At 59.7% G+C, this 57,671-nt stretch carries 54 protein-coding genes, 3 tRNA genes and 2 rRNA genes (1 of these 59 running past the window's edge); 30 read left to right on the top strand and 29 right to left on the bottom strand.

Going from position 1 to position 57,671, the window contains the following annotated elements:
• Window positions 1–416: 416 nt before the first annotated feature.
• From dnaB to AC3E6W_RS00045, 9 genes are all read right to left on the bottom strand, one after another.
• Window positions 417–1,772, bottom strand: coding sequence for a replicative DNA helicase (dnaB, locus tag AC3E6W_RS00005; protein ID WP_049344470.1), 1,356 nt, complete (start codon window positions 1,770–1,772; stop codon window positions 417–419).
• A gap of 105 nt (window positions 1,773–1,877) precedes the next feature.
• Window positions 1,878–3,071 carry a glycosyltransferase gene (locus tag AC3E6W_RS00010; protein WP_490652018.1) on the bottom strand — a complete coding sequence of 398 codons (1,194 nt, stop codon included), beginning with the start codon at window positions 3,069–3,071 and terminating at the stop codon, window positions 1,878–1,880.
• A gap of 147 nt (window positions 3,072–3,218) precedes the next feature.
• On the bottom strand, window positions 3,219–4,025 hold the full coding sequence (locus AC3E6W_RS00015) for a class I SAM-dependent methyltransferase (protein WP_070819187.1): 807 nt from the start codon (window positions 4,023–4,025) through the stop codon (window positions 3,219–3,221).
• Between the two features lie 765 nt (window positions 4,026–4,790).
• Window positions 4,791–5,096, bottom strand: a complete 306-nt coding sequence (locus AC3E6W_RS00020) for a hypothetical protein (RefSeq protein ID WP_065423527.1) — start codon at window positions 5,094–5,096, stop codon at window positions 4,791–4,793.
• Between the two features lie 228 nt (window positions 5,097–5,324).
• Window positions 5,325–5,777, bottom strand: a complete 453-nt coding sequence (gene rplI / locus AC3E6W_RS00025; protein ID WP_490652019.1) for a 50S ribosomal protein L9 — start codon at window positions 5,775–5,777, stop codon at window positions 5,325–5,327.
• Between the two features lie 20 nt (window positions 5,778–5,797).
• Window positions 5,798–6,034 carry a 30S ribosomal protein S18 gene (rpsR, locus tag AC3E6W_RS00030; RefSeq protein WP_004005948.1) on the bottom strand — a complete coding sequence of 79 codons (237 nt, stop codon included), beginning with the start codon at window positions 6,032–6,034 and terminating at the stop codon, window positions 5,798–5,800.
• A gap of 83 nt (window positions 6,035–6,117) precedes the next feature.
• Window positions 6,118–6,747, bottom strand: coding sequence for a single-stranded DNA-binding protein (locus tag AC3E6W_RS00035; protein ID WP_490652020.1), 630 nt, complete (start codon window positions 6,745–6,747; stop codon window positions 6,118–6,120).
• A gap of 93 nt (window positions 6,748–6,840) precedes the next feature.
• Window positions 6,841–7,146 carry a 30S ribosomal protein S6 gene (gene rpsF / locus AC3E6W_RS00040; RefSeq protein ID WP_298592896.1) on the bottom strand — a complete coding sequence of 102 codons (306 nt, stop codon included), beginning with the start codon at window positions 7,144–7,146 and terminating at the stop codon, window positions 6,841–6,843.
• 188 nt (window positions 7,147–7,334) lie between these two features.
• Complete coding sequence (locus AC3E6W_RS00045) at window positions 7,335–8,759, bottom strand: CCA tRNA nucleotidyltransferase (protein ID WP_485063937.1); 1,425 nt, start codon at window positions 8,757–8,759, stop codon at window positions 7,335–7,337.
• Window positions 8,760–8,874: 115 nt separating this feature from the next.
• Between AC3E6W_RS00045 and AC3E6W_RS00050 the strand changes: the two genes are divergently transcribed.
• The 5 genes from AC3E6W_RS00050 to trxA all read left to right on the top strand — a co-directional run bounded on the left by AC3E6W_RS00050 (window position 8,875) and on the right by trxA (window position 14,109).
• Complete coding sequence (locus tag AC3E6W_RS00050) at window positions 8,875–9,378, top strand: NUDIX hydrolase (RefSeq protein ID WP_049332212.1); 504 nt, start codon at window positions 8,875–8,877, stop codon at window positions 9,376–9,378.
• Between the two features lie 95 nt (window positions 9,379–9,473).
• Window positions 9,474–11,138, top strand: coding sequence for a murein biosynthesis integral membrane protein MurJ (murJ, locus tag AC3E6W_RS00055; protein ID WP_490652021.1), 1,665 nt, complete (start codon window positions 9,474–9,476; stop codon window positions 11,136–11,138).
• A 123-nt stretch (window positions 11,139–11,261) separates the two neighbouring features.
• Entirely contained in the window at window positions 11,262–12,449 is a 1,188-nt protein-coding gene (locus AC3E6W_RS00060) for a serine/threonine protein kinase (protein WP_490652022.1), read from the top strand.
• Between the two features lie 245 nt (window positions 12,450–12,694).
• The gene (trxB, locus tag AC3E6W_RS00065; RefSeq protein ID WP_490652023.1) at window positions 12,695–13,729 is read left to right on the top strand and encodes a thioredoxin-disulfide reductase; all 1,035 of its coding nucleotides are present in this window, start codon (window positions 12,695–12,697) and stop codon (window positions 13,727–13,729) included.
• 53 nt (window positions 13,730–13,782) lie between these two features.
• Window positions 13,783–14,109 (top strand): thioredoxin, encoded by a 327-nt coding sequence (trxA, locus tag AC3E6W_RS00070; protein WP_049332220.1) that lies wholly within the window; start codon window positions 13,783–13,785, stop codon window positions 14,107–14,109.
• 109 nt (window positions 14,110–14,218) lie between these two features.
• Here trxA and AC3E6W_RS00075 read toward each other — a convergent pair whose 3' ends face one another.
• The 8 genes from AC3E6W_RS00075 to rpmH all read right to left on the bottom strand — a co-directional run bounded on the left by AC3E6W_RS00075 (window position 14,219) and on the right by rpmH (window position 20,520).
• Entirely contained in the window at window positions 14,219–15,487 is a 1,269-nt protein-coding gene (locus AC3E6W_RS00075) for a ParB/RepB/Spo0J family partition protein (RefSeq protein WP_490652024.1), read from the bottom strand.
• Between the two features lie 261 nt (window positions 15,488–15,748).
• Entirely contained in the window at window positions 15,749–16,591 is an 843-nt protein-coding gene (locus tag AC3E6W_RS00080) for a ParA family protein (RefSeq protein WP_070648668.1), read from the bottom strand.
• Window positions 16,592–17,078: 487 nt separating this feature from the next.
• A complete protein-coding gene (gene rsmG, locus AC3E6W_RS00085) occupies window positions 17,079–17,720 on the bottom strand; it encodes a 16S rRNA (guanine(527)-N(7))-methyltransferase RsmG (protein WP_490652025.1) in 642 nt (213 codons plus the stop codon).
• Window position 17,721: 1 nt separating this feature from the next.
• Window positions 17,722–18,282: a Jag family protein gene (locus AC3E6W_RS00090; RefSeq protein ID WP_049332228.1), complete on the bottom strand. Its 561-nt coding sequence runs from the start codon at window positions 18,280–18,282 to the stop codon at window positions 17,722–17,724.
• 109 nt (window positions 18,283–18,391) lie between these two features.
• Window positions 18,392–19,378: a membrane protein insertase YidC gene (gene yidC, locus AC3E6W_RS00095; protein WP_294647487.1), complete on the bottom strand. Its 987-nt coding sequence runs from the start codon at window positions 19,376–19,378 to the stop codon at window positions 18,392–18,394.
• Window positions 19,379–19,428: 50 nt separating this feature from the next.
• Window positions 19,429–19,902 (bottom strand): membrane protein insertion efficiency factor YidD, encoded by a 474-nt coding sequence (gene yidD / locus AC3E6W_RS00100; RefSeq protein ID WP_294616671.1) that lies wholly within the window; start codon window positions 19,900–19,902, stop codon window positions 19,429–19,431.
• Window positions 19,899–20,267, bottom strand: coding sequence for a ribonuclease P protein component (gene rnpA, locus AC3E6W_RS00105; protein ID WP_049332233.1), 369 nt, complete (start codon window positions 20,265–20,267; stop codon window positions 19,899–19,901). The genes yidD and rnpA overlap by 4 nt, the downstream gene beginning before the upstream one ends.
• A 115-nt stretch (window positions 20,268–20,382) precedes the next feature.
• On the bottom strand, window positions 20,383–20,520 hold the full coding sequence (rpmH, locus tag AC3E6W_RS00110; RefSeq protein ID WP_049332235.1) for a 50S ribosomal protein L34: 138 nt from the start codon (window positions 20,518–20,520) through the stop codon (window positions 20,383–20,385).
• A gap of 638 nt (window positions 20,521–21,158) precedes the next feature.
• Between rpmH and dnaA the strand changes: the two genes are divergently transcribed.
• From dnaA to rrf (AC3E6W_RS00190), 16 genes are all read left to right on the top strand, one after another.
• On the top strand, window positions 21,159–22,841 hold the full coding sequence (dnaA, locus tag AC3E6W_RS00115; protein WP_490652026.1) for a chromosomal replication initiator protein DnaA: 1,683 nt from the start codon (window positions 21,159–21,161) through the stop codon (window positions 22,839–22,841).
• 807 nt (window positions 22,842–23,648) lie between these two features.
• Window positions 23,649–24,773, top strand: coding sequence for a DNA polymerase III subunit beta (gene dnaN / locus AC3E6W_RS00120; protein WP_070648678.1), 1,125 nt, complete (start codon window positions 23,649–23,651; stop codon window positions 24,771–24,773).
• Between the two features lie 129 nt (window positions 24,774–24,902).
• The gene (gene recF, locus AC3E6W_RS00125; RefSeq protein ID WP_490652027.1) at window positions 24,903–26,171 is read left to right on the top strand and encodes a DNA replication/repair protein RecF; all 1,269 of its coding nucleotides are present in this window, start codon (window positions 24,903–24,905) and stop codon (window positions 26,169–26,171) included.
• A complete protein-coding gene (locus AC3E6W_RS00130) occupies window positions 26,164–26,895 on the top strand; it encodes a DciA family protein (RefSeq protein ID WP_314871235.1) in 732 nt (243 codons plus the stop codon). Before recF ends, AC3E6W_RS00130 begins: the two co-directional genes overlap by 8 nt.
• Before the next feature lie 391 nt (window positions 26,896–27,286).
• Entirely contained in the window at window positions 27,287–29,302 is a 2,016-nt protein-coding gene (gene gyrB, locus AC3E6W_RS00135; protein WP_141761785.1) for a DNA topoisomerase (ATP-hydrolyzing) subunit B, read from the top strand.
• 72 nt (window positions 29,303–29,374) lie between these two features.
• Window positions 29,375–32,008, top strand: coding sequence for a DNA gyrase subunit A (gene gyrA / locus AC3E6W_RS00140; protein WP_490652028.1), 2,634 nt, complete (start codon window positions 29,375–29,377; stop codon window positions 32,006–32,008).
• A gap of 163 nt (window positions 32,009–32,171) precedes the next feature.
• Window positions 32,172–32,597 carry a DUF3566 domain-containing protein gene (locus tag AC3E6W_RS00145; protein WP_490652029.1) on the top strand — a complete coding sequence of 142 codons (426 nt, stop codon included), beginning with the start codon at window positions 32,172–32,174 and terminating at the stop codon, window positions 32,595–32,597.
• Between the two features lie 231 nt (window positions 32,598–32,828).
• Window positions 32,829–32,902, top strand: a tRNA-Ile gene (locus AC3E6W_RS00150).
• 142 nt (window positions 32,903–33,044) lie between these two features.
• Window positions 33,045–33,117, top strand: a tRNA-Ala gene (locus AC3E6W_RS00155).
• Window positions 33,118–33,120: 3 nt separating this feature from the next.
• Window positions 33,121–33,237 (top strand): 5S ribosomal RNA (gene rrf, locus AC3E6W_RS00160).
• 447 nt (window positions 33,238–33,684) lie between these two features.
• Complete coding sequence (locus AC3E6W_RS00165; RefSeq protein WP_049344506.1) at window positions 33,685–34,911, top strand: inorganic phosphate transporter; 1,227 nt, start codon at window positions 33,685–33,687, stop codon at window positions 34,909–34,911.
• A 3-nt stretch (window positions 34,912–34,914) separates the two neighbouring features.
• Window positions 34,915–35,220, top strand: a complete 306-nt coding sequence (locus tag AC3E6W_RS00170) for a hypothetical protein (RefSeq protein WP_049344507.1) — start codon at window positions 34,915–34,917, stop codon at window positions 35,218–35,220.
• Window positions 35,221–35,273: 53 nt separating this feature from the next.
• The gene (locus AC3E6W_RS00175; protein WP_049344508.1) at window positions 35,274–35,720 is read left to right on the top strand and encodes a DUF3349 domain-containing protein; all 447 of its coding nucleotides are present in this window, start codon (window positions 35,274–35,276) and stop codon (window positions 35,718–35,720) included.
• A gap of 186 nt (window positions 35,721–35,906) precedes the next feature.
• Window positions 35,907–37,037 carry an acetamidase gene (locus AC3E6W_RS00180; RefSeq protein ID WP_080975305.1) on the top strand — a complete coding sequence of 377 codons (1,131 nt, stop codon included), beginning with the start codon at window positions 35,907–35,909 and terminating at the stop codon, window positions 37,035–37,037.
• Between the two features lie 114 nt (window positions 37,038–37,151).
• Window positions 37,152–37,224 (top strand) — tRNA-Ala (locus tag AC3E6W_RS00185).
• A gap of 3 nt (window positions 37,225–37,227) precedes the next feature.
• Window positions 37,228–37,344: ribosomal RNA gene (gene rrf / locus AC3E6W_RS00190) — 5S ribosomal RNA — on the top strand.
• A gap of 201 nt (window positions 37,345–37,545) precedes the next feature.
• Here the strand turns inward: rrf (AC3E6W_RS00190) and AC3E6W_RS00195 are convergent.
• Entirely contained in the window at window positions 37,546–37,881 is a 336-nt protein-coding gene (locus AC3E6W_RS00195; RefSeq protein ID WP_070679252.1) for a hypothetical protein, read from the bottom strand.
• Window positions 37,882–38,052: 171 nt separating this feature from the next.
• Here AC3E6W_RS00195 and AC3E6W_RS00200 point away from each other — a divergent pair, with 171 nt between their 5' ends.
• The 3 genes from AC3E6W_RS00200 (at window position 38,053) to AC3E6W_RS00210 (ending at window position 40,430) form a co-directional block, all read left to right on the top strand.
• On the top strand, window positions 38,053–38,580 hold the full coding sequence (locus AC3E6W_RS00200) for a peptidylprolyl isomerase (protein WP_049332259.1): 528 nt from the start codon (window positions 38,053–38,055) through the stop codon (window positions 38,578–38,580).
• A gap of 149 nt (window positions 38,581–38,729) precedes the next feature.
• Window positions 38,730–39,560 (top strand): rhomboid family intramembrane serine protease, encoded by an 831-nt coding sequence (locus AC3E6W_RS00205; protein ID WP_490652030.1) that lies wholly within the window; start codon window positions 38,730–38,732, stop codon window positions 39,558–39,560.
• Window positions 39,561–39,617: 57 nt separating this feature from the next.
• Window positions 39,618–40,430: a rhomboid family intramembrane serine protease gene (locus AC3E6W_RS00210; RefSeq protein WP_490652031.1), complete on the top strand. Its 813-nt coding sequence runs from the start codon at window positions 39,618–39,620 to the stop codon at window positions 40,428–40,430.
• A 343-nt stretch (window positions 40,431–40,773) separates the two neighbouring features.
• On the opposite strand, the gene AC3E6W_RS00215 is transcribed toward AC3E6W_RS00210, so the two are convergent.
• The 5 genes from AC3E6W_RS00215 to AC3E6W_RS00235 all read right to left on the bottom strand — a co-directional run bounded on the left by AC3E6W_RS00215 (window position 40,774) and on the right by AC3E6W_RS00235 (window position 45,368).
• The gene (locus tag AC3E6W_RS00215) at window positions 40,774–41,592 is read right to left on the bottom strand and encodes a shikimate 5-dehydrogenase (protein ID WP_049347596.1); all 819 of its coding nucleotides are present in this window, start codon (window positions 41,590–41,592) and stop codon (window positions 40,774–40,776) included.
• A gap of 1 nt (window position 41,593) precedes the next feature.
• On the bottom strand, window positions 41,594–41,914 hold the full coding sequence (locus AC3E6W_RS00220) for a glutaredoxin domain-containing protein (RefSeq protein ID WP_049332267.1): 321 nt from the start codon (window positions 41,912–41,914) through the stop codon (window positions 41,594–41,596).
• A 555-nt stretch (window positions 41,915–42,469) separates the two neighbouring features.
• Window positions 42,470–42,673: a hypothetical protein gene (locus tag AC3E6W_RS00225; protein WP_070648691.1), complete on the bottom strand. Its 204-nt coding sequence runs from the start codon at window positions 42,671–42,673 to the stop codon at window positions 42,470–42,472.
• 451 nt (window positions 42,674–43,124) lie between these two features.
• Window positions 43,125–44,522: a galactokinase gene (locus AC3E6W_RS00230; RefSeq protein WP_049332270.1), complete on the bottom strand. Its 1,398-nt coding sequence runs from the start codon at window positions 44,520–44,522 to the stop codon at window positions 43,125–43,127.
• Between the two features lie 243 nt (window positions 44,523–44,765).
• Window positions 44,766–45,368, bottom strand: coding sequence for a TetR/AcrR family transcriptional regulator (locus tag AC3E6W_RS00235; RefSeq protein ID WP_070680779.1), 603 nt, complete (start codon window positions 45,366–45,368; stop codon window positions 44,766–44,768).
• 292 nt (window positions 45,369–45,660) lie between these two features.
• On the opposite strand from AC3E6W_RS00235, the gene AC3E6W_RS00240 reads away from it, so the two are divergent.
• The 4 genes from AC3E6W_RS00240 to AC3E6W_RS00255 all read left to right on the top strand — a co-directional run bounded on the left by AC3E6W_RS00240 (window position 45,661) and on the right by AC3E6W_RS00255 (window position 49,674).
• Complete coding sequence (locus tag AC3E6W_RS00240; RefSeq protein WP_490652032.1) at window positions 45,661–46,686, top strand: biotin synthase; 1,026 nt, start codon at window positions 45,661–45,663, stop codon at window positions 46,684–46,686.
• Window positions 46,687–46,935: 249 nt separating this feature from the next.
• The gene (locus tag AC3E6W_RS00245; RefSeq protein ID WP_070680785.1) at window positions 46,936–48,672 is read left to right on the top strand and encodes a cation:proton antiporter; all 1,737 of its coding nucleotides are present in this window, start codon (window positions 46,936–46,938) and stop codon (window positions 48,670–48,672) included.
• Between the two features lie 174 nt (window positions 48,673–48,846).
• Window positions 48,847–49,344 (top strand): hypothetical protein, encoded by a 498-nt coding sequence (locus AC3E6W_RS00250; protein WP_049332275.1) that lies wholly within the window; start codon window positions 48,847–48,849, stop codon window positions 49,342–49,344.
• Between the two features lie 9 nt (window positions 49,345–49,353).
• A complete protein-coding gene (locus AC3E6W_RS00255) occupies window positions 49,354–49,674 on the top strand; it encodes an ATPase (protein WP_490652033.1) in 321 nt (106 codons plus the stop codon).
• Window positions 49,675–49,777: 103 nt separating this feature from the next.
• Here AC3E6W_RS00255 and AC3E6W_RS00260 read toward each other — a convergent pair whose 3' ends face one another.
• From AC3E6W_RS00260 to AC3E6W_RS00285, 6 genes are all read right to left on the bottom strand, one after another.
• On the bottom strand, window positions 49,778–50,272 hold the full coding sequence (locus tag AC3E6W_RS00260; RefSeq protein WP_490652034.1) for a hypothetical protein: 495 nt from the start codon (window positions 50,270–50,272) through the stop codon (window positions 49,778–49,780).
• Window positions 50,273–50,422: 150 nt separating this feature from the next.
• Complete coding sequence (locus tag AC3E6W_RS00265) at window positions 50,423–51,196, bottom strand: HAD-IIB family hydrolase (protein ID WP_490652035.1); 774 nt, start codon at window positions 51,194–51,196, stop codon at window positions 50,423–50,425.
• A 171-nt stretch (window positions 51,197–51,367) separates the two neighbouring features.
• Window positions 51,368–52,222, bottom strand: a complete 855-nt coding sequence (locus AC3E6W_RS00270) for a PTS system mannose/fructose/sorbose family transporter subunit IID (protein ID WP_490652036.1) — start codon at window positions 52,220–52,222, stop codon at window positions 51,368–51,370.
• A gap of 11 nt (window positions 52,223–52,233) precedes the next feature.
• Window positions 52,234–53,100: a PTS mannose/fructose/sorbose transporter subunit IIC gene (locus AC3E6W_RS00275; protein WP_314554576.1), complete on the bottom strand. Its 867-nt coding sequence runs from the start codon at window positions 53,098–53,100 to the stop codon at window positions 52,234–52,236.
• Complete coding sequence (locus tag AC3E6W_RS00280) at window positions 53,097–54,077, bottom strand: mannose/fructose/sorbose PTS transporter subunit IIA (protein WP_490652037.1); 981 nt, start codon at window positions 54,075–54,077, stop codon at window positions 53,097–53,099. The genes AC3E6W_RS00275 and AC3E6W_RS00280 overlap by 4 nt, the downstream gene beginning before the upstream one ends.
• 681 nt (window positions 54,078–54,758) lie before the next feature.
• On the bottom strand, window positions 54,759–55,622 hold the full coding sequence (locus AC3E6W_RS00285; RefSeq protein WP_490652038.1) for a PRD domain-containing protein: 864 nt from the start codon (window positions 55,620–55,622) through the stop codon (window positions 54,759–54,761).
• Window positions 55,623–55,907: 285 nt separating this feature from the next.
• Here AC3E6W_RS00285 and AC3E6W_RS00290 point away from each other — a divergent pair, with 285 nt between their 5' ends.
• Both AC3E6W_RS00290 and AC3E6W_RS00295 read left to right on the top strand, forming a co-directional pair.
• Entirely contained in the window at window positions 55,908–56,651 is a 744-nt protein-coding gene (locus AC3E6W_RS00290; protein WP_070483111.1) for a response regulator transcription factor, read from the top strand.
• A 160-nt stretch (window positions 56,652–56,811) separates the two neighbouring features.
• Window positions 56,812–57,671, top strand: the 5' portion of a protein-coding gene (locus AC3E6W_RS00295; protein ID WP_490652039.1) for a sensor histidine kinase. It continues 802 nt past the right edge of the window; the window shows 860 of its 1,662 coding nt (coding positions 1–860); the start codon lies at window positions 56,812–56,814; the stop codon falls past the right edge of the window.

Genomic DNA, 57,671 nt, shown 5'->3' on the forward strand with positions numbered 1-57,671 from the left:
CTCTTCGTTTTTTCCTCCTCGCCGCGGCGACTCATACAACTATACAGACCCGAATACGGGCCCGCAACCCGAATATGAGTGAAGTAGAACACAAATAAGGCCACATTGTGCCCTTTGGGTGGCTTATCTCAATAAATAGCCTAGTCAGAACGATATATTGATTCCTAAGAAGGCTAAAAAAATTTTAAGCAGGGGTAAAAGACCCCTTCGGGGCCCCTCATGGGCCTCGGAACCCAGACAAAGACAGGGAAAAGCAAGAACCCCCATATACCTTCGCCGCTCCATCCCCGCGCCCGTGCTTCCTCCCCTACGTCAGTTATCCCGGAGAAACAAACGGCGGGTAGGCCAAAGCCCCTGCTCTCTGACGAAGCTCGAACTACTGAGCACTCGGCAACGGGAACAGGGGCTTTCGACGTCTAGTACTGCGGAGGAGCCTCATTGGCCATGTTATTGAAGCGTGAGTACTTACCGCTAAAAGCCAGGGGAATTGTACGGGTCGGGCCACCGCGGTGCTTCGCGATAATCATGTCGGCCTCACCCACGCGATCGCTATCGGGGTTATACATATCCTCGCGGTGCAGCAGAATCACCATATCCGCATCCTGCTCGATAGAACCCGACTCACGCAGATCCGAAACCATCGGACGCTTATCAGTACGCTGCTCCGAACCACGGTTCAACTGCGAAAGTGCAATCACCGGAACATCCAGCTCCTTAGCCAGAAGCTTCAGGCTACGGGAAAACTCCGAGACTTCCTGCTGACGGGACTCCACCTTCTTGCCCGAGCTCATCAGCTGCAGGTAATCCAGCACCACAAGCTTCAAATCGTTACGCTGCTTGAGACGACGGCACTTCGCACGGATCTCCATCAGAGTCATATTCGGCGAATCATCAATAAAGAGAGGGGCAGAATCAATACGGCCCTGCAGAGTCGCCAGGTTCGTCCAGCCCTCGGTGTCCAGATCGCCCTTCTTCAGACGACCCATTGAAATCTTGCCCTCTGCGGAGAGAATACGCATGGCCAGCTCGGTACGGCTCATCTCCAGAGAGAAGAAAACCGTTGCCATGTGGTGGTGAATAGCCGCCGAACGCGCAATATCCAAGGCCAGGGTCGACTTGCCCACACCCGGACGAGCCGCAATCACAATCATCTGGCCACCGTGCAGGCCGCCGGTCAGCTCATCAAGCTCGATGAAGTCAGTCGGCACGCCGTACACGCCATCGGGGCGGTTCGAGTTTGCGTCAATCTCGCGCATCGTCGCTTCCAAGGCCTCAGAGAAGGACACGTAATCTTCCTTCGCGTTGCCATCGGTCACCGCGTAAATCTCCGCCTGCGCCTGATCCACGAGTGCGTCTACCTCGGTCTCGTTGGCGTAACCCAGCTGCGCAATCTTAGTACCCGCCTCAATCAGGCGGCGCATAATCGCGTGCTCCTTCACGATTTCGGCATAGTACTGAGCATTCGCAGCGGTGGGCACCGAAGCAATCAGAGTGTGCAGATACGCTGCGCCACCCACACGAGTCAGCTCGCCGCGCTTCTTCAGCTCGTCGGCAACCGTAATCGCGTCCGCGGGGCTACCGTGGCCGTACAGCGACAGAATCGCCTCATAAATCGTCTCGTGCGCCGGCTTATAGAAATCAGACGCACGCAGGCTCTCAACCACATCCGCAATAGCGTCCTTCGACAGCAGCATGCCACCAAGCACCGACTGCTCAGCCACATCATCATGAGGCATAGTGCGGGAACCATAATCAATGGCAGTTTCAGACATGCTTATCCTCGCGTTTCAATCCGATATCTACGACGTTCCAGAAACAACTTCTGCAGAACTCCTATGCTAGTTTCTCACGAAGGCACACGCGAAACACATACACGCCTAACGGGGAGCTCGGAGATAATCCTCAATCTTCTCAACGGCGAGCGCCGCGCCATCCATAGTGCGCATTGCCTCACCCAGCTGCCGCGCCCTAGCACGCAAATCCTCATCGCTGAGCAGACGGTCCAGAATATCGCGCACATTGCCGCGGCGCACATTATTCTTCGTAAAGCGCAGGGCGTTACCGTAGCGCACGCACTCCTCAATATTCCAGCTCTGCTCCGCCTGCATCGCAATACCGGCAAACGGCACACCCGCCAGGCACGCCGTCTGTACTGTCCCCTCACCGCCGTGGGTTATCGAGGCATCAATATGGCCGGCGAGCAGATGCGCCGGAACAGTCCCGGCGAAATGGATATTGCTGCCCAGCATACTGGTATCCGAGAGCTGCACCCCGCCGCCGACCAGCACATCCACCGGAGCGGCTGACAGCTGCTGCAGCACCTGCGCCAAAATATCTGCAGAGCCAGATGAGCCCATTCCAACGTAAATCAGGGGTCGTTCTCTGGGCTCGCGAACAATCTGCGGCAACTCACCAGGTGCACGGTAATAAATAGGACCCACACTAACATCGGGTTCTACCAAAGAATCGCCGCGCAGCTGCGTAAACAGAGAACAGATAAGATTCACGTCGGCGCTGAGCATATCCACGGTACGGCGAGGAAGCCTCAGCCCATGCTCGCGTGCCACACGCATAAAAGAAGCCGGCTTATACGAAAACACTCGCGCCACCGCTCGCAACCACCCCGGTGCCGCAAGCTCGCCGCCTACAGGCTTCTTCGAAAAATACGTCGACGAATAAGCGTACGGGCGCGCATAGAAAATAGGGATACCCGCAATACGCGCAGACAGTAGCATCGTCAGGTTAGAACCAATCACCACCGCATCCGCATTAAAGTCACGAATAGCCGCGAGCTCAGCGGTGACCCGCCGACGCACCATATCGGTCGTGAAAGGATGCCGCACGTCCCTGCCCTGATCCAGCGCCATAATCTGCTCCGCCTCAGCATCGCTCATGATCGGCTCGCGAAGATGCACAGGAAGCCCCGCGTTTTCCAGTAGCCCCAAATACTTAGGGGAATACACATGGAACAAGACCGTATGACCTCGCTCCCGAGCCACACGCGCTATCTCAATGCAGCGAGTGGTTTCACCCATATTGAAGCTTTCGGGAGAGAAAAGAATACGGCTCATAACAAACTCCGGCAGGCGCACACGTGACTGAGCCGAATCTGCGGCTCATAACCTCACCAGTGTAAAACGGAGCCCCAGTATTCCTCGTTATACGGGGGAATACTGGGGCTCCGTTTCGCTGTATAAGCTTTGCGGTGTGATTCTATCTTACTTCTTACGCAGAATCAGACCGATAGCGCCAATATGGTCAGCGTGACGGCGGAACACACCACGCATACCCAGCACACGCTCACGAATCTGCGGCTTACGCGCCAGATTGAACGCAATCTTCGCAACGCCAGCGGCACCCTCATCAGCCAGCAGACGCTTCGGCTCCAGCAGCGCCATATCGGTCTGGTACACATCCAGCACCTCAAAGCCAGCCTCTTCCGCCAGAGCAGTCCACTCGGCGACAGTCAGCGGGCGGGCGTTCACACGGATAGTGCGCGCCAAATCCTTCTGAATCTCTTCCTTCAGCTCGGGGCGCAGATAATCGGGAACCAGCGACATCTCGTGAATAGCGTAGTAGCCGCCCGGACGCAGCAGACGAGCCGCCTCACGCATAATCTCCAGCTTGTGCTTATCGGTCTGCATGGTCAGCATCGCCTCGCCCACCACAGCGTCGTAGCTTTCCGAGGGCAGACCGGTCTCCTGAGCGCTAGCGTTCACCACACGGTAGTTCGGCTTAGTCGATGCGCCAATACGCTCGGTCACGATTTCAGCAGCCTTCGGATCAAGATCCACACCGGTGTAGCTCTTGGGGGAACGCTTCACAATCTCCAGGGCGGTAATACCCAGGCCCGGCGCAAACTCCACGACGTCAATGTCGCCGCCCAGAGCACGAGCCAGCAGCCAGTTGGTGGTCTCGCGGCCGCCGGGGCGCAGAACCTTCTTGCCCAGCTGAGCCAGAAGCCAGTGACCTGCCGCCTTGTCGGCGGGGCGGTCGGTACCGGGAACGGAAGGGGTCTTAGACACGGAAGATAACTCCTCAATACTTGTATTTAATATGCAAAATTTATCTTCCCTAATTCTAGACCCGCCACCCCAAGAAAGGAAATGTGACGTTATATAGAAGTGTGGTTGCCCTTTGTTACAGCATGCCGCAACACCGCTACAGCCACCATTGCGGCACGCCTTAGAGATTAAACAGAGACTGGAGCTGGATCTCTCGATCCAACCCCAGTCTCATCACACACACATACATACGAAAATCAGAGCCACTTCCGCAAGGAAAGTCCAACTTTCTGATGGTCCTCTCGAACCATCTATATAAAGTATTACGCGTAAACCTTTATTCCCTGTAGGTTAAAGCTGTAAGAAAGCTGGGAATAGCTGAGAGACTCAAATGCTCCGTCGGCGCCAAAAGATCAAACGTACACAGGAGCGGGTCCCACAGGGGAAATCGAAATAAACGTCGCCTCCAAAGCGCCTTCCAGGGCGAGCCTTTGGGGGGGCAGGAGGCCCGTCGGCGCTTAACGCCCTCCCCCGTATAAAACGATCGCGTTAAAAGAAGAAAGGCAAGGCGCTGTTGCCTTGCCATCCTTCTTTCGCTAGCGGGCGACCCCGCTACACGAAACACACATTCACATCGCAGTCCTCTCGAACCAACATTTATAGTAAACACCCCCAACCTTATGGGAGGATTGAATTTCGCTGGAAACAAGCTGGGAGAAAACCAACAGAACCCTGAGAGCTTTGATATTGTGCAGTTTCAGTGCGGTGTTAGAGCTTCACACCGGGCTAATAAGCCGCCATATACAGCCCCAGCAGCACCAGCGGATTAGCCACTACAGAAATAACCGCCAAGCAAATATTAGCCACGCGGTACTGACGGAACTTCACCAGACCCACCAGCGCGCACACCAGCGCAACACTGGACGCAAGGCCGCCAACCACCAGCAAAAGAAGCAGAAGAGCAGTAGCGACATTAGCGTCCGCAAAGGGGATAACCGCTAGAACGCACAGCAGCAAATTGACGCACTCCAACACCACACCCGTGGACAGAAGCTGCGCACTAGAAGACAAACGTGAAAAAGATCGAGCCATGTCTACCAGTCTACGGGGTCAATTGGCGTACCTCGCAGTCGCAACCGCTCTAACCACCAATCCTTCTGTAGCACACCACATATTCTCAGCCTCCAAAAATAATGTTTCACGTGAAACATGTACAGGAGCGAATACAACAAACGGGGTGCCCCTCACAAAGAGGGACACCCCGTCCGACACTCAACGCCGTAGCATCAAAGCACCAGCGTCAAATATCTAAAAATCTACTTACGCAGCAGCAACGACGTCCAGGACAACGTTAGCAACAGCGTCAGCGTGCAGGCGGACAGTCACCTTGTACTCACCGGTGCGCTTGATAGCGGAACCCAGGTGGATGGTGCGCTTGTCAACGGAACCAATGCCAGCAGCCTCAATAGCCTCAGCAATAGCCTCAGCCTTGACGGTACCGAACAGGCGGCCGTCAGCGCCAGCCTTGTGTGCAACGACAACCGGCTTAGCAGCCAGGGACGCAGCAATTGCCTGAGCCTCTTCCAGAGAAGCCTTAGCACGAGCCGCACGAGCGGCGCGGATGGACTCAACCTGCTTCTCGCCACCCTGGGTCCAGGTCACGGCGAAGCCGCGGGGCAGCAGGTAGTTACGTGCGTAACCGTCCTTAACGGTGACAACATCGCCAGCTGCACCGAGGCCGGAAACTTCCTGAGTCAGAATGATCTTAGCCATGTTACTGTCTCTCCTTCTCTTTAGCGGCCAGCGCCGGAGTAGGGCAGCAGTGCAACTTCGCGGGCGTTCTTAATAGCCTGAGCGATCTTGCGCTGCTCCTGAACGGTCACGCCAGTCACGCGGCGAGCGCGGATCTTGCCGCGGTCGGAGATGAACTTGCGCAGAAGTGCGACGTCCTTGTAGTCGATAACGGTGACGTCAGCAGCCTTGAGGGGGTTCTGCTTCGGTTTGGGCTTACGGATTTCAGCCTTAGCCATCGTGGTGCTCCTTAGAGTTGGGAGCCCGCGGCGGATAACCGCGGGATGGATTGATAAATTACTATTCGGAAAACGAAACCGGCTTAGAACGGAGGTTCATCGTCGGCGCCGCTACCCCAATCATAGTTACCGCCGGACTGGGAACTCCACGGATCAGCAGCGGGAGCTGCCGGGGCTGCAGGAGCAGCCGGAGCGGAGTAACCGGTCTGACCGGAGTAACCATTACCCTGGGGAGCCGCGAAATTATTCTGCTGCGGAGCGGAGTAACCGCCCTGAGCAGGGGTGTTGTACCCGGCGCCGCCGCCAAAGCCACCCTGCGCACCTCCGCCGAAGTTACCTCCGGCAGAACGCTGTGCGCGAGTCACCTGTGCGGTAGCAAAACGCAGAGTCGGGCCGATTTCCTCGACCTCAAGCTCAAACGAGGTACGACGCTCGCCTTCCTTGGTCTCGTACGAGCGGGACTTCAGACGGCCCTGTGCGATAACCTGGGTACCCTTCTTCAGGGTCTCCGCAACGTTCTCAGCGTAACCACGCCACACCGACGCACGCAGGAACAGGGTCTCCCCGTCCTCCCACTGGTTGGTCTGACGGTTGAACGAACGCGGAGTCGACGCAATCGTGAAGTTAGCAACCGCAGCACCCGCGGGGGTGTAACGGAGCTCCGGATCGCTCGTCAGATTACCGATAACGGTAATAACGGTATCGCCTGCCATAAGATGCCTCCTCGATAAGAGTTACAAGTGTGTTGATTCCAGTACAGCGCAACCCCCTGACATTTTTAGAGGGTCGGCCACTGGAGGGCGCAACTACTTGCTGGAGATCTTCTGATCCTCCGGGCGGATGATCTTGGTACGCATGACGGACTCGTTCAGGTTCAGAACACGATCGAGCTCAGCTGCGGTCTCGGGGGTAGCGGTAAAGTTCACCACTGCGTAGATACCCTCGGACTTCTTCTGGATCTCGTATGCCAGACGGCGACGGCCCCAGATATCGACGTTGTCGATAGAACCGCCCTCGCTGGTGACGATCTCGAGGAACTTGGACAGCGACGGCTCAACCGCACGGTCCTCAACCTCGGGGCTGAGGATAACCATCAGTTCGTATGCACGCATGATTAAACCCCTCCTTTGGGCTAAACGGCTATGGGATTTCCATAGCAGGAGATTCATTGTGCCTATACGTGAAGCACACCGGGTGGGGAACACGCATAGATTTCTTAACAATACACCACGCTGGGCGGATGCAACAGTACCGCACCGCGTGAGCTCAACCATGCGATGCGGTACCGAAACCTCAGAAGCTACGCCTCCCGGCGCTGCTCCCACCACTGCAGGAGGCGCGCCTTCGCTTCTTCCTCGGGAAGCGAGCCCTCGTCCAGGCGCAGGTTCAGCAGGAATTTGTATGCCTCGCCCACCACCGGACCCGGCGCAATCCCCAGAATCTGCATAATCTGGCCGCCGTCCAGATCGGGACGGATCGAATCCAGCTCTTCCTGAGCCGCCAGCTCGGCAATACGCCGCTCCAAATCGTCGTACGCCGCAGCCAGCGAGCGCGACAGGCGACGATTACGGGTCGTCACATCGGAGCGGGAAACCCTGTGCAGGCGCTCCAGCTGATCCCCCGCATCGCGCACGTAGCGGCGCACCGCCGAATCGGTCCAGCCCGACTCGCGGTAGCCGTAGAAACGCATGTGCAGCTCCACCAGGCGGGCCACAGCCTTAATCGTGTCGTTATCAAAACGCAGGGCGCGCATACGCTTCTTCACCATCTTCGCGCCCACCACCTCGTGGTGCAGGAACGAGACGGAGCCGTCCTTCTCAAACTTGCGGGTCTTCGGTTTGCCGATATCGTGCATCAACGCCGCAAAACGCAGAATAAAGTCCGGGGCAGGGCACGGGCCGTCCTCGTCCGTCTCCTTCTCCATCGCCTGCTCCAGCACCTTCAGCGAATGTTCGTACACATCCTTATGGTGATGCGCCGGATCCATCTCCATGCGCAGCGCGGGAAGCTCCGGCAACACATAATCCGCCAGGCCGGTATCCACCAGCAGGTTCAAACCCACCCGCGGGTAATCCGCATCAATCAGCTTCACCAGCTCATCGCGCACACGCTCCGCAGAAATGATCTCAATGCGGCCGGCCATCTCGCGCATCGCCTCGAAAACCTCCGGGGCCACGCGCAGATTAAAACGAGCCGCGAAACGAGCCGCACGCATCATGCGCAACGGATCCTCGGAAAAAGACTCCTGCGGCGAGCGCGGGGTACGCAGAACGCCCTCACGCAAATCCTCCACGCCGCCGAAAAGATCAACCACCTCGCCGCTCGGCAAAGCCGCGGCCATCGCGTTAATCGTGAAATCGCGACGCACCAGGTCGGCGCTCAAATCGGTACCGAACTGCACCGTCGGCTTCCGCGAATCGGACACGTACACCTCGGCACGGTAAGTCGTCACCTCGTACACCACGCCATTCTTACGGGCGCTAATCGTGCCGTACTCCTTGCCGATATCCCACGTGTGCTCACCCCACGCACGCAAAATCTGCTCGCTCTGCTCCGGGGTGGCGTCCGTCGTCAAATCAAAATCGGTGAAATGGCCGCCGTCATCCAGCAGGTTGTCGCGGACAATACCGCCCACCAGGTACAGCTCAAACCCCGCCGCACGGTACAGCTCTCCCAGCTCGGCGGCATCCGGGTACTTCGACTCAACATCAATAATCAGCGACATAATCCTTTAATCGTGCCAGATAAAACGCCTCCACGACCACCCCGCGCCGCACGGGATGCCCACATCACCCCGCCCCGAAGCGCCAAAACCCTCTTCCATCAGTTAAGGTAGAACCATGAGCATTCCCGTACCCCGCGCACCCAAAACGCGCTTCGCCGCGCCCGCGCGCCCGGTACCGGCCCCCGAAGAAGTATCCGCCGGAGGGCTCATCATCGACTTCGACCGGCCCGAAGAACTCCCCGCGGCCATCATCGCCCGAATCAACCGCACCGGTCAGCGCGAATGGTGCCTGCCCAAGGGACACATCGAACGCGGCGAAACCCGAGTTGAAGCAGCCGGACGCGAAATCGCCGAAGAAACCGGAATCACCGGCTACCCCGTAGCCTCCCTCGGCACCATCGCCTACTGGTTCACCTCCAACGGGCTGCGCATCCACAAGACCGTGCACCACTACCTCTTCGCGGCAACCGGCGGCGAGCTCAGCATCGACAACGACCCCGATCACGAAGCCATCGACGTCGCGTGGGTCCCCCTCGCTGAGCTGCCCACCCGCCTCTCGTTCGCCAACGAGCAGCACATCGCCCGCAGCGCCAGCGAATACATCACCACCCACCTCTAACGTCCCGGCAAGCCTTCGGGGCGACATCCCGAAGGTAGCCGGACAGAGGCCCGAAGACATCCGACCGACCATCACCGCCAACACAGGAGAGACACGTGGCACGAACCGACGCCCGCTCAAGCGCAATCATGGCCGCAGGTACGCTCGTCTCGCGCATCCTCGGATTCGTCAAGACCATCCTGCTCACCGTCGCTATCGGTTCGCTCTCTACCGTCGGTGACGTCTTCGAAACCGCGAACACCCTCCCCAACCTCATCTACGTGCTCGTTGCCGGCGGCGTGTTCAACGCGGTTCTCGTGCCCCAAATCATCAAGGCAGCCAAGGCCCAGGACGGCGGCGCGCGTTACATCTCCAAGCTCGTCACGCTCACCGTCACCGCCATCGGCCTGGTCACGCTCATCACCGTCGCCTGCGCCTGGCCCATCATCAGCGTCATGGGCTCGGGATGGACCCCCGAACAGCGACAGCTCGGCTTCATCTTCTCACTCTGGTGTCTACCCCAGATCTTCTTCTACGGCCTCTACACCGTCATTGGGCAGGTGCTCAACGCGAAGGACGCCTTCGGCGCGTACATGTGGTCGCCCGTGCTGAACAACGTCATCACCATCCTGTCGCTGTTCCTCTTCATCTTCCTCTTCGGAGCGCAGACCCCCAACCCCCACCCAATCCACACCGTAGAATCCTGGACCAACGCACAAACCCTCGTGCTCGCCGGTTCCTCGACCCTCGGCGTGGTTATGCAGGCGCTCGTACTCTTCATCCCCCTGCGCCGACTCGGCCTGCGACTCAAGCCCGATTTCGCGTGGCGCGGCATCGGCCTGCGCGCAGCCTCCAAGCTCGCCGCGTGGACCCTCGCCTCCGGTATCATCTCCAACCTGGCCTTCCTCTACATGACCAAGGTTGCTGCAGGCATCGTCGGTCAGCGCGAGCACTACGCCGCCATGGGCATCCAGATTCCGGGTCTGCAGGCCCTCAACTACGCCTCCATGCTGTACATGCTGCCGCACGGCGTTATCGGCATCTCCATCGCCACCGTGCTCTTCAACCGTATGAGCGCCTCAGCCATCGCCGACGATAACGACAGCGTCATCTACGCGCTCTCTCACGGCCTGCGTAACGCGGCCGTTGCCACCGTCTTCTGCATGGTCGGACTCATCGTGCTGGCCGGCCCCATCGCCGTGCTATTCAGCGGTGGCGACCCCATTGCGGCCACCATCATCGCCCGCCTCATCGTCATCACCGCGCTCGGCACCCCCACGCTCACCATCAACTACCTCTACAGCCGAGTGCTCTACGCTCGCGAAGACGCGCGCACGCCTTTCCGCATCCAGGTGTACTCCGCCATCATCATGGTCGTCATGAGCTTCGCAGCCTCCATGCTCGACGCCCAGTACACCGTGTACATGCTCGCTTGGATTTACCCCATCCACAACATTCTGCTCATGTTCATCAGCCACTACATGGTGCGCCGCCGTCTCGGCTACTACGGCCAGCGCGGCATCGTCAGCGTCTATGCGCGCACGATTCTCGCATCGCTCTTCGCCGGCGCCATTGCCGCCATCGCCCTGTGGCTGCTCGGCGGATACCAGCTTGACGGCTTCGCGTGGTCCTCCAAAATCACCGCGATTATCACCCTGGTAATCTGCGGCTCAGTCATGGGCCTTGCCTACCTGGCGGGAGTGCAGATCTTCCGCGTCAAGGAAGCTAACGCACTTTTGGCACCCATCACGTCCAAGCTCGAACGCCTGGCCCGCCGCTAGGCCCGCAGGCGCCCAGCACGCCACGAACTATCACTCAGCCACGGCCTATTGCAAAGCCGGGTAGAATCTATTAGCAGAGCCCGCCACACGGCAGGCACTTTGAAACCACCTCGGGAGAACACGTTGTCGCAACAGATTCCGGTCGGATCGGTCCTCGGCGGCCGCTACGAAATTACCGCCCACATCATCATTACGGCAGAGTCCGATATGGTGCTCGAAGGCATCGACCAGATCCTTAACCGCAAGGTCTCAATCGTCGTCGCCTCGCCCAACCGCAGCGCCCTGCTGGAGGCCAACTCCCGCGCGCTTGCCACCAACTCCCGAGGCAACATTCAGATTCTCGATCTGGGTATCACCCCCGAGGGAAGCCGCTACCTGGTCACCTCGCACACCCGCCCGGATACCCTTCTCGATACCCTTCTCGTCGAGAACCATGCGCTCTCCAACGCGGAGGATGCGCTGGGCACCGAAATCTTCGGTGACTCCGATGCGGAGCGCTCCCCCAATTCCTACGAGAAGGTCTCCTCCGGCACCGCCAGCCAGGAAACCATCAGCGCCTCCAAGAGCTGGAACTCCGGCGAGAGCAGCACCGTGACCGCCTACTCCGAGCCCACCAGCATCTACGAAGAGGAGGAGGACGAAGACGAAGGCGGTAGCCGCGGTACCTGGGCCGTCGCTCTGGCCGCCGTCCTGCTGCTGGTCATCGTCGCGGGTGGTGTGCTGACCTCTCTGGGCGCTATCGGCTCCAACCAGGCAGCTGCGCCGCACACCCCGAAGGCTTCAGCCAGCGAGACGGCCAGCCCCGAGGCCTCCCCCTCGGCCACCCCGACCGCCAAGGCCTCGAACGCACCCGCGAAGATCGCATCCGTGGCGCGTTTCGCTCCCTCGGAACCCACGTTCATGAGCGACATGGACTCCCTAATTCCGAACCTGACCGACGGTAACGCCAACACCGCCTGGATCAGCTACGGCTTCGGCACCGCCAACTACGCCGGCACCATCAAGGAATTCGGCCTGGCACTGAAGCTGCAGACCCCCACCGTCGTCTCCAAGCTGACCATCCAGCAGAACACCGGCACCGGTGGCTCCTTCACCGTCTACACCAACAGCTCCGCGTCCCTGAGCGGCGCGGTTGAGGTTGGTAAGGGCACCTTCGAGGGCAAGGATGCGGTCGTGAACCTGGATACCTCCAAGCAGAGCGCTGAGAAGGGCGCCTACGTGATCATCGTGGTCAACGAGCTGCCCCGCCTCTCCCTGCCGATTGGACCGTGGAATTACGGCCTGCGCATCAACGAAATCAAGGTGGACTAATCAACACATAACGCGACGCCGACAGGGCGCTCGCACCCCAGACACAAGGGCGGGGCTTCTGAACTCAACGGTTCGGAAGCCCCGCCCTTTTTGGTGTCTATTTATGACTCTTTATGGCAGGGTAGCTACTCAAAGATTCACAGTGCGCGGAGTATCTGGATAAGGGTCCCCCAAAATGGAATAATCGAGGATAAAGCCCTGTTATAGGGGCAGAACGAAAGACCTACAACGGAAAGACATATCCGATGACTGAGAATCTGGGAGGCCTCTTCGGAGGCGCCGCCCTGGGCAACCTGAACCTCACCTCCGCACCCGCCATCGAAGCGGCACCGACTGCCGAGGTTGAGGCCGACGCAACCGTCCACAACGTCATTATTGTGGGCTCCGGCCCCGCCGGCTACACCGCGGCAATCTACGCGGCACGCGCCGAACTGAAGCCCGTACTCTTCGCCAGCTCCCTGGCACCCGGCGGCTCCCTCATGAACACCACCGAGGTGGAGAACTTCCCCGGATTCATTCAGGGCATCCAGGGCCCCGAGCTGATGGAGAACATCGGTCAGCAGGCTGAGCGTTTCGGTGCAGACATCCGCTACCAGGACGTAGAAAAGGTCGAACTCACCGGCGACGTGAAGAAGGTCTACACCGCAGACGGCGCCGTTCACCTGGCGAAGACCGTCATCATGACCACCGGTTCTCAGGTCCGTAAGCTCAACATCGAGGGCGAAGACCGACTCTCCGGTTACGGCGTCTCCTGGTGCGCAACCTGCGATGGCTTCTTCTTCAAGGACAAGGAAATCGCAGTGGTCGGCGGCGGCGACTCCGCACTGGAGGAGGCACTGTTCCTGACGACCTTCGCGTCCAAGGTGTACCTGGTGCACCGCCGCGATTCTTTCCGTGCTTCGGAAATCATGCAGACCCGTGTTTTCAACAACCCGAAGATTGAGGTTGTCTGGGACTCGGCTGTTACCGCCGTTCACGGCGAGAGCAACCTCGAATCGATCACCCTGACCAACACCAAGGACGGTTCTGAGCGTCAGCTGACTGTTCAGGGCCTGTTTATCGCTATTGGCTCCGATCCTCGCGTGGAACTGGTACGTGACCAGCTGGAGATTACCGAGAACCACACCATCGCGGTTCAGGGTCGTTCCTCGAAGACTTCCGTTCCCGGCGTTTTCGCTGCCGGTGACGTGATTGACCCGACCTACCGCCAGGCAATTATTGCTGCCGGTTCCGGTGCTGTTGCCGCTCTGGACGCGCAGCACTACCTCGAAAACCTCTAAACTATTCGTATTACTCACTGGGGAATCCGCCCCGTGTCAGAAAGGAGCACTCCGTGAGCAGTGCACAGCAGGCAACTGATGCCACTTTTGACGAACTGGTTCTGAAGAATGACAAGCCCGTTATCGTGGACTTCTGGGCTGAATGGTGCGGCCCCTGCCGCATGGTTGGTCCCGTGATTGACGAGATCGCTGGCGAGTACGCCGGTCAGGTCGACGTGGTCAAGGTGGATGTTGAGGCAAGTGGTGATACCGCCATGAAGTACGGCATTACCTCCATCCCGGCTATCTACCTTTTCAAGGGTGGTGAGGTCGTCAAGAAGACCGTAGGCGCCAAGACTAAGTCCGCTCTGCTGGCTGAGTTCTCCGAACACCTGGGCTAACCTCAAGAGGCTACAGAAATCCCCCGGTGATGTTTCACGTGAAACATCACCGAGGGTTTTCTGTATATACAACTGATTTCAGTTGCTAAATACTATTTTATGTGAAAATTTAGCCCGAGAAATCAGAATCCAGAACACGGATGATGCGGTTCAAATCTTCCACATTGGCGAACTCAATCGTCATCTTACCCTTGCGAGCACCCAGCGAAATCTTCACCGAAGTATCGAGCTTGTCAGCAAAAGCCTCCGCAATGTAATCCAGGCGCTCGCGATGCTTCTGCGGCCGGGGAGCCTTACGCGCTTTGGGCTCCTCCGCACCGGAGGTGGCAGCCACGAGCTCCTCGGTGGCGCGCACCGACAGCCCCTCATTCACGACCTTCTGAGCGACGGTCTCAATCTGTCCCTGGTCACTCAGTGCCAGGAGGGCGCGGGCATGGCCAGCAGAGAGAATCCCGGCGGCAACGCGACGCTGCACGAGGGCGGGCAACTTCAGCAGGCGAATCGTGTTCGAAATCTGGGGGCGGGAACGACCGATGCGCTTGGCGAGCTGCTCCTGGGTGGTGTCGAATTCCTCCATCAACTGCTGGTAGGCCGCAGCCTCTTCAATGGGGTTCAGCTGACTGCGGTGCAGGTTTTCCAGTAGGGCGTCACGCAGCAGGTCTTCATCATCGGTCTCACGAATAATCGCGGGAATCGTCGAGAGGCCGGCAGCCTGGGTTGCGCGCCAACGGCGCTCGCCCATGACCAGCTCGTACTTCTCTGCCCCGCGCTCGCGGGAGGGACGCACCACGATGGGCTGCAAGACACCAATCTCACGCACCGAATGGATGAGCTCCTCCATGTCCTGCTCATCGAAATCGGTTCGCGGCTGTTTGCGGTTAGGGTGAATATCGCGCACGTTGAGCTCTGCAAACTGCGCACCGGGCACCGGCACCAGATCGGACTGCTCCTGCTCGCTTGCACCGGGAACGGGGACATCCTCGCCGAAGAAGAAATCCACCGGGCGGCGGGTCAGGGTCGTATTGCGCAGGGCCGCACCCATATCGACGCGAGACTTCTTCTTCGATGTTTCACGTGAAACATCATGCGTCGAATCGGCATGGTTAGACTCAGACTGAAGGGGTTCGGAGGGAGGTTCGGGAGCCTCGTGTTTGGGTGCTCGGTGGGGCTTCTCAGGCTTCGCCTCGTGGGCCATCTCAAACAGGCCATCGCTCATAGGTTCGTCTGCGAGAGCGGGAGCGGGTGCCTTCGAGTGCTGACTAACCTCGGGTACTACCTCTCGTTCGGTCACCTTCTTCTCGGCGCTTCCAGAATTCTTCGTACTCTGGGGAATCAGGGCCCCCAGACCACGACCCAAACCACGTCGCTTCTCAGCCATCGTCACTCCTTTGGACTCCCGGATGAGTCCGTTCATATTGCTTCTTTATCTAGTGTAGACGAATCGTGTGACATTCAGGGAGTGGTTTAAGGGGCATCCAAAAATTTCAAAATATATCAAATATAAAACTTATATAGGGTGTTTTTTAAAAATTTCAGCTTATTGCCAGCAAAAGCATCCCCTCCACACGCCTCAAAAGAGATGCGGAGGGGATGTCTAAAATATGGGCGGCAATAATAAACCGCGTATTCAAAAATTAAATCAAGCCGAACGCCCCGAAAGCTCCTTAGCGGCTTCTCGGTAAGCGCGGGCGCCGGTCGAGGAAGAATCGTACGTGATGACGGTCTGCTGGTAGCTAGGTGCCTCGGAGATACGCACAGAGCGAGGGATCTTCACCCCCAGGGTTTCCTGCGGGAAGTGCTCACGCACCTCCTCTGCCACCTGGAAGGCCAGGTTGGTGCGAGCATCATACATGGTGAGCAGAATCGTGCTAATGCGAAGCTTCGAATTCAGATGCTTCTGGATCATCTGAATATTCTTGAGCAGCTGACTCAGACCCTCGAGGGCGTAGTACTCGCACTGAATCGGAATTAGAATCTCCTCGGCGGCCACGAAGGCGTTCACGGTAAGGAGACCGAGGCTCGGCGGGCAGTCGATAAATACGTAGTCGAGGCGAGGCATCCCCTGCTTCTCGCGCCACTCCGTATAGTCCACCAGGGCGTTCTTGAGGCGGGTCTCTCGCGCCACGAGAGAGACCAGCTCAATTTCAGCACCCGCAAGGTCGATGTTGGCCGGTGCACAGAACAGACCGGGCATATCGGGACATTCCTGCACAATCTCGGCGAGAGGCTTATCTTCGATGAGCACGTTATAGACGCTGGGCACATCCACGCCATGCTCAATGCCTAGAGCGGTCGACGCATTACCCTGCGGGTCGTTATCGATGACAAGAACGTTTAGGCCGGCTTCCGCGAGCGCGGCGGCAAGGTTGACGGCGGTGCTGGTTTTCCCCACGCCCCCCTTCTGATTCGACACGGTAAAGACACGCGTATGCACAGGCTTGGGGAGTAGATCTGCGGCCGCTTTCTGGGCGTGGTGAGTCATCGGGTGCCTTCCGTAATCCGAGTCGTAATTCGCGTTGATGTTTCTGGGAGGGGTGCCTCAAATAGGTATGGTCTACACCAGTACCCACCGTAGGAGCAAACAGGAACCCCCACGTGTGCCAGGCGCCAATGTTTCACGTGAAACATTGCAGTCTTGGCTACGCGTGATGTTTCACGTGAAACACCGCGGTACACAAGCACGCTCCTGAGGGCTACACAGGGTGCGGCAGATAGCCTGTCGCCATCCAATCATTGCCGACCTCAGCCTGAAGTTCAACCCCTCCTTCAAGGGTACCCGTCGCGGCGGCAATACTCCACGTGAGGGGTCATTCTGGATACATGCGGCGAATATAGGCGTGCCAGACGCAGAAAGGTGGCGCTGCACCGAGCGAGTGTTTCCACTCCCCTGGCGCAACGCCACCTTTCGATAAGCGTCCGCAATCCTTCACGGGGTATTTACGTTTCTGCAATACCCCAACCCTGCAGTACTAGAGGCGCACGCGAACCACCGTCGTCGGCTCTTCCAGTAGATCACCGCCGGCGGTGAGAATCTCGGTCTCGCGAGCACCGTAGCGATTCAGCTTCTTCTTCGCCTTGGTGATTTCTTCAGCGGCGCTACGACCCTTCAAGGCCAGCAGCTCGCCGGTGCCGCGCAGAATCGGCAGGGTGATATCCAACAGTCCCACCAGGGCGGACACGGCGCGGGCGGTGACGACATCCGCATCCACGGCACCTACGGCCTGCTCGGCACGCGAGCGCATCACGGTCACGTTCTCCAGGCCCAGGTCCTCGATCACCTCGTTGAGCCAAATGACGCGACGCTCCAGAGGCTCAATCAGGGTTAGCTTCAGATCCGGGCGAGCAATCGCCAGGCACAGGCCGGGCAGACCGGCACCCGAGCCAACATCGGCCACAGAGACATTCGGGGCGATATATTCCTGCACCACGGCACAGTTGAGCACGTGGCGGGCCCACAGGCGCGGAACCTCGCGGGGGCCAATCAGCCCGCGCTCAATGCCGGTCGTCGCAAGGTGCTGCACGTAGCGCTCCGCCAGAGGCAGGCGCTCACCGAACACAGCCTCGGCGGCGGCGAGCTCATTCTCGTTCAGAGTTACCTTCGTTTCCTCCACCTTAGACTCCTACCTCGGGGAGAGAAATCACGACGTGGCGACGCGGACCCTCACCCTCCGACTCGCTGTACAGGCCGGCGGCGGCTACCACATCGTGCACCACCTTGCGCTCGTAGGGGCTCAGCGGCTTCATGTGCTCGTCGCGGCCGGTAGCGCGTACCTTCTCGATAGCCTCGGCGGCAATCTTCTCCAGGTACTCGCGACGCTCGGCACGGTAACCTGCGATATCCAGGATCAGGCGCGAACGGGTACCGTTGCCGGCCAGAACGGACAGGCGTACCAGCTCCTGCAGGGCATCCAACACCTCGCCGTGGCGACCCACCAGGTGGCGCAGCTCTTCGTTGTCATCGTCGTCGTTGACGACCGAAAGATAGATGCGGTTATTGCGCACCTCGATGTCAATGTCGCCGTCCAGGTCGGCGATGTCTAGGAGCTCTTCGAGGTAATCGGCTGCAATATCGCCTTCCTCCTCGATATCGTCAATCTCCTCATAGCCTTCGGCGGCCTCATCCACAAACTGCTCGTCGCCGAGCTGCTCCTCATATTCCATAGCTTCAGTCACGATTATCCTCGGGGTATATGCGGGGTTTAGGGGTACAAAGTATCTCATACACGGCGCCGGGCCCGCGCCTTACGCGGCGTGAGCCCGGCCCGAATGGGTGGAAAGCCTGCTACTTTCCGTTTTGCTTATTGCGCTGCTGCTTCTGGCGCTTCTTACTCACCGGCTGCTGGCGCTGACCGGCTGCGGCACGCTCACGCGCCTCCTGCAGGTCCTTCTCGTGCTGCTCGCGGGTCTTACCCACCGGGGGCAGGCCCTTCGCCGCACGGCGGGCGTTCAGCTCACGCTCGGCCTGGGAACCGGGGGTCGGGTTGTTGCGGATAACCCACCACTGCTGACCCAGCGACCAGAGGTTCGAGACGGTCCAGTAGTACATCACACCAAGGGGGAAGTTAATACCGGAAACAGCGAAGATGATCGGGAAGATGTACATAATCATCTGCTGCTGACGGAACATCGGGGAGTTCAGAGCAGCCTCCGACATGTTCTTCACGCTCAGCTGCTTCTGGATGTAGAACTGGGTGGCGCTCATCATCACGATCATGATGGCAGCCTGAATCACCGTCGCGGTGGCGTCGCCAGCCCCCGGGTGCATCATGGTCGCGAAGAGCTGAGCACCGAAAATCTGGGAGTCGTTGAACTGATGCACTAGCTCAGCCGGCAGCATGAGCACGCCCTGGTTATTCTGCGCTGCGGTGGGCACGCCCATCAGCACCTGGTACAGACCGAAGAAGATCGGCATCTGAGCCAGAATCGGCAGGCAGGAGGCGAAGGGGTTCGTACCGTGCTTGCGGTACATTTCCATCTGTTCCTGGGCCATGGCCTGGCGGGAGAGCTGATCCTTCTTACCCTTGTACTTCTCCTGCAGCTTCGCCATATCGCCCTGCATTGCGGTCATACCACGCATGGCCTTGATCTGCTTGACGAACAGCGGGATGGTCAGGGTACGCATCACCAGGGTCAGGAAGATGATGCACAGAACCCAGGTCAGGCCGGAGGCGGGGTCCATACCCACCGCAGTGAAGAGCGTATGGAACAGCCATAGGACCACAGAAACGATCCATTTAAACGGCCAAAGAATCATGTCGATAGGATTCACGAGGAATACTCCTTAAGGACTTTACAAAGTCGGTAAGTCGAAGGCGCCGCCTACTCGGGGCGGGCTTGAGAGGTGTGAGATGGCATGTAACGGTCGGGGTGGTTGAGCAGAATAATCTTGGGCTCTGCTCCCGGGGCGAAGACTCGCCGCCCCGCGGGAACCGGGTCAATGCCACCGGTCGCCCAGGGAACGCACCGCAGGATGCGCCGCACCGTCAGAGAAAGCCCGCCCAACACGCCGTGGGTGGTAAACGCCTCCAGGGCGTACGCCGAGCAGGTTGGGTAATAGCGGCACACGTTCCCGTAGAGCGGGGAAACGACCGTGCGGTAGGCCTTCATGCACGCAATCAGCAGGTTCTGCGGCAGAACGTAGAGAGCCTGCAGAAAAGATTCGGGGTGCACAAACTCGTTGGGGGCTAATGCCAGCAGCTCATCGGGGCCGATGAGGGGCTCCGCGGCGCTATACGTGCCGCTGTGATGGGAGTGGAAACATTCCTCACGGCGTGAAGTACGGTGACGGCTCACTGCTGCCCCTCAGTCGTTGAGGGCCGGTTGAGCTTGGCGAGGGTCGTTTCGAGAGCAGACTCGTAGTCCTTACGGAGCTGAGACCAGTCTGCCTGTGCGGAGGCAGGAAGCGCTCGCACAGCGATGGCGTACCCTTCCGGATGCGCGGCGCAGGTGAGCGCGGCAAGCTCACGCAACCGGCGCTTAACCAGGTTGCGGGTCACCGCGTTGCCCACCGCCTTCGACACAATGAAACCTACCCGGGTTGTTTTTCCGGGATTTTTCGCCGTAGATACAACGATGTTCCGGCGTCCACTGCGGATGCCGGAACGGAAGGCGTGGGAGAATTCAGCGCCGGTGCGCATTCGGTGCCGTTGAGGCAGCACATCTCCCCCTTTACATGGTGGGGAGGCTCGGCAGGGCCGGCCTCCGCATTTTCTACGCTTAATGATAGTTCGCCCGCCGATGCGTGTGCATCGGCGGGCGAACTATATGCCGTGATTAGGCCGAGAGCTTTGCGCGACCCTTACCGCGGCGGTTCGACAGAATCGCGCGGCCTGCACGGGTACGCATACGCAGACGGAAGCCGTGCTTCTTGGCGCGACGGCGGTTGTTCGGCTGGAAAGTACGCTTGCTCATACTTTGTCTCCTTGATTTTCGCGGTTCTCGCCCTCACGGGGTGTCGGAACCGTACGCTTCTTGGTGCACGGAGGTATCGCGACTATTCGCGGTAGGCGGTGCACACACAACAGCACAACTTTAGAAGAGTGGCGGGAGTAAATCAAGTTCTTTTCGCTTTTTTCCGCGTGATTCCGGGCTCTTTATGGGGACTGGGTGCGGAATCGAGGAGAGCTGTTGGTGACGATCGAGGGTTTATGAGAGGCCGAGGGGAACCCTGAAGTGAACACGCTACGCTCCACTCGTATGAGTCACCACCCCATCCCCACCCCTGGGGATAACGCGGGATCGCGACTATCCACTGCGGTGCATATCCCCCTCGGATAGCACATTGCACAACGCTTATCCACAGGCACACACAAACGCGCTACCCCCTGTAATTACAGGGAAGTCGGCAAATTCTCCACCGTTTTCCATCCTTTATCCACCCCTGTAATTACAACTTTTCCACCGTGTGGAAAACTCTTGTGGAAAACGTCAATTGCCTGTGCATTAAGCGGGTAGAATCTTAATGACCTGCGGAAGGTTCCGGCTTTGTTGGCACTCTGTTGAGCTCCCCAACGTCTTCTGCGGCAGATTGAGCGGAGGTAAAGACCCCTATGACCGAGTCACTTCAGGCGCGATGGGCGCACCTGCTGTCTATCCTGAGCAGCGACCCGAACGTCACGGCGCGCCAGCGTGGGTTCGTGAACCTTGCGCGCCCCCAGGGTCTGATGGGATCTTCGCGCCTCATCATCGAGGTGCCCAATAAACTCACCCGCGCCGTGTTTGAGGAGCAAATTACAGCGCCTTTCCGCGCCGCACTGCACGAGGCATTCGGCCCCTCCACCACCGCACTTTTCGATGTGAACGAGGCGATGGTTCCCATTGAAAGCCCAAGTCAGGACGTTAATGAGCCGGAACAGGCCGCACCCGTCGAACCCGCAATTGCCGCGGCCCACCAGGTTCCCGATGAGCCTTCTGGCTATTCCGGTGCAGCTCCCTACGCCGAGCCCGCCCGCCGTGAGGCCCCCGCTGGCTCCCGAGCTTTCGAGCACTACACTGAGCCGCATCCGGCACCGGATTCCGAGGCACACGTCCCTGCGGATGAGCAGGTGACTCGTCCCTCGCTACAGGCCCTCGAGGCAGAACGAACCGCTTTCCACACTGCGCACAGTGAGGCTCCCGTCCAGGCCCAGGCCGCGCCGGTTGTGACCCAGCACGAAGACCCGGAAAACGCTCCGACTTGGGATAGCTCTGCTCGCTTGAACCCGAATTACACCTTCGATACCTTCGTGATCGGCCAGTCCAACCGCTTTGCTCATGCAAGCGCCTTCGCCGTGGCAGAGCAGCCCGGCATCGTGTACAACCCGCTCTTCATCTACGGCGGTTCGGGTCTGGGTAAGACCCACCTGCTGCACGCGATCGGCCACTACACCAAGTACCTGTACCCGAACCTGCGCGTGCGCTACGTGAATTCGGAGGAGTTCACGAACGATTTCATCAACTCGATTCGCGACGACGAGGGTTCGTCGTTTAAGCAGATTTACCGTAACGTTGACGTGCTTTTGATCGACGATATCCAGTTCCTGGCCGGTAAAGAGGCGACGATGGAGGAGTTTTTCCATACCTTCAACGCGCTGTACAACCACCAGAAGCAGATTGTGATTACTTCGGATTTGCCTCCGAAGCAGCTGACCGGTTTTGCCGAGCGGATGCGTTCGCGCTTCGGGTCGGGTCTGAACGTGGATGTGCAGCCTCCGGAGTTGGAGACCCGCATCGCGATTCTGCGAAAGAAGGCTCAGAGCGAGATTTTGCCGGTGCGCGATGACGTTATGGAATACATTGCTTCCCATGTCACGGCCAATATTCGCGAGTTGGAGGGTGCTCTGATTCGCGCGAGTGCCGCCGCCTCGATGAAGAAGCCTCCGGAGCCCATCACCCTGGCAGAGGCTGAGACCTATTTGAAGGATTTGCTGTCGGATACGGGCGGTGCCGAGATTACTTCGGCGCTGGTGCTCTCAACGGTGGCAAAGTATTTCGATGTGTCTATCGAGGATATGCAGTCTAAGTCTCGCACCCGCACGCTCACGAACGCCCGCCAGGTGGCGATGTACCTGCTCCGTGAGCTGACCGAGATGTCCCTGCCGCGCATCGGTAATGATTTGGGCGGCCGCGACCACACGACCGTGATGCACGCGGTGCGTAAGGTGAGCGCGCAGATGGCTGAGCGGCAGACGATTTTCAATCAGGTGACCGAGCTGACGAACCTCATTCGCCAGGAACAGCGCGCCGCCGGATAGGCCCACGGAACCACCTACACCCCCTATAAGCCACTGACAAGGCGTTTTATAGGGGGTATCGGGGTGGTTTGAGAGGGGCAGGGTTATTTTCGGCCATGATTTTCGGCTGACTGGGCCCTGAAATATGGGGTGTGGATAAGCTGTGCTTTAACTCCGGCGCTCGTGTGGACGTTAAGTGCATGAATATTCAAAAGGTGTGGAAGAGAGTAAATGCATAAATATTCATACACAATGCATCCTCAGCTCGGGGAGGATTCCTCCACTTAATGTCCACAGGCCACTTCCGCGTCATTGCGGGGTTCTGCGGGGTTTTCCACCGTTTCCACAAGCGTTAATAATACTACTGTACTTAAAGAAAAAATCCTCCCCATAACATGAAACATTTCCTTGCCTCGAGCTGTCGGGGGGGGGGTCGATATTCATTTTGAGCTGCTCAACGCGTTCGCCCGTCGTGATTTCAGGAAATACTAGGCGATAGCAAGCGCTTTCTTTGATTCATTCTCCCTGTTGGTTTTGGTGAGAAACCCACATTTTGGGAAGTCTGATTTCGAATCTATTTTCGATACTTTTCAAGGATTCCTTCGTGGTTCTTTGTAATTACAAAAATGCGGGGCTGGCAACCTTGGCAGCCGACCGTACTCACCGCGAATCCCTGTAATTACAATTCGTCTGGATTCCGGTAGGATGGATAGACGCGCGCGCACGGGCACCGCGCACTAGAGCAGGCGAAACCTTCCGGCTCTCTCGCAGTTCAGCTTTACGTGCGCCACAAACCGAATCTCTACCACCGTGAAAGGCGCCTTCTCGATGAAATTCACCGTTGAACGCGATGTCCTCGCCGAAGCAGTCGGCTGGACGGCACGCTCCCTGCCCTTGCGTCCTACCTCCCCCGTGCTCAACGGTCTGCTGATTACCGCCTCCGCCGGCGAAGTCAGCATCGCAAGCTTTGATCACGAAACCAGCGCCCGCCAGGTTATCGCCGCCGATGTTCAGGCCGAGGGTGTGTGCCTTGTTCCCGGTAAGATCCTGGCCGAAATCTGCCGTTCTCTTCCGAACGCTGAGGTCGAATTCACCGCTGATGAGTCCGTGATTCGTCTGCACTGCCGTTCTGCTAACTTCCAGCTGGCCGGCATGCCCGTGGCCGATTACCCCGAACTACCCGAGCTGCCCGAAATTTCCGGTACCGTCGACGGCGCTGAATTTGCTGAAGCCGTCAAGCAGGTTCAGATTGCGGTGTCCAAGGACGAGACCCTGCCCCTGCTGACCGGTATTCGCGTCGAGATCAACGGCGACACCATGACCCTGCTCGCCACCGACCGCTACCGTCTGGCCATGCGCGAAATCAAGTGGAACCCCGTCAACCCCGACGTTCAGGCGGCTGTTCTGCTGAAGGCCAAGACCGTTTCCGAGGTCGGTAGCACTCTCTCCGGCTCCGGCGAGCTCTCCATTGCGCTGCCCGCCGCCGGCGAGTTGATAGGTTTTGCCGCCGGTACCCGCCGCACCACGAGCGTTCTGATGGACGGCGATTACCCCAACATCCGTGCTCTCTTCCCCGAGCAGACCCCCATCCACGCGGTGGTTCGCACCTCCGACCTGACCGAGGCGGCTCGCCGTATCTCGCTCGTGGCTGAGCGCAACACTCCGCTGCGCCTGAAGTTCACCCAGGGTTCGGTTGCCATCGATGCGGGCCGCGGCGACGAGGCTCAGGCCTCCGAAACCCTGCAGGCTCACCTCTCCGGCGACGACATCACCGTGGCGTACAACCCCTCCTACCTGCTGGACGGTCTGAAGGTGTTCGGCACCGAGTTTGTGCGTTTCTCCTTCACCGACGCGCCCAAGCCCGCCGTGATTTCGGGTCAGGACGAGCCGCTGGCTGAGGACGATCGCAACTACCGCTACCTGCTGATGCCTGTGCGTCTGCCCTCGAACTAGTAGCTTGCCGCCCCGCGCGCCTCCCGAGGTTCTGCCCGGGGAAGGTTCGCGGGGCTGTGCTTTCCCCGTCCGCGCCTATCCCCTCCTCGACCGAACCGTCCAACCGAACCGCATGAAAGGAGCCGTCCGGTGTACATCGACCACATCTCGCTGTTGGATTACCGCACCTACGCGCTGCTCAACCTGCCTCTATCGGCCGGGGTGACGGTTTTTCTGGGCTCGAATGGCGTGGGAAAAACGAATATCGTAGAGGCCATTGAGTATGCGGCGGCCCTCTCTTCGCACCGGGTGAGCCACGATGGTCCGCTGGTGCGCGTGGGCGCCGCCCGAGCCTACATCCGCACCCGCACTGTGCGCGGTTCGCAACAGACCGTGACCGAGTTTGAGGTGGCTCCCGGTCAGGCGAATCGCGTGCGCATTAACCGGGCTGCCCCGGTGCGCGCTAAGGAAGCTCTGGGTATTGCTCGCACGGTGCTGTTTTCCCCCGAGGACCTGCAATTGGTGAAGGGCGATCCCGCCGGTCGTCGTCGATTTGTGGATGAGCTGGCCGTCTCCCTGCGCCCCGTGGTGGCGGGGTACCGCAGTGAGTACGAGCGGATTTTGCGGCAGCGTAATTCGCTGCTCAAATCGATGCAGCGCCGCGCTCGCGACGAGAACGCGCTGAGTACCCTCGCGGTGTGGGATGGCCAGCTTGCCCTGATGGGGGCGCAACTGCTCTCCGCGCGTTTCCGTCTGTTGCAGCGCCTACTCCCCCAGCTGCGTCGCGCCTATGCGGGGCTGACGGACGGTTCTAAGGACGTGGGGTTCACCTACGAATCCACCGTCTTTGCGAGCATGGGCGAGCGCTCTCTTGAACATGCAGCCCTCATGAGCATTAAGGACCTGAAGGAGGCGCTTCTGCGCGGTTTCGCCGAGCGTCGCGCCGAGGAAATTGAGCGCGGCGTGACGCTGGTGGGGCCGCACCGTGAGGATGTGACCCTGCTGCTGGGCGGCCTTCCGGTTAAGCATTTTGCCTCGCACGGTGAGAGCTGGTCGTTTGCCCTGGCCCTGAAGTTGGCTTCGTGGTTTGTTCATGTGGAGGACGATTCTTCGCCGGGTGCCTCCCCCATCCTGATTCTTGACGATGTCTTCGCTGAGCTCGACTCGGCGCGCCGCCACCGCCTGGGCGCTATGGTTGCCGCGGCGGAGCAGGTGCTCATTACGTGCGCCGTACTCACAGATATTCCGGAGGAGCTGGGTGAATACCACTTGGTGTCTGTAACTCCCGGCCACGCGGAGTACGTACCGTCGCCCGGCACTCGCGACGGGAACGCAGCAGGAAGCACCGGTGAGACCCTCGCCAAGGAGAGCGGCGAAACGTTAGCTGAGAATCCTATTGCCGGTGGGGACTATGAGTAACCGTCCCGGAGAGGATTCCGTCCCCCTCACTGCACCCTTCGGCGATTCCTTGCCGATACCTTCCCCGGCCCCTGACGCCCGTGAGCTCAACAGCACTGTTTCACGTGAAACATCCGGCGGCGAGGTCGATGGCTTCGGTGAATTTTACCGAGACGAGGTGGACGCCCCCGCGGCCCTGCTGACTCGTATGCGCGTGGCCGCCCAGGAACGCGGCGAGGCGCCCCTCAACGCTTTCTCGGCGCGAAAGATTATGCGCGAGTTCGGCGCCGCGATGTCCGGAACCGCCCCCAAGAAACGTCGCGAACGCGCACAGGGGTGGGATCCCCGCGTCATGGGTGGGTACAGCGGCCCCGGTGAAAGCTCCCGCGATCCCAAGCCGCTCGGGGGTATCGTGAGCGCGCTGATCCGGTCCCGAGGCTGGAAAGAGCCCGTGGCCGTCTCGAGCGTGCTGGCCCGCTGGGCTGAACTCGTTGGTCCCGAAATTGCCGCGCACACCAAACCTCTCAGCTTCGAGAACTCTATCGTTCAGGTGCAGTGCGACTCCACCGCCTGGGCCACTCAGTTGCGCCTGATGCACGGGCAGCTTATCGAGCTCTTCCGCCGAGAGCTTGGCGAGGGCGTGGTGGCGCAGGTACGAATCCTGGGTCCGAACAACGGCCGCTGGAGCCAGCGCGGGTATCGTCGCGCCTCCGGGATGCGCGGGGTGCGCGATACCTACGGGTAGGAGAGCCGGTGGTGCGTGCGGAACGAATTCTTGCCTCGAAACCGGACCGCTTGAAGAAGCAAAACCTCGGAAGTGCCCGCATCCCGGCCGCATAACCGAGGTGTATCCCCCCTCACCGGGGAGGGGGTTGAGCGTCTCTCAGGGGCCATTACGGGCGTTTGAGGGGGTGGAATATGGGTGAATTGCCCAAAAATTGGCGCGCTGGATGGCTTTAATACCCCCTTGCTCGGTAAAATAAAAGGGACAATGCGTAAAGTGCGCCCACCCGGGCGCCGCCGGCACCGCGAGTCCCCGAAGGCGCTTCACGCGCCGCGCCGAGGCGTTCTAGGCTACCCTCGGCAGTGTTCGCGGCTCCCTGCCGGTGCCCGGCTTACCCAAGGAGTTTCCCCTCGTGGCACCTGAACAGCCCCATGAATACGGTGCGTCCGACATCACCGTGCTGGAAGGCTTGGAGGCGGTTCGTAAACGCCCCGGCATGTACATCGGCTCGACCACCGAGCGCGGTCTGCACCACCTGGTCTACGAGGTCGTTGATAACTCCGTGGACGAAGCGCTTGCCGGTTACGCCTCCGAAATCGACGTGACCATCCAGGCCGATGGCGCGGTGCGCGTCAAGGATGACGGTCGCGGTATTCCCGTGGATGAGCACCCCACCGAGCACAAGTCCACCGTCGAGGTCGTCATGACCGTGCTGCACGCCGGCGGTAAGTTTGGCGGCGGCGGCTACTCGGTTTCCGGTGGTCTGCACGGCGTGGGTATCTCCGTAGTGAACGCCCTATCGACCCGCGTGATTACCGAGGTGCACCGCCAGGGCTACGCGTGGCACATCTCCTTCTCCAACGGTGGCGTGCCCGACGGTCCCCTGCGTCGCGGCGAGCCCTCCGATAAGACAGGCACGATTCAGACCTTCTATCCGGATCCCGAGATTTTCGAGACTGTCGAGTTCGATTTTGAGACCCTGCGCGCTCGCTTCCAGCAGATGGCCTTCCTGAATAAGGGCCTGACCATCACCCTGACCGATGAGCGCGAGAAGTTCACCGGTGACGAGGTTGCCGAAGAGGAGAAAGAGAACACTCTCAACCGCGTGCGTGCGAACGCTGATGGTTTCATGACCGTCACTTACCGTTACGACAACGGCCTGTTTGACTACGTGCACTTCCTGAACGCCGGCGCGAAGACCATCGTGAACGAAGAGATTGTCTCCTTCGAATCTGAAGACTCCGACCGTAACATGAGCCTGGAAGTGGCCATGCAGTGGACCGGTGCGTACAAGGAATCCGTCTACTCCTACGCAAACACGATCAACACCCACGAGGGCGGCACCCATGAAGAGGGTTTCCGTGCCGCGCTGACCTCCCTGGTGAACCGTTACGCTCGCGACAACAAGCTGTTGCGCGATAAGGACGATAACCTCACCGGTGAAGACGTGCGTGAGGGCCTGACCGCGGTCATCTCGATTAAGATTTCCGAGCCGCAGTTCGAGGGTCAGACGAAGACCAAGCTGGGTAACTCGGAGGCGAAGTCCTTCACCCAGCGCGAGGTGAACGATCACCTGAGCGACTGGTTCGACCGTAACCCCGCCGTGGCCAAGGACATCGTGCGTCGCGCGATTACCGCCGCCCAGGCGCGTATCGCCGCCCGCAAGGCCCGTGAGACGACCCGCCGCAAGGGCCTGCTGGAGACCAGCTCCATGCCCGGTAAGCTCAAGGACTGTTCCTCGAAGGACCCGTCGATCTCTGAGATTTACCTGGTGGAGGGTGACTCCGCGGGTGGTTCGGCGGTTCAGGGTCGTAACCCGAACACTCAGGCTATTCTGCCGCTGCGCGGTAAGATCCTGAACGTTGAGCGCGCTCGCCTGGACCGCGCCCTGTCGAACGCCGAAATTCAGGCGATGATTACCGCCTTCGGTACCGGTATTGGCGACGACTTCAACATCGAAAAGGCTCGCTACCACAAGATTGTGCTCATGGCCGACGCGGACGTGGACGGCCAGCACATCACGACCCTATTGCTGACCCTGCTCTTCCGCTTCATGCGCCCGCTGATTGAGGCCGGTTACGTGTACCTGGCTCAGCCGCCGCTGTACCGCATCAAGTGGTCGAACGCCCCGCACGATTACGTCTACTCCGATGCAGAGCGCGACGAGGCTCTGGCACGTGGTTTGGCGAATAACCAGCGTCTGCCCAAGGACAACGGTATTCAGCGTTACAAGGGTCTGGGCGAGATGGACTACACCGAGCTGTGGGACACCACCATGGATCCGGCGCGCCGTACCCTGCTGCAGGTGAAGATGGAGGACGCGGCTGCCGCGGACCAGATCTTCTCGGTGCTGATGGGCGAGGACGTTGAGGCCCGCCGCGAGTTTATCCAGCAGAACGCAAAGGACATCCGATTCCTCGATATCTAACCCGCACGACATATTCCGCCTAGGGAATATGCGAGATGGGTTATATAACCGAGTGATTTATTGAGGGAAATAATGAGCGAAGAACAGCAGAACGAAGTGACCGGAGCTGACGTCGTCAGCACCGGTGACACCGAGATCGTGGACCACCACGGCCACATTGAACAGGTGGACCTGCAAACCGAAATGCAGCGCTCCTACCTGGACTACGCGATGGCCGTCATCATCGGTCGTGCCCTGCCGGATGTCCGTGACGGCCTCAAGCCCGTGCACCGTCGCGTCATCTACGCAATGTACGACGGCGGCTACCGCCCGGACCGCGCTTTCAACAAGTGCGCCCGCGTGGTCGGCGACGTCATGGGTCAGTTCCACCCCCACGGCGATAGCGCCATCTACGACACCCTCGTGCGTCTGATTCAGAGCTGGATCATGCGCTACCCGCTGGCATTGGGACAGGGCAACTTCGGCTCCCCCGGTAACGATGGCGCAGCGGCTCCCCGATACACCGAGACGAAGATGGCCCCCATCGCCCTGGAGATGGTGCGCGACATCAACGAGGACACCGTTAATTTCCAGCCGAACTACGACGGCAAGTCTCTCGAGCCGACCGTTCTGCCCGCGCGCATCCCGAACCTGCTGATTAACGGCTCCTCGGGTATCGCCGTGGGTATGGCGACCAACATTCCCCCGCACAACCTACGCGAGGTGGCCGAGGGCGTGGAGTGGTTCCTGAAGAACCCGCACGCCACCAACGAAGAGCTGCTGAACGCTCTGATGGCTCGCATCAAGGGCCCGGATTTCCCGACCGGTGCGCAGATTCTGGGCACCAAGGGTATTGAGGATGCGTACCGCACCGGCCGTGGTTCGATTACCATGCGTGCCGTGGTCAACGTCGAGGAAATCCACGGACGCACCTGCCTGGTCGTCACCGAGCTGCCCTACCAGGCAAACCCGGATAACCTGGCCATCAAGATTGCCGAGCTCATCAAGGACGGCAAGGTCACCGGTATCGCCGACCTGCGCGACGAGACTTCGGGTCGTACCGGTCAGCGCCTGGTGATTGTACTCAAGCGTGATGCTTCCCCGAAGGTTGTGCTGAACAACCTGTACAAGCATACCCAGCTGCAGGAGAACTTCTCCGCGAACATGCTGGCCATCGTGGACGGCGTGCCCCGCACCCTGTCCCTGGACGCTTTCGTGCGCCACTGGGTCAACCACCAGCTGGATGTTATCGTCCGCCGTACCCGCTACCGTCTGCGCCAGGCGGAGGAAGAGGCGCACATCCTGCGCGGCCTGCTTAAGGCCCTGGATGCTCTGGACGAGGTTATCGCCCTGATTCGCCGCTCCCCCACCGCGGACGAGGCGCGCACCGCTCTGATGGAGTTCCTGCAGATTGACGAGGCTCAGGCTCAGGCCATCCTGAACATGCAGCTGCGTCGCCTGGCCGCTCTGGAGCGCCAGAAGATTCAGGACCGCCACGACGAGCTGATGCGCATGATCGCCGAGTACAACGCGATTATTGCTTCCGAGACTCACCAGCGCGAGATTATCTCTGAGGAGCTGGGCGAGATTGTGAACCGCTACGGCGATGACCGTCGCACCCAGATCATGTACGGCTACAACGGCGACATGTCGATGGAAGACCTCATCCCCGAGGAGGAGGTCGTGGTGACGATTACTCACGGCGGCTACATCAAGCGCACCCGCAGTGATCAGTACCGTAGCCAGCACCGCGGCGGTAAGGGCATTAAGGGCGCCTCCCTGCGTGGCGATGACGTGGTGGAGCACTTCTTCGTGACTACCACGCACAGCTGGATTCTGTTCTTCACGAACCTGGGCCGCGTGTACCGCGCGAAGGGCTACGAGTTGCAGGAAGCCGGCCGCGACGCGAAGGGTCAGCACATTGCGAACCTGCTGGAGTTCCAGGGTGGCGAGCATATCGCCCAGGTGATGGAGCTCAAGAGCTACGAGGACGCTGAGTACCTGGTGCTGGCAACCCGTGGCGGCATGGTGAAGAAGAGCCGCCTGAGCGATTACGACACAAACCGTACCGCGGGCCTGATCGCCATCAACCTGCGCGAGGGTGACGAGGTTGTTTCGGCCTTCACCGTTTCGGCTGCCGATGACATCCTGCTGGTTTCTCGTAACGGTATGTCCCTGCGCTTCCACGCGGATGACGCTTCGTTGCGCCCCATGGGTCGCTCGACTTCCGGTGTGACCGGTATGAAGTTCCGCGATGGTGACGAGCTGATTTCTGCCAACGTGGTCACCGAGGGCTCCTACGTCTTCGTGGTGACCGAGGGTGGCTACGCGAAGCGCACGAGCGTGGATGAATATCGCGTTCAGGGTCGTAACGGTTTTGGCATTAAGGTTGCTAAGCTTGTGGAGGATCGTGGCGCCCTGGTGGGTGGCCTCATTGTGGACGAAGAGGACGAGGTCCTGGTCGTGATGTCCAGCGGCAAGGTTGTTCGTTCGAATGTGAATGAGGTTCCTGCGAAGGGACGCGATACCATGGGTGTTATCTTCGCAAAGCCCGGTGAGGGCGATTCGATTATCGGTGTAGCCCGTAACCAGGATCGTCAGCTGGACGACAGCGATGATGAAAACACTGAGAATGCCGAGGCGGCAGACGATACTTCTGCGGCTCCCGGCACGGATAACGAGGGTGAAGCGGCGGCTGCCGACCTCACCGCTACTGGAGGTAACTAATGAGCAGCACTCCCGCGAGCTCCTCTTCCGCGTCAGCGCAGCGTTCGGCAGCAGCTGGTGCGTCTAAGAAGGGGCCCCTAAGTCCGGTGCCCGCCGCCCGGCTCAGGCACGTTCAGGTCAGGCCCGTCCCGGAGCCGCTAAGCGTCCTGCCGGCAAGCGCCCGGTGAATGCTAAGCGTCCGACGGGTTCGCGTCGCCAGCTGGTGCGCCCCGCGCCTCGTTCGAAGATTCGTCGCGCGCGCCTGGTGGTGCAGAAGGTCGATACCTGGTCGGTAGCAAAGCTAATCTTCCTGCTGTCGATTGCTCTGGGTATCGTGACCGTCGTGGCCTCGGTGATTCTGTGGCTGTTCCTGCAGGCTTCGGGTGCCTTTACCGGTGTAAACCAGCTGATTAGCTCGCTGGGTACCGGTTCGACCACCGTGGATATCTCGCAGATGATTTCGCTGGGGCAGGTGGCTCTGGTAACCACGATTTTTGCCGTGGTGAACACCGTGGTCTTCACCCTGCTGGGTATGATTGCTGCTATCCTGTACAACCTGGCTGCAAAGCTGGTGGGTGGCGTGACCCTGACTCTGAGCGACGAGTCTTAAGAGCGCTCGACTATGATTTTGAATTGGGCGGTATCGTCTCCGTGCGGAGGCGGTGCCGCCCTTTTTCGCGCTATCTTTTCTGGGTTCTGCGGGGGCTTTGGTGGTGTGTCCTATCTTGATGCTGAACCCCTTCACGTGTATGTGATGCATAACATATCATTCTGATTTGGTGTTCCCTCTAAACGCCTGTATAGTTATATCTCGTTCTACGGAAGAAATTCCGCAGAGGGAGGGCGTATAGCTCAGACGGTTAGAGCGCTTCGCTGATAACGAAGAGGTCCCAAGTTCGATTCTTGGTACGCCCACTCCGCACTGTGAAAGGCAGAGATGAAGAAAGTTTTTCTAATTATCGCTCTTTCGAGTGTTGTTGTGATGGCGCTAATAAAGCGTCAGAGCAACGAGGTTATCAAGGCCTGGAAATAACTAAACAGTGGTTTCCGCTGAAGCGGGGGCGTGGCGCAATTGGTAGCGCATCTGCTTTGCAAGCAGAGGGTTAGGGGTTCGAGTCCCCTCGCCTCCACTTTCCGGTGATTATAGCAAGAGGGAAACGCCTGGCTCCATTCCGAACCCAGAAGCTAAGACTCTTCGCGCCGATGGTACTGCACTTTTGTGGGTGTGGGAGAGTAGGTCGTTGCCGGTTTATTTTTGAGAAAGACCCCGTATCGAGAGATGCGGGGTCTTTTGTTATATATGCTGTACCCCTCCTCGGGGCACTCGGTTTAGGGCTTTTGCGGTGGGCTGCTGGGGAATTTGCGGTAAATGCATAACGGGGTACTCAATGCGAGGTGGGTAATAGATGTGCATCACAAATAGAAATCTGGGAACTTCCTGAAGGTGAACACTAGATGAACTCACCTCAGTGTTCAGTGTGTAGTATGTCGCCTACTGCCCCGGTTTAGTGAAGAATCCACATAAAACAACTTAATGATTCTGGTGGGTGCACCCTTTTTCCCTAGTGGTAGCGGGTTTCTCGGGATGATGGACGAACAACCCCACGAAACACGCACCTAATCGTGTGGGTTTGCGTGTTATTTCGTGTTAAAACCGAATACTTTCGATTTTTGGGGAAGCGACAGATAATTCTCTTGTGACTACAGAACTCATTATTCTCGTGATCGTGGTGCTGACCGCGCTCGCCTTCGACTTTACGAACGGCTTTCACGACACCGGCAACGCGATGGCTACGTCCATCGCTACCGGCGCGTTGAAGCCGAAGACAGCCGTGGCTCTCTCCGCATCCCTGAACCTGGTGGGTGCCTTCCTCTCTGTTGAGGTGGCACGCTCGGTCGGTAGCGGCATCGTGAACCTGGACCGTATCGACGTAACCTCGGACGGCCCCGCACTGATGCTCATCGTCTTTACCGGCCTGGTGGGCGGCATCCTCTGGAACGTGCTGACCTGGCTGCTGGGTCTGCCCTCCTCTTCGTCGCACGCACTGTTTGGTGGCCTGATTGGTTCTGCGCTGGTAGCCATCGGCTTCGACGGCGTGCAGTGGATGGGCGTGCTCTCCAAGATCATTGTCCCCGCGGTTCTATCCCCCGTCATTGCCGCAATCGTGTCGGCAACCGGCACCTGGCTGGTGTACCGCATTGCTGCCCCTGTGGCCGATGAGCGCAAGCACAGCGGCTTCCGCAAGGGTCAGGTGGCTACCGCATCCCTGATGTCTCTGGCGCACGGTACGAACGATGCGCAGAAGACCATGGGCGTGATTTTCTTGGCTCTGGTGGCTTCGGGTTCTCTCAATAGCGACGACGCCATCCCCCTGTGGGTCAAGGCGGCCTGTGCGCTCGCTATCGCCCTGGGAACCTACCTGGGTGGTTGGCGCATCATTCGCACCCTGGGTAAGGGCATCGTTGAGGTGGATACCCCGCAGGGTGTGGCCGCCGACGGTGCCTCCGCCGCGATTATTCTGACTTCCTCGCACTTCGGTATGGCGCTGTCCACTACCCACGTGGCCTCCGGCTCGATTCTGGGTAGTGGCCTGGGTCGAAAGGGCGCCGAGGTTCGCTGGTCCGTGGCGGGTCGTATGGTGGTCGCCTGGCTGATTACCCTGCCGGCTGCCGCGATTGTGGGTGCTCTGACCTGGCTGATTGGTCACGGCTTGAATGCTCTGACCGGCACCCAGTTCATTGGCGAAATGACCGTGTTCGCTCTGCTGGTTATCTTCTGCTTCCTGATGTGGCGTCACTCCCAGAAGGACAACATTGACGCTTCGAACGTGACTGGCGACTGGGATGAGAAGGAAGGCGCTGCAGTCACCGGCGCTGAGGCATCCGCGGATCAGGCTCTTGCTACTGAGAAGGCAGGTTCGTAAGCCATGGCATATCTGTTGGATATCGTAAACAAGATTATTCCGGTACTCATGGCCGGTCTCTTCTTCGGTGCGGGTCTTCCGGCGCTGTATGCGCTCGGCCTCCGCCTCATGGCGGGCCGTACCGAGTACACGGCGGATGGCCAGCTGGTGGAGATTGAGCCGCCGAGCACGGTGGCTAAGATTGCCGCCGGGATTGTTTTTGCTATCATCGTAGCAATCGTAATCATCGCCATTCTCTGGGTTGCTAAGGACTTTATCCACCACACGTTCGGCTGGAATATTTTCGGCGTCACCGGTGGAGGTCACTAGAACCGTGAAACACACAGTGAATATGATGATGACAGTATCGAAGGAGGGGCTCAATGCCTGATAAGGGCATCATCTCTCGAGTAATCGACTGGCTGAGCGTTGGGTATCCCAAGGACGTCCCCGTTCAGGACCGTGCAGCCGTGATGGCCATCCTGAAGATGCGTCTGACGGATGAACAGCTGCAGGAAGTGGTCCGCCAGCTCATGCAGTCCCGCGCTGCTCGCGGTGAGGCATACGTGAGTGACCAGCGAATCAACGAGTACATTCGTCGCGTGGTCGACCATACCCCGACCCCGCAGGATATCGACCGAGTAGCTAAGATTCTGGGTGCACACGGCTTCCTGATTGCAGAGAACCATGTGAACGAGGATGCCGAGCCTGACGGTCGTACGGAGTACGTGCCGTACGAGGACCCGACGACCGGTGAGATTCGCATTGCGGAGCTGGCTGCCGAGTCGGCAAACGTCGCATCACCGCAGACCGCTGAGTCGGATGACTAAAAATTCGAGGGTTGGCTAAATAGACGACCAAGGGGCCTACCGGGCGATTAGTTCGCCCGGTAGGCCCCTTTCTATGTCCAGGCTCTCGCTCTAGGCTCCGCCACCTTGACGCCCCATCGGTGTATTCTTACTCCGCTATCTCTCACTCTGGGCGGTCCTCGACCGCCGCTCATCCCCGGAGGCTCAATGTCTTCTTCGCAGATTCCCGAATCTCATCAATCAGAAAAATCTACCGGCGCGCGAGGCCGCTTCGCGGCCGTAGGAAACGCCGCAAAGCGGCGTGGGCGCGACCTTGTGGTTCCCCGACGCTCCCTGCTGCTGACCGGTGGCGTCATCCTGGCGGGTGGCCTTATCGCTACGGCACCGCGCATTGCCGCTACCGGCCTTCTGGGCGAGGATGCCGCCGTCACGGTTTCCGTAGAAAAGTTGCTGGCTCGCCGCGAGCGTCGTGTGCGCGAAAATATCGATACCCGTTACCTGCGCATTGAATCGCTGGAGCGCATCAATGTGGGTAAGGGAAACGAAGAGCAGAATCTGCGACTGGTGGGTTCCCTAGCACTCACGGAAGCCGCACAAGCGGATTTGCCGGCCGCTGCGGAAGCGCTGGCCCAACTATCGGTTTATGGCTCAATACAGCGTCTGAGCGTCACCTACGGCGGCGTAGACCCGTTTAACGACCCGCAGGGGGTTGGTCAGCGCGCCAATACCCCGGTCGCTCCGCTGCGTGTGAACGATTCGGCAACCCTTGACCGGGAACAGTGGCTCAAGCTCCTCAATGCATCAGCCGCGCTGGGAACCAACGCGGACTATACCCAGGGGATCGCCATGGCGGACGAGCTACGCCTAACCGCGGTCATCGAGGAGGGCGAGTATGCCGACGTGGTTCGTCGCTTCCGCGCCCTGGGCAGTCTGGGCACCTCAGAGGAGCGCGTGAAGCAGATACAGCTCTACGCGCAGATTGCCATCTCTAAGGCGGTGAAGGTGCCCTCGGGTGCCGAGACGAAGATCGCTGTGAGCGTTGCGGAACCGGCCCGCGTGGCGGTGGCAGCCGATGCCCTGGATAGGGCGGTCACACCCGCTGAGTTGAACACCCTCGCAACTTTCGCGCTAACGTGGAACGCCCGCCAGGAATACCCAGCCGCCGGACGGGACGACGCCCTTAAGCTGGGGTTTAAGAGCCCCTCATCGAAGGACGAGCAGGCAAAAGAGAAGCTGAAGGAAGCCATTCGTCGCTACCTGCAGGAAGAGTCTGGGCCGCTGAACGCGGTGTCCAAGCGTGAGGCGAATGTGCCCGGCGAGGTCATCACGGGGGCGTAGCGCGTTGGCTTCCCTTTGGGGAGGCTTAGCGATGCTGTGATGGGTCTTACGAAAAAAATGTCCGTGAGGATTTGGTGATGTCCGAACCGCTGGTATAGACTGGTAGGGCACCACGGGGGCGTGGCGCAATTGGTAGCGCATCTGCTTTGCAAGCAGAGGGTTAGGGGTTCGAGTCCCCTCGCCTCCACTTTCCGGTGATTATAGCAAGAGGGAAACGCCTGGCTCCATTCCGAACCCAGAAGCTAAGACTCTTCGCGCCGATGGTACTGCACTTTTGTGGGTGTGGGAGAGTAGGTCGTTGCCGGTTTATTTTTGAACCGAGAACCCCATGTCGAAAGACATGGGGTTCTTCGCGTATCCGGGATATCGCTACGGGGAAGCAAGGTGGCGGCTTCACGCGTGACCGCGCCTCCACGCTTATCCCACGCATGCAAAACGGCCGCTCTCCGGAGAATCATCCGGAGAGCGGCCGTTCAAGCTAGATACGCGCTAGAGGCGGGAAGAACGTTTAGGCGTTCTTCCAAGGATCCTCAACGGGGCGAGCAGCGTTGTATGCGGCCGCGCCTGCGACACCCAGCGCCACAACCAGGCCCAGGAAAGCCAGACCCTTGCGGGGGCGCTTACCGCCGTTGCGCTCGATGCGTGCCAGCTCCTTCTCCGCGGCACGAGCGGTCTTTGCGGTGGCCTTGCGGGCCTTCTTCAGGGCGTTCTTCTTGCCGGTCAGCTTCTCGGCGAAAAGCTCAGCGGCCTTGCCCTCAAGCGAGGACTCAGCGGCAGCCAGGGACGAGACGACAGCCTGGGCCTTAGCAGCCTTGCTGGCCTTACGCTTCTTGCAGCAGAACATGGGGTGACCTCCATCGGTTGGGCGTCGCGGCGGTAAGAATCGCCGAGACGCGCGTAGTGTTCACCTCTCAGGATATTCAATTCCGGCCTAAAAAGCCCGCCCGACAGTGCGCCCGGGGCGAAAAAACACGTTGTATGGCGAATGAGCGCCAGCCCGTGCCACAATAGAGCCATGACTAATGCAACTGCTAAGGCAACTATCCACACCAACTACGGTGACATCGTCGTGAACCTGTTCGGTAACCACGCACCCCTGACTGTTGAGAACTTCATCGGCCTGGCCGACGGTTCCCGCCAGTGGAAGCACCCCCGCACCGGTGAAATCATGAACACCCCCCTGTACAAGGATGTCGTGTTCCACCGCATCATCAAGGACTTCATGATTCAGGGTGGCGACCCCCTGGGCATGGGCGTTGGTGGCCCCGGCTACCAGTTCAAGGATGAGATTCACCCCGAGCTCTCCTTCTCCAAGCCCTACCTGCTGGCAATGGCTAACGCCGGCCCCGGCACCAACGGTTCCCAGTTCTTCATCACCACCGTTGAGACCCCCTGGCTGAACGGCCGCCACACCATCTTCGGTGAGGTCGCTGACGAGGCATCCAAGAAGGTTGTCGACGCTATTGAGGGCGTTGAGACCGGCTTCCAGGACCGCCCGGTCAAGGACGTCGTCATCTCCTCGATTGACGTCGAGAAGCTCTAAAACCCCTTCAGAAGGCTCGTGGAGCGTTCTGGTGTGTTGATAAAACACATATAGTTCAGGGGCCCGCCAGGATTCTTCCGGTGGGCCCCTGAACTTATATGGCCTGTACACCGTTCCGAACCATCCGGCACAAAATCTTTGGAGATTCAGTGGAGAACTTTCCTAACTACTCCGGCTACGGGCAGACCCCTACGGTCTGCGCTAACCACCCCGACCGCGTCAGCTACGCCCGGTGCGGACGATGCAACCGGGCCATCTGCAGCGAGTGTCAGGTAAACCAGGGGACCGGTACGGTCTGCCCCGACTGCTACCGCGAACTCACCGGCGGCAGCTCGAAGGCACAAGGTTCGAAAGCACAGGGCTCATTCCTGGCGCGCCACTGGCACATTACGTACACGCTCATTCTGCTGAACGTCGCGATTTACGGTCTGCAGCAGCTCATCCCCAATGAATGGGTGGTGAGGCACGGCTCGATCTGGTGGCCCTACGTCCAGCACGGCGAGTACTACCGCATCATCACCTACGGTTTTCTGCACATGCAGAACGACCCGATGCACCTGGTGTGGAACATGATTAACCTCTTCATCTACGGTGTGTCCCTCGAACGCATGATGGGGCGCTGGAAGTTCCTCCTCGTGTACCTGGGCTCTATCGTCTTTGGTGCCTTCGGCGTGTACGTACTGGCTCCTGGAACCAGCGTGGTGGGTGCATCCGGCGGTCTTTTCGGCCTCATGGGCGCGTTCATGACCCTGCTGATCATCATGAAGCAGAAGGACACCGCACGAGTGTTCGCCATGATTACCGCAGCGAACGTCATCTATAGCCTGATGACCCCGTCGAACATCTCCCACGCATGCCACGCCGGTGGCTTTGTCGGCGGCGTGCTGCTGACCCTGCTGTTTGTTCCGTTCGTGAAGAAGCCTGAGCCTTCAGATTCGCCGCAGCAGAGCCCGCAGCAGTGGCAAAACGGCAGGTACTAAGCCTGAAAATCCGCAGAAAATCTTCGGAAAATCCGGCACAAAATCCTTGGAGAGGCAGTGGAGAACTTCCCCAACTATATGAACTACGGGCAGAGCCCCACGGTCTGCGTTAACCACTCCGACCGCGTCAGCTATACCCGGTGCGGACGATGCAACCGGGCCATCTGCGACGAATGTCAGACGGCACAGGGTGCAGGCGTAGTCTGTCCCGACTGCTACAGCGAGCTCAACGGAGGCGCCTCGAGCCCGACGCGTTCCTTCATCGCCCGTCACTGGCATATTACGTACACGCTCATCCTGATTAATGTCGTGGTGTATGGCCTGCAGCTCATCATTCCGTTCCGCTGGGTACACAATCTCGGCATGATGTCTGGTCCCCGTGTTCACCACGGCGAGTACTACCGCCTCATCACGCACGGGTTTGTGCACTCACAAAACGACCCGACGCACCTGCTGTGGAACATTGTTTACCTCTTCATCTTCGGTGTGTCCCTCGAACGCATGATGGGGCGGTGGAAGTTCCTCTTTGTATATATGGCGGCTACCGTGGGTGCCGGCTGCAGTGTGTACCTCTTCACCTACTACCGTGGTGTCGTGGGCGCATCAGGCGGTGTGTACGGCCTCTACGGCGCGTTCTTCGTCCTTCTGCTTCTTCGGAAGCAGAAAGATACTGCACGCCTCTTTATTCTGCTCATGGGTATTGACGTTGTGCAGAGCCTCTTCCACCCGAATATTTCTCACGCGGGACACTTTGGCGGTCTTGTCAGTGGCGCACTCGCGACCCTACTGATTATCCCGTTCGTGAAGAAGCCCGAGTCTTCGGAGCCGCAGCAGCAGAGCCCGCGACGGTGGTTCAACGGCAGGTATTGAGCCTGAAAATCCGCGGAAAACCGCCGCAGAAGAGGGTTATCCACAGAGGTTTTCCACACTGTGCATAACTACATTCGTGTAATTCCAAGAGTGTGAGTACATGTTTAAAACCTGTGGATACAGCCCAAAACGGGTGAATCACACGGCATGAATTACACCGGTGTAAGAGTTTTCCCCAGATTTCTCCACAGATGTGGAAAACCTTAAGTACCAGGGTGTGTGTAATTACAAAAAATTCCGGTGCTACGCACCGGAGAAACCAAAAAGTGCCCGGAAGGATAAACCTTCCGGGCACTTTTGCGTATCGCGCCCCTTACGGGGCGAAGAAGCAGCGGGTGCGAACCTAGTTCGCCTGAGCCTCCGCCTCCTCAACCTCCTCGGGAGTGAGCTCCACGCCGGTGTACAGGCGGAACTGCTCAGCAGCCTGCAGAGCAATCACCTCACCACCGTGAATAACTTCCTTGCCGGCCGCACGAGCCGCGCGAATCAACGGGGTCTCAACGGGCATCGCCACCACGTCAAAGACCACCTGAGCCTCGGCGATAGCCTCTTCGGGGTAGGACAGCTCCTCGCTCTCCTCACCGCCCGCCATGCCAATCGGGGTCACGTTCACCAGAATCGGTGCGCGCAGGTTGCCTACCTCCGGCGCCCACGCGTACTCGTAACGCTCAGCCAGCGCCCGGCCGGTCTCCTCGTTACGCGCGATAATCATGCCCTGCGCAAAACCGGCATCGAAGAAGGCGCCAGCCACCGCAGCGGCCATGCCGCCCGAACCGCGCAACAGGAACGGCAGCGACGAATCCACGTTGTGCGAGCGCAGCAGAGAGGCCACCGCGATCACATCAGTGTTGTACGCCTTCAGGAAGCCGTCGGTGTTCACAATCGTGTTCACCGCACCAATCACCGCAGCTGAGTGGTCCATATCGTCCATCAGCGGGATAACAGCCTGCTTGAAAGGCATAGACACCGAACAGCCGCGAATACCCAGCGCACGCACACCGGCGATAGCGCCCTCAATATCGGTGGTGGTCATCGCCTTGTACAGGTAATCCAGCCCGTGCTTCTCGTACAGGTAGTTGTGGAACTTGATGCCGTGATTCGACGGGCGGCCCGACAGCGAAATGCAGACGGTCGTATCACGATTCAGCGGAGGGCGACCCATTTTAGGCCTCGCTACCGGAGTCGAGGGTGTTCTCGATCAGCTTCTTTACCTTGTTGCGGCTCACCAAGTCGGCCACCACGAAGTGGGTGTCGCCGGTGTCGACCGTAGGAACGACGGCGTTGCCCTCGTTGAGCGCCTTGACGTGTTCCTCAGCCTGCGGATCCTCCCAGATGTTGACCCAGGTGGCGTAGTTGCCGAGGTCGCCCAGCTTGGCGTCCAGAGCCTCGCAGTAGGGGCAGCCGGGGCGCCAGTAAATGACGACACCGCCGTTCTTCATAACCTCGCGGGCCTGCTCCTGGCTGGACTGCTGACGTTCGAGCATAGTTCCTCCGTGTGTTGGATGCGCCGGACGGATTATGTGAATCACGCGGGAGAGCCCGGCCCGGGCGCGCTAATACTTACCGTTTAAAGCATATCCCGGTGAGCGGAATTGAGCTTGCGGATTTTCTAAAGGGGAACTTCTGCCAGCGAATGGGAAGACGGGGCGTTAACGGCGCACGCCCCGTGCTCCAAGCCGCAGGGCAGGAACGCGGGGCGTGCACAGGCGCGAGATATCGCGGGCGCTTGCGAGAGTGAGAGATGAGAAGGAGAGCGATACACGGCAATGAGCATGCCGCTGCTGAGTGATGCTTCGGGTGCAGCATCGATGGGAAGCACCCGAAACGAGGTGGGAACCCCACCTTTGGTGGTTGAGTGAAAACCTAGAGGGGACGGCCCGCCTGAAGGCTGCCCACCGGACGCGGGGCGTTCAGCCGCATCCGAACAGAAGGATTCTCCAGGGCCTTTGAACCACGCTGATGCGGAGCTCAAAACCCTGGAGAACCGTGGGATGCTTCAAGCCGCATCCCGAAATAACCGCAAAGCGCGGAAAGGAGGTTTACTTGTCGCCGAGCTTCTGAGAAACTTCGTCGATCTTGTCGTTGACGGCATCCTCAACCTTGGCAACGTGCTCGTTGCTGACAACGTCCTTGCCGGCCTTGTCGTTGATGGCTTCCTTAGCCTTGTCCAGACCGTGCTCAACTGCCTCCTTGACCTTGTCGAGGTTCTGCTCAACGGTGTTCTTGATGTTGTCGAGGCCCATGCGGGTCTCCTCTCTGCGCAATCGCGCGCTCTCATATGAGGTATATTCCGGATCCAACGGAGAACCGGAATATGATGGGCGAAGGAACCTGTTGCCTAAATCGCCCGGCGCTCGCCGCGGTGAAACTTTATGGCTTACAGACTGACCTTCTCGATAAGTTTACCCATGTAGGAAAGCAGGAAGAGTCAGGTTGCTGTTTGGCGGGTTATTTTTTGAGTAATGCTCAAACAATCGTGGCTTATCCAGGGGTTATTGCGGGGCGGGGGAGCGGGGCGGTGAGATAAAACTCGCAGGAAACTTTCAGATAAGAGTGGTGTTCAAAACCGTTGCGTGTACCGCACGCGACGGGCTAACGCCCGAAAGAGCGGGGTTCACCGCCCCGCGCGCATCGCAAGCTCCCCCCCCTCAAATCGAGGCGCGGGAAACCGTGGCGAGGGTACTCTGCGAGCATCTAGTTCACGGGAATATCGGTCATATCAGTCGCCGCCGACCAGTCGTGCGAAGCCGCAAAGCCCGCCGTCATCGGCAAAAAACGCGGGGCCGCGTAGCCGTGCACGGCGTAGCTCGTCGCCACCGCCTGGGCCGCCTCCTCCAGGCGTTCGGTCGGGATAAGTGCCATGACAGCACCCCCGAAGCCGCCACCCACAATACGCGCGCCCAGCGCCCCGTGCTCCAGGCACACGCGCACCGCCTCGTCAATCTCCGGGCGGGAAACGCACAGCTCATCGCGCATCGACACGAACGACTCCGTAAAGATGCGGCCGGCCTCCTTAAAAGCCGCCAACCCCAGCTCGTCTGCGTGCTGCAACAGGTAGCTCGCGCGACCCACCAGCGTCATATCGTGGAAAGCGTGACGCACCCAGCCGCGCGGGAACGAACAGGGACGCCCCGAGTCCTCCAGGGCATCCAGCGCGCGGTTTACCGAAGAGTCCACCAGATCGGCGCGCCACGCCTTCGCAGTACGCGCATCCATACCCTTACAGGAGAGATCCTCCGGCAGGGCATCGCGCAGGAAACGCAGGCCCAGGGCCTCGGCGCATGCCTCGGAGGCCGCGCGGCGAGCCGCAAATCCGCCGTCCGTCAGCTCGTGCGGGGTATTCGTATCAATCACCAAAAAGCTCAGGCCGTGCTGGGCGATGTCCACCCGCACCGGCTCAATCGAAAAGTCTCGGAAATCCACCACAAGCGCCTGCTCCGGGAAAGAACGCAGCGACGCCGTCTGATCCAGGCCGCCCGTCTGCGCACCCGCCACCTTATTCTCGGCCGTGATGCATACCTGAGCCAGGCGGGCCCGCAGCGTGTCATTATCGGCCGGGGCTGCATCCGTTTCCGAGCAGTCCGGGCGCAGGGGGCACGAAAGCTCAAGCAGTGCGAGCGCCGTCGAGCACTCCAGCGCAGCCGAGGAAGACAGGCCACCGCCCACCGGAACGCGAGAGTTGATGAGAAGATCCGCGCCGAACGCGTCGGGGAGCATGATGTCGCGCCCGCCCTCCTGATTCATCGCCCAGGCCACGCCCGCCACGTACGTGAACCAACCCTTCAAATGGCCCGGCTGGATATCGCGCACCACAACCGTGCGCTCGTCCCCCGGCATCTGCAGCGAGGAAGCACGTAGCACGCCATCGCGGCGCAGAGCACCCGCAATATACGTGCGGTAGGGCAGAGGCATAGGCAGGCACGAGCCCCCCAGAAAGTCAATGTACTCGCCCAGCAGGTTCAGACGGCCCGGTGCAGACCACACGCCGTCCGGCTCGTAGCCGTAGGCGGTAATGAACTCCTCGCGGACGCGGGCAATCTCCGCGGTGTGGCTGGGGAAGGCCGCCCACTGGGCAGTAGCGGTCATGGACATGGGGACACCTCGCTTACGCCCCTCGGGGCATACGGAATCTGTGCGTACCTCCCCGCGACGCATACGTCCGGAACACGCAACTCGGCGCAGAGGTATCCCCTCTAGACTACGGCAGAGGGGCGTTTCGGCTCGAGTCGCGGGCGGTTGTGGCGATGAACGCTCGGGCGCTAGGTGGCACAAAGGCCCCGCGCCGTAGCGGTGCGGGGCCTGCGGATAGAAGGCTGAGTGGGTCGAGTACGGAGGTTAGTCCTCCTGAGTGTACGGGGGCTGAACAACCATCATCGTGTCGATGGCCGACTGCAGATCCCGGCGGTATCGGTTAAAAGCATTTTCGATGAGCGGAATATCGCCGCTTGCCACCGCCTCCTGCGGAGAAATGAGCGGCAGCGTCTGGTATTCCTCCACCAGGCTGAGCGCGGTGTGGGTCAGCAGGCGGGCGCGGCGCAATGCCTCAGCATGGCCCATGCCCAGCGACTGAAATTCGTGAGCCATCGCCACCACCGGCTTCAGCTCCCGCGGGTGCAGAGCCAGGCTCAGGCGCACCACCTCGGGGCACTCACGGATGGGGTACAGCAGCGAGAAGAGCATGTCGCCTCGCTGAATCATGGAGGCATGCACGGCCTCTACCGTCGGCTCCGCCTCCTCGCACATCGACTTCGGGGCACGGGCCAGGATATAGTCCGCCAGCAGAATGAGTAGCTGCTGCTTATTCTTCACGTGGTAGTACAGGGCACCGGGAGCCACGTGAAGCTCTTGAGCGAGGCGGCGCATCGAAAGGTCCGCCAGACCGTAGGTCGCCAAGACCTCGTAGGCGGTATCTAGAATCTTTTCACGGGAAAGTACCACGTCTCTATTTTAGGGTGTTTGGCGCTCCGTCATTGACATCATGCACCGGCTGGAAAACAGAAAACACGTAAATTACGCGAGAGAAACGGTGTAATAATTGGTGATTCTCACGGCTCAGAAATAAACGTTTCGCGTTTTAAAAGCGACTTCGATATTAGGTGCTCCTAAGAAGTTGAATGGCGCAAGACATGCCACGCTCTGGGCATAAAAATGCTCCCGGAGCCCCTAAAAACCGCCAATGCAGGCGAACCTCGCGAGCGCACCCCTGGCGCGCGGGTGTTTAATAGCCGGTATGAGCAATGCATTTTCTGAACTAATCGAGCGGGCGGGCTCCGAACAGCCCCTGACCCGCGATGAGATCCACACCCTCCTGGTGGACGGGGAGGGTCAGGACTTCGCCCTGATTGAAGCGGCCTCCATTCTGCGCCGCAACGAATTCCGCAACATGATTGCTGTCCACACCGAGAACGAGGAACTTGCCGACGCTCTAGGCACCCGCTCCATTGCCGTGGACTCCTACGACGTTCTCGACATCTCCCGCGACATTGATTCTGAGGAGCTGGCCGAGACCATTGAGCGCATTGCCGCTTCCCCCGCTATTGGCGTGACCGTACTGCTGCCGAAGAACGCTGTGCCCATGATGCTCATGCGTGTGCTGTCGATTCTGCGCCTGGCCGCCCCCTCCAAGGTGATTCACCTGCCCGAGGGTTACGACCAGTCCCTGCGCTCGCTGACTTCCCTGGCCATGCACGTGGTCAGCGCCATTACCATTACCGACGATATTGAGCAGTGGCCCATGGTCAACGAGATTCTGAAGTCTCTGCGCCACGGCGGCATTGTCATCTCTGGCACCGGTGGACGCGATGCCCTTGCAGGCTACCTACGTTACCTCTCCGACCTCGGTGTTGACCTGATGGGTCACCGCGAGGCGCGCGGCTCTGCCTGCGGCTCCGTGGGCGGCGGTTGCGGATGCGGCTCGGGCGGTTGCGGCGGTCACGAGGAGTCTTCCTCCGGCGGCTGCGGTTGCGGCTCGGGCGGATGCGGTTCCTCCGCTGAAGCTCCGGCTGAGGTTCACGGTCACTCCCACGGTGGTGGCGGTTGCTGCGGCGGCCACGACGAACCGAAGGAAGAAAAGGATGGCTGCTGCGGTGGCCACGACGAACCGAAGGAAGAAAAGGGTGGCTGCTGTGGCGGCCACGACGAACCGAAGGAAGAAAAGGGTGGCTGCTGTGGCGGCCACGACGAGCCCGAACCGGTCGTGGAGGAAGCTCCCGCTGGCGGTTGCGGCTGCGGTGCCGGTGGGTGCGGCTCTAAGTAATCCGCTAGAGGTAGCTACCCCAAGCAATATATTCCAAAAATAGAATTTTCCCCTGAATAACCTGCTGAAAAGTGAGGATATTCAGGGGAAAACTCTATATTCCACATAAAGCATTAGGCTTAGAGGTAAACAACACCATAATAAACGCTGCAGAACCCCCATATCCGAAAAGCGGAATGAGCCCCTCCGGTAGAGTAGAAAGACGTAGCCGACTAAACCTAGCCGTGCGAAAGGAAAAATACCGGACCAATGCTTTACCTCTCCGTTATCGTCATCATCCTGCTCGCGACCGTGTTCATGGTCAGCATTGGTGATCGACTCAACCTCCCTTGGCCGGTCATGATGACCCTGCTCGGCGCCGCCGCGCTCTTCATCCCCAACCGACCGGACATTACCATCGACAGCGACATCATTCTGCCGATCTTCCTTCCGCCACTGCTGTGGGCCATCGGCGTTAAATTCTCCTGGGGAACCCTACGTCGCCGCTGGAAATCGGTACTGCTCTACTCGGTTCTGCTCACCACCGTCTCCGCCCTGGCCATTGCCGGCGCAACCATGTGGTGGGTCCCCGGCATGACCATCACTGTCGCCCTTGCCGTCGGTGCCGCCGTCTCCCCGCCCGACCCCGTCGCCGTGGAAGCAGTCGCTGAGCCCGTCGGTATTCCCCGCCGCCTCATCGGCACCCTGCAGACCGAAGGTAGCTTCAACGACGCTATCGCAATCGTTCTCTTCCACGCCGCAATCCACTCCATGACCAGCGGCCACCACATCGAGCCGCTCTCGGTCGCCAAAGACTTCGTGCTCGGCTCGATCCTCGCGGTCATTATTGGTTACATCTTCGGCTGGCTTGGCGGCTACGTTCGCCAGCGCGCCCACGACGTGGTCACCAGCAACGCCGTGACCCTCGTGATCCCCTTCGGCGCCTACCTCGCTGCTGAAAGCGCGCACGCCTCCGGCGTTATTGCCGTGGTCATCGGCGCTATCCAGTTCACCAGCACCAAATACATGGCGGCACTCGAAGCGGAAGAACGCCTCTCCTCCACCTCCTTCTGGCAGATTATTGAGCTGCTCATGACCGGTGTCGCCTTCGGCCTCATCGGCCTGCAGGCAAGTAGCATCATCGCCACCGCCGACCCCTCCCGTACCGCAGGCCTCTTCGCTGACGGTGCCCTGGTCGCACTGGTCGCCATACTGGTGCGCCTCATCTGGTTCACCATCGTCTGGCTGGCAGGACGCAAGAACCCCATTCACGAGGGTGCCCCCGAAAGCTTCGCCGAAGTTATCGTCATGACCTGGTCCGGCATGCGAGGCCTCGTGACCCTGATTCTTGCCCTGTCCATCCCCGTGGTCAACGGCACCGAACAGGTCCGCCAGGACGCCATCGTCATGATGCTCTCCGTGCTCTTCTTCACCCTCGTGCTACCCGGCCTGACCCTGCCCATGCTCGTAAAGGTCCTTGGCGTGCGGGCCAACCATGAAGAAGAAACTGCCGTACCCGAACTGCTCAAGATCGCGCAGATCGCGGCCCTCGAGGCGCTGCAGGCAGAAGCGAAGGCAACCACCGACCCTGAGACCTACGCCCGCGTGAAGGAAATGTGCTCCGCCATTACCCGCCGCGACGAAATCAGCGAGGCACTGCCCGAAGAATACAAGCAGCACATGGAGAAGGTTAAGGGCAAGAGGAACGACTTCGTGCGCCTGCGCGACGCCGCCCTCGTCGCCGCGCAGAACGAGGTTATTTCTGCTCAGGACCGCTACGACTCCCACGACGTGACCCGCGTGGTGCGTAAGCTGGACATCCTGGCGCAGGCAGAAAGTATCCGCTCCTCCGGCATGTTCATTCTGCCCGCAATGACGGCCGGTGCCGTGGCCCTGGAACGCTACAACCTGTGGAAGCAGTATCAGGACGCCCCGAGCACCCAGAACATCCCGGTCGTGAAGAACGCGCCCGCCTCGCCTCTGCCCCCCGCGGGGGAGAGCTCCTAGCCTCTCTGGAGAAGGACGACGGCCGGTTGGTAGGTCTACCGATTCCCGCTCCGGGGTATATATGCCCTGGAGTAGGGAATAAGGAAGACTAACGCTCAACCATCACCTAAAATGGGACAGGAAGCGTTGAACACGCTGTAGCTCTCTCAAACTCACAATGCATTGAAAGTAGACATGGACTTCAAGACTCTCTCGCCCGCGTACCTGACCTCCCTTGGCGCGATTTTTTGTGGCGCGCTCTTGATCGGCTCCTCAACCCCCTGGGTTCTGTGGCTGGGATGGATTCTGCTGATTGCCGCCCTGTGCCTGAACGTTCTGGCCGTGCTGCTCTCGGTGGGTAAGGCAAAGGGTGACCCCGTTCCGGCGCTCGTGACGAACCTGGACGGACTGGAGTCCTCCGTTGAAACCCGCATCCGTGAGCGCGCCGAGCACCGCCGTGAAGAGCGCGGGCGCCGTGAGGAAGAAGACGCCCACGCCGCCGAACAGCCCTCGGAGGCTCACGAGCAGGAGGCGGAGCCGGCTCAGCCCGAAACGGCTCAGGACGAGCCTCGCGAAGAGGAACCCACCGAGTCTCAGCCGGTCGTGCAGGCCCCCGCTGGTCGCCTGGGTGTGCTGCCTTCTCGTTCCCGCGCGGCTGGCCGTGCCCCGAAGCCCCGCTCGAACGTTCGCTAGGTGGGGGTTATGAACACAAAGTTTCTGCTTTCCCCGGCGTACCTGGTCTCCATCGTGCTGCTACTCTCGGGTGCGGTGCTCTCGGGTGGTCGGTTCATGCTCATCGGGTGGATTTTGTGCATCCTTGGTGTGTGCCTGAACGCTATGACCCTGGTGGTGTTGACCAACCGCGAACAGCTCTACGCGATGGACGCTCGCGCGGCCGCCGGCACGCTGCGCCGCGGTTTCTCGGAGCGTTCGGCACCCGTGGTGCGGCGCGTTACCGCCGCCGATGAGCCTGCCGAGGCTCCCGAAGCATCGGATACCCCGGCCGCGGAGGAAAGCCGCTAGACCGTTTTCGGTCGCGAGGCCGCCCAATAGCTAACGTGAAGAACCCCCTCAAACCTTTGGTTCGAGGGGGTTCTTCATATCCTAGGGCGGGTAGTATTGGCGGCTAGGTCCGCGCGTCGAGCCTCTGCGCCGCGTACTCGGCGTACTCCTGCACGTGGGCGCGCGCCTGCTCGGTCAGTGCCTTATTTTCGTTCAGGATGCGCTCGGACTGCGCCGCCATGAGTTCCAGGTACTGGCGATCCCGGGTCTTCTTCCACGCGGTGCGTGCCGCCTCCAGCTCCGCGAAATCCCTGAGAGCCTGCCGTTGCATCGTGTAGCGCACCCACATGAGCACCAGAATCAGCAGTAACGGGATGATGCATGCCCAGCTCTGCCAGAGCCCATAGAGCGCCGCCGCAATGGCACCCAAAACAATCAGCACCGGAGAAATCGAGACGATGGGGGAGTCCGGGCGGCTCTTCTGATTCTTCACGAGCGATTCACGCGCCATAGCGCGGAAGGTATCGGTAAAGCTGGAGGGGTCGTAGGACTGGGCAGAATCGGGCTGCTGGCTCTTGCCGGACTGGGGTTTGGGGGATTTAGAGGAAGACGGGCACATAGAAACCTCACGGGGCACATGGGGAGTATCGGGAAAGCGGGTGTTTCACGTGAAACGGGGGAGTGGGCGGCGAGCACACGCAAGAGAAAGCAGCAGGATAGACGCAGCACCCACCCAGACGCCGCCTGAGAATCGTGGCTACAGAACCCTCTAGAGCGAAGCCTCAATGAACTCGTACGCCTTATCCACGCAATCGGTGGTGACGGCCTTAACCTCATCGGGGGAGTAGCTGAACGACGCCGAACGGTCAGCGTAGCGGTGCATGTCGATATCGTTCCACGAGTCACCAATCGTGTGCACCTCATAGGAGGTGCCCGGATGCTCCGACTGCAGGTACTCCACCAGATGCTGCAGACCGGTGCCCTTCGTGCAGGCGGGCGGCACGATATCCAGGAAATCCTGGTTCTTGTGGCAGTCCACCGAGTTGCCAAAACGCTCCAGAATCCAGGTGTACGCCGCCTCGCGGACCTGCGCACCCGGAATCCACAGGGGCACACCCACGTACTCGTGGTTCTGCAGGTCATTAGCCGCCAGGGGAGTGAACTCCGGCAGAATATTCGTCGAGGAGCCCACCCGGTCGCACAGGCTGTAATCGTTATCCAGAGTGGTCGCGAACAGGGCCACGCCGTCCACGGTGCTGAAATGCTCGTAGCACGCCTGCACAACACTCACCGGAAGAGGCTGATGGTAGATCACCCGGTACTCCCGGTCGGTAATCACCGCACCCGTGTACAGCACGTGATAGTCGAAGCGGATGGCGGTCGGGTTCAACGCCAGCTGAGTAGCAAAAATGCTCTTGCCCGTGCACGAGACCGCCAGGTTACCCTCCGCCTGCCAGCGGGCAATCGCCCGCTCATTGGCAGGCTCCACGGCTCGGTTAAACAGGATCGTGCCGTCCAAATCGAAAGCCATCAACTTGGTCATCAAAACTCCTTCACGGAAGGGCTACGTTGCCGCGAACTGCGCGCCGCAACCCATGAAAAACGGGGCGCGGCCGGTACTTTTAAGTGTACCGACCGCACCCCCGCCACTTGAGATATAGCCCCTGAATCTCACGCTCTCATAGAAGGGTGAAAGGGTTCATCCCTCAGATTTTTAGAGGGCCAGGAATCCCAGGTAGGAACCGAGGATGCCCACGCCGAAGAGGGCGAAAATCAACCAGATGGCGTTAATCTTCTTCTTCAGTAGCCACATGCACAGGAAGCACAGGGCCAGCGAGGCCAGGCCCGGCAGCAGATCGTTCAGCACGGACTGGACGGTCACATTTACCGTCTCGCCCGCCTGGTTTGTGTAGCTAGTCAGCGGCAACGGAATGTTCACGCTCGTCCAGCGGTACACCAGAGCACCCATCACGAACAGGCCCATCACGGAGGCGCCCTGAGTAATCTTCTGCAGGGTGTTGCCGCCCGCCTCGGTCACAATCTGGGTGCCCTTCTCGTAGCCGTACTTGAAGCCGTACCAGCGGGTTGCCCAACGAATTGCGGTCATGCCGAAGAAGAACAGCAGCGGGCCCAGAATATTGCCGGTCACCGCCAGGGATGCGCCCAGAGCCGCCAGCACAATACGTGCGGTACCCCAGAAAATCGGGTCGCCCACACCGGCCAGTGGGCCCATCAGGCCCACCTTAACGTTGGTGATGGCGGCTTCGTCGATGTCCTTACCGGCTGCCTTCTCACGCTCCATCGCAGCGGTCACACCCATAATCGAGGATGCAACCCACGGCTGGGTGTTGAAGAACTCCAGGTGGCGGGTCAGCGCCTCCGCCTGGTCTTCTTTCTTGGTGTAGAAGCGCTTAATGGCCGGAATCATGGAAACCGCGAAACCGATGGACTGCATGCGTTCGAAGTTGAACGAACCGAGCAGGAAAGTGGAGCGGATGTAGGTGTCGACCTTATCGCGCTGGGTGAGCTCGGGAACTTCAACGAGCTCGACGTTCTTGTTCTCAGTCATGATGATGCTCCTTACTCGAGCTCGTTGTCGAGGTCATTGGCGGCGGCCGGTGCTACGGCGGGTGCCTCACTCTTATGGAAGAGCGGGTTCAGCTGCGTGTACAGCAGGCCCAGGCAGGCGCCGACCAGGCCGATAGCAACCAGGTTGAACTGTGCCGGGGTGGACAGTGCCACGAGGACGTCCTTTGAGCTTCCGCCGGGTAGCGGCACAATCGACTGGGTTGCCGGGATAGCGGCGGCGGCGATGAAGCCGAGGAAGAAGAAGGGCATGAGGGCCTTCGAACGCATCATGTTGATGACCATTGCGAAACCGACCACGGTGATCATGCCGCCGGCGATGCGCAGGCCAACGGTCACCTCGGCGGGAATCATGTTCAGCAGGCGGGTCAGCTCGTCGGAGCTGATCAGCGCCACAATGGCGGTCGGGATGGCCACGCGCAGACCCTGCAGGGCCATACCGCTGAGGTGCATCAGCTCGATACCGCGGAAGTTAGCCGTCTTGGCGAAATTATCGGCCTGGTGCTGGAAGAACACCGTAATGGTACGAACGAAGATGGTCAGAACCTGTCCGGCTGCGGCCAGCGGCACGGCGATGGCGATACCGGTGTCGATGTTCTGGTGGCCCTGAATCACGACAAGGGCGGAGATGGTGGAGGCCAGAGCCGAGTCGGGAGCCATAGCCGCACCGACGTTCATCCAGCCCAGTGCGATGAGCTCCAGGAAACCACCGAGCATAATGCCGGTGGGTAGGTCGCCGAGCGCGAGGCCCATGAGGGTACAAGCGACCAGGGGGCGGTGGAACTGGCGTTCGTCCACCACGGATGCGACACCCGCGATGAACGCCACGAGAACAACGAGAATAAACGTGAGGGCGGTCATGCGTCCAGGCCTTTCTGCTTGAGGATCTTTGCCAGGTCAACCGGGGAGTGGTTGGGTAGCTGTTGCACGGTCAGCTTCACGCCGCGCTTGAGAAGCTCGCGGTAGGCCTCGAGGTGTTCCTCGGAGGCGTACACGGCGTCGGAGAGCTGTACCATGCCGGTCTTGAAGGTGACGCCGCCAACGTTTACCTCGTTGATCTTGACGCCTTCGTCGAGCAGCCGCACCACGTCGACGGGGGATTCCACGACGAACATGGTCTTCATGCCGGTGTACTTGGGGTTGTTGTACACGCGGCCCGCCTTGGCGATGTCCAGGACGTTGGTCTTCACACCTGCCGGCGCGACCTGCAGCAGCAGGGACTTGCGCAGCTTGTCGTGTGCCGCGTTATCGGAGGCCGCGATGAAGGTCTGCGGCGCGATGAACGGAACCCAGGTGCCCGCCACCTGGCCGTGAATCAGGCGGGAATCGATGCGGGTGAAGACGGCGTCCATGGTGCCGCCGGGAACCTGCTGAGCAGCCGGAACCTCGACTGCCTTGGTCTCTGCGGGCTTCGCCTCGGCGGGCTTGGCGGCCGCAGGCTGGTTCGCATCCTGGAAGGAGCGAATACCCTTGGTGCCGGCCTTGTGCGCCTTAGCGACCAGGGACTTGAGGGTTGCGCTCTTGCGTCCGGCGGCGGAAATAACCTCGATGAGCATCGGTACGTTGACGCCGGAGACGACATCCACGCCCTCGCGGGTGGCCGCGAACTGCGCACCGGCGTTGTAGGGGCTGCCACCGAAGAGGTCAACGAGCAGCAGGGTTTCTTCTGCCTCGGACGCCTCAACGATGCGGGTGTACTCTTCGACGAGATCTTCGGGGCCCTGGCCCGGCAGGAAGGTGACCGGGTGGACGTTTTCGAAGTTACCGAGGATCATGCCGGCGGTCTTCAGCAGAGCCGGAGCCGACTCGCCGTGTGCCGCCACAATGATGGTGACCATAATGGTCCTCTCGTATGCGTATTGGGTGTGTGTTATGAACCCCGTTCAGGGCCCTGTAACCCTCGTATGGTAGCATTTTCGGTTTTTGTTTTATGGGGTTTTTCGAGGATGCGCACTTTAGGTTTCCGTGACGTTTTTGTCGGTGTTGGAATATGGGTTTTTGATGTCAAAACACGTATTTATTGCCAGGGTGTAAAAAATTTAAACAGAACACCGAAAAATGCTTGCCCATACGAAGGGGAAGGCGTTATTCTCGCGAAAATTCGGGAATGTTGGTGTCTTGCTGGTGGACTGACGAGGTGTTTGATGTGGAATATACGGATTGCATGAGCGCGAGAAAAAGATTTACAAAGAAAATACCGAGCAAAAAAATGAGTGTGCGAATCAAAACATGTGGGATTAATAAAAAACCCACATTTTCCTGCGGCCTGTCCACAGAATGGTATTTCTGGAAGACGCCGCTAAAAACTGTCATTTTCAAAATTTAAATCGACGCGCTAACGCGCGAAAGAAAACCCGGGAAAACGACAATTTAGTGACAGGTTGTATATATAAATAGCGGCCCACCTTTAACGGCCACGTTCCGCCCGGCGGCGCCTCCCTGCACTGAGACTCCGCACCGGGATTTCGGGCATAGAAAAAGCGACCGAGAACCCTCGGTCGCCTTCTATCAAACACGCGCTACGCGTTAACGCCCCACATATCCCGCGCCAGACGCGCAATATGAATCGTCAAATACGTCAACTCGTCCCGAGTCAGCGAGTGATTCAGCTGCATCTGCAACACCAGCAGAACCTTCTGCGCGCAGGCGAAGGCGCGGGGCGCATCCGCACGCAGAGCGGCCAAAAGGCTCGGCTGCGAGACACCATCAATTTCCTGGGGCTCACCCTCTCGACTAGCGCGCACGAAGAGGTAGCGCAGGTGCGTGATAAAGCGGGTCGCGCTCACGGAATCCGGGTCAAGTGTGCGCTCGTAGCTGGCCTCAATAATCTCGAAAACCTGCGCGAACACCTCCGTCATGCGGAAGGCCTGCGACATATCCGCCGTCGCAAATTGCGCGTTGACCAGGTGCAACGCCAGCGGAATGGCCTCGCCGGGATCCATCTGAACCTGCAGGCGCTCGCGCACCGCGGCAATCACTGAACGGCCGTACTCCACCTCGCGCGGGTACAGGAGCGTCACCTCGGGAGCGAGCGGGTAGTCCACGCGCACCCCCTCGCGGGCACGCATCACCGCGTAGTGCAGGTGATCAGCCAGGGGAATGATGAAAGAATTCGAGAGCTCCAGCACCCCGTCAGCACGCACGCGTGATTCCAGACCCGTGGCGATGGACAGAATCTCGGCGGGGATCTCGGAAAGGGTCAGGCTGAGGCGCTCGCCCGACATGCCCTGCTCGGGCACAAAGGTCTGTTCGACCGCGGCAGGATCAATCATCTGCCCCTTGCGCTTGCCAAAGGCGATGCCACGGCCAATTACCACGGCCTCCTGACCGAGGTGATTCACGGTGAGGGCGACATTGTTGTTGTAAATGCGGCTGATGCGCATGCGCCCTCCTCTGCGGTGATGCGACGGTCGTGCGGTGGTCGGTTATCGGTGCGTAACGCCCGGAAAAAGAGCTGGTGGCGGCACCGCAAAAAGCGATTGAGCGTCACCTAATCTAGTACAAATTTTACAGAAGAGACCGGCCGACTGAAGGGGGTACGGACTGGCCCGAAGAGAAATCCCTGCAATCTGTGTATCAGCTGTGATCGGCACATGCGTTCCATATGTTTGCCGCGAAAATATTCGTTCGGCACGCCCGAGTGAGATTCCTCGCGGTACCCTAGACCTATGAGCAGTAAAGCAACCGAAATCGCAAAGAACCTTCCCGCCCTGGAGCACCCGGATGGTAGCCCCATCCGGGCCCTCGTCGTCGATGACGAGGAGATGCTGAAAGAACTCGTCAGCATGGCTCTGAAGATGATTGGCTGGGAAGTGCAATCCGCCGGCGACGGCCCCTCCGCGCTGAACATTGCCCGCGACTGGCGACCCGATGTGCTGGTGCTGGATATCATGATGCCCGGCTTCGACGGTTTGGAGCTGCTCAACCGCATCCGCAAGTTCTACCCCGAGGTGCCCTGCCTGTTCCTGACCGCTAAGGATTCGGTGGATAACCGTATCGAGGGCCTGGCCGCCGGCGCCGATGACTACGTGACCAAGCCCTTCTCCATGGAAGAGGTCATGATTCGACTGCATCGCCTGGTGCAGCGTTCCGGCGTGGCCGCCATCGATGACGCCGAGCTGGTGGTGGGCGACCTGGTGCTGAATCAGGACACCCGCGAGGTCACCCGCGGCGGCGAGCAGATTAACCTCACCGCAACCCAGTTCGACCTGCTGCGCTACCTCATGGAAAACGCGAAGCGCGTGGTCTCCAAGAGCCAGATTCTGGATAACGTCTGGAACTACGATTTTGGCGGCCAGGCCAATATTGTCGAGCTATACATTTCGTACCTGCGTAAGAAGATTGACGTCGGCCGCGAACCGATGATTCACACGGTGCGCGGTGCCGGTTACGTGCTGCGTCCGGCACTGTAATTTCGACGTCGTTTTTCAACGTCTTGGAACGGGTAGGTGCTATCCGTTCTGCACTATCTGCTCAGGTGGCGCGGTATGTTCCGGAGTATGCGAGTATTCCCGAAAATGCCGCGCCACAGTGGTTGTATTCCGTATTTAGAATGTAGAAAGAAAGGTGTTTATGAGCGCCTACACGCCCGGCGATTCCGGCTCCCCCGATGCCGAGCCCACCCGTCGCCTCCGCACCGGTGACACCCGTGATGGCCGCACCGGTCTAGGGCGCATAGCCTCGATGAAGCACCTCTACATTCGCTTCCGCGCGGCTTGGCGGAGCATGAAGAACCCCGACGCCTCCCCCGAGGAAATGGGGTACGTGCCGCACCTGCGTTCGCGCCTCATCGCGATCCTGGTGATGGCGCTCGGCGTGGCCTGCCTCATCATTGGCCTGTCAACCTACGTCACCCTGCAGAACTCCCTCTATCAGCAGGCTGAAAGCAACCTCAAGGAAACCAGTCACCGCGTGGTGCAGCCCACTTCGCGCAATGGTAAGCAGGAAGAAGTGGACTGCGACGATCTGAAGAAGGATAAGTCCATCTTCGCGCCCGGTCAGGCCTCGGGAACCCTCATCACCTGTGTGGACTCCGAGGGGTCGGTCGAGATTGCCAGCAAGCTGGGCAGTGACGGTACCATTCAGAGCCTCTCCGCCAACGACCAGGTAACTCTCGGAACCCTGGCCCTGAACTCCACTAAGAGCGAAGAGCGTGAGGTCAAGCTGGAGGCGGGCACCTACCTCATTCGGATTACCCCGAAGGCAAGCAGTGATTCCGACGCGCAGGTGGTTGGCATCCCCCTCCATAACGTGCAGCAGACCCTCACCATCTTTGTGATCGTCGTGTCCATCGGGTCAATCGCCGTGATGGTGGGTGCGGGCGTGGCCGGATCCTACATTATTCGCCGCACCATGAAGCCGCTCGAGCGCGTCTCCGCGGTGGCGACGGATGTGGCGCACCTGGATCTTGAGGAACACACGATTTCATCGGC

The sequence above is a fragment of the Rothia sp. SCPM-O-B-18226 (M350) genome, from assembly GCF_058213595.1.

Bases quoted from the DNA above. Each gene is read 5' to 3' on its own strand.
- dnaB (WP_049344470.1), bottom strand. From the start codon at position 1,772: ATGTCTGAAACTGCCATTGATTATGGTTCCCGCACTATGCCTCATGAT.
- AC3E6W_RS00010 (WP_490652018.1), bottom strand. From the start codon at position 3,071: ATGAGCCGTATTCTTTTCTCTCCCGAAAGCTTCAATATGGGTGAAACC.
- AC3E6W_RS00020 (WP_065423527.1), bottom strand. From the start codon at position 5,096: ATGGCTCGATCTTTTTCACGTTTGTCTTCTAGTGCGCAGCTTCTGTCC.
- rplI (WP_490652019.1), bottom strand. From the start codon at position 5,777: ATGGCTAAGATCATTCTGACTCAGGAAGTTTCCGGCCTCGGTGCAGCT.
- rpsR (WP_004005948.1), bottom strand. From the start codon at position 6,034: ATGGCTAAGGCTGAAATCCGTAAGCCCAAACCGAAGCAGAACCCCCTC.
- AC3E6W_RS00035 (WP_490652020.1), bottom strand. From the start codon at position 6,747: ATGGCAGGCGATACCGTTATTACCGTTATCGGTAATCTGACGAGCGAT.
- rpsF (WP_298592896.1), bottom strand. From the start codon at position 7,146: ATGCGTGCATACGAACTGATGGTTATCCTCAGCCCCGAGGTTGAGGAC.
- AC3E6W_RS00045 (WP_485063937.1), bottom strand. From the start codon at position 8,759: ATGTCGCTGATTATTGATGTTGAGTCGAAGTACCCGGATGCCGCCGAG.
- AC3E6W_RS00050 (WP_049332212.1), top strand. From the start codon at position 8,875: ATGAGCATTCCCGTACCCCGCGCACCCAAAACGCGCTTCGCCGCGCCC.
- trxB (WP_490652023.1), top strand. From the start codon at position 12,695: ATGACTGAGAATCTGGGAGGCCTCTTCGGAGGCGCCGCCCTGGGCAAC.
- AC3E6W_RS00075 (WP_490652024.1), bottom strand. From the start codon at position 15,487: ATGGCTGAGAAGCGACGTGGTTTGGGTCGTGGTCTGGGGGCCCTGATT.
- AC3E6W_RS00080 (WP_070648668.1), bottom strand. From the start codon at position 16,591: ATGACTCACCACGCCCAGAAAGCGGCCGCAGATCTACTCCCCAAGCCT.
- rpmH (WP_049332235.1), bottom strand. From the start codon at position 20,520: ATGAGCAAGCGTACTTTCCAGCCGAACAACCGCCGTCGCGCCAAGAAG.
- dnaA (WP_490652026.1), top strand. From the start codon at position 21,159: ATGACCGAGTCACTTCAGGCGCGATGGGCGCACCTGCTGTCTATCCTG.
- dnaN (WP_070648678.1), top strand. From the start codon at position 23,649: ATGAAATTCACCGTTGAACGCGATGTCCTCGCCGAAGCAGTCGGCTGG.
- AC3E6W_RS00130 (WP_314871235.1), top strand. From the start codon at position 26,164: ATGAGTAACCGTCCCGGAGAGGATTCCGTCCCCCTCACTGCACCCTTC.
- gyrA (WP_490652028.1), top strand. From the start codon at position 29,375: ATGAGCGAAGAACAGCAGAACGAAGTGACCGGAGCTGACGTCGTCAGC.
- AC3E6W_RS00170 (WP_049344507.1), top strand. From the start codon at position 34,915: ATGGCATATCTGTTGGATATCGTAAACAAGATTATTCCGGTACTCATG.
- AC3E6W_RS00175 (WP_049344508.1), top strand. From the start codon at position 35,274: ATGCCTGATAAGGGCATCATCTCTCGAGTAATCGACTGGCTGAGCGTT.
- AC3E6W_RS00180 (WP_080975305.1), top strand. From the start codon at position 35,907: ATGTCTTCTTCGCAGATTCCCGAATCTCATCAATCAGAAAAATCTACC.
- AC3E6W_RS00195 (WP_070679252.1), bottom strand. From the start codon at position 37,881: ATGTTCTGCTGCAAGAAGCGTAAGGCCAGCAAGGCTGCTAAGGCCCAG.
- AC3E6W_RS00200 (WP_049332259.1), top strand. From the start codon at position 38,053: ATGACTAATGCAACTGCTAAGGCAACTATCCACACCAACTACGGTGAC.
- AC3E6W_RS00215 (WP_049347596.1), bottom strand. From the start codon at position 41,592: ATGGGTCGCCCTCCGCTGAATCGTGATACGACCGTCTGCATTTCGCTG.
- AC3E6W_RS00220 (WP_049332267.1), bottom strand. From the start codon at position 41,914: ATGCTCGAACGTCAGCAGTCCAGCCAGGAGCAGGCCCGCGAGGTTATG.
- AC3E6W_RS00225 (WP_070648691.1), bottom strand. From the start codon at position 42,673: ATGGGCCTCGACAACATCAAGAACACCGTTGAGCAGAACCTCGACAAG.
- AC3E6W_RS00230 (WP_049332270.1), bottom strand. From the start codon at position 44,522: ATGTCCATGACCGCTACTGCCCAGTGGGCGGCCTTCCCCAGCCACACC.
- AC3E6W_RS00240 (WP_490652032.1), top strand. From the start codon at position 45,661: ATGAGCAATGCATTTTCTGAACTAATCGAGCGGGCGGGCTCCGAACAG.
- AC3E6W_RS00245 (WP_070680785.1), top strand. From the start codon at position 46,936: ATGCTTTACCTCTCCGTTATCGTCATCATCCTGCTCGCGACCGTGTTC.
- AC3E6W_RS00250 (WP_049332275.1), top strand. From the start codon at position 48,847: ATGGACTTCAAGACTCTCTCGCCCGCGTACCTGACCTCCCTTGGCGCG.
- AC3E6W_RS00255 (WP_490652033.1), top strand. From the start codon at position 49,354: ATGAACACAAAGTTTCTGCTTTCCCCGGCGTACCTGGTCTCCATCGTG.
- AC3E6W_RS00260 (WP_490652034.1), bottom strand. From the start codon at position 50,272: ATGTGCCCGTCTTCCTCTAAATCCCCCAAACCCCAGTCCGGCAAGAGC.
- AC3E6W_RS00265 (WP_490652035.1), bottom strand. From the start codon at position 51,196: ATGACCAAGTTGATGGCTTTCGATTTGGACGGCACGATCCTGTTTAAC.
- AC3E6W_RS00270 (WP_490652036.1), bottom strand. From the start codon at position 52,222: ATGACTGAGAACAAGAACGTCGAGCTCGTTGAAGTTCCCGAGCTCACC.
- AC3E6W_RS00275 (WP_314554576.1), bottom strand. From the start codon at position 53,100: ATGACCGCCCTCACGTTTATTCTCGTTGTTCTCGTGGCGTTCATCGCG.
- AC3E6W_RS00280 (WP_490652037.1), bottom strand. From the start codon at position 54,077: ATGGTCACCATCATTGTGGCGGCACACGGCGAGTCGGCTCCGGCTCTG.
- AC3E6W_RS00285 (WP_490652038.1), bottom strand. From the start codon at position 55,622: ATGCGCATCAGCCGCATTTACAACAACAATGTCGCCCTCACCGTGAAT.
- AC3E6W_RS00290 (WP_070483111.1), top strand. From the start codon at position 55,908: ATGAGCAGTAAAGCAACCGAAATCGCAAAGAACCTTCCCGCCCTGGAG.